At 69.8% G+C, this 56330-nt stretch carries 50 protein-coding genes (2 of these 50 cut by a window edge); 15 read left to right on the forward strand and 35 right to left on the reverse strand.

Translation table 11 applies throughout. The annotated features are described in order from the left end of the window. Positions 1-662, reverse strand: the beginning of a protein-coding gene (locus OV208_RS28060; RefSeq protein WP_267576986.1) for a DNA gyrase/topoisomerase IV subunit A. 1720 nt of this gene lie to the left of the window's left edge; the window shows 662 of its 2382 coding nt (coding positions 1-662); the start codon lies at positions 660-662; its stop codon lies beyond the left edge, outside the window. A 272-nt stretch (positions 663-934) separates the two neighbouring features. After that, positions 935-1651: a hypothetical protein gene (locus tag OV208_RS28065; RefSeq protein ID WP_267576987.1), complete on the reverse strand. Its 717-nt coding sequence runs from the start codon at positions 1649-1651 to the stop codon at positions 935-937. 112 nt (positions 1652-1763) lie between these two features. On the opposite strand from OV208_RS28065, the gene OV208_RS28070 reads away from it, so the two are divergent. Then, positions 1764-2423 (forward strand): MBL fold metallo-hydrolase, encoded by a 660-nt coding sequence (locus tag OV208_RS28070; protein ID WP_267576988.1) that lies wholly within the window; start codon positions 1764-1766, stop codon positions 2421-2423. A 7-nt stretch (positions 2424-2430) separates the two neighbouring features. On the opposite strand, the gene OV208_RS28075 is transcribed toward OV208_RS28070, so the two are convergent. Beyond that, a complete protein-coding gene (locus OV208_RS28075; protein WP_267576989.1) occupies positions 2431-2859 on the reverse strand; it encodes a hypothetical protein in 429 nt (142 codons plus the stop codon). 119 nt (positions 2860-2978) lie between these two features. Beyond that, the gene (locus tag OV208_RS28080; protein ID WP_267576990.1) at positions 2979-3722 is read right to left on the reverse strand and encodes a M50 family metallopeptidase; all 744 of its coding nucleotides are present in this window, start codon (positions 3720-3722) and stop codon (positions 2979-2981) included. Positions 3723-3852: 130 nt separating this feature from the next. On the opposite strand from OV208_RS28080, the gene OV208_RS28085 reads away from it, so the two are divergent. Beyond that, positions 3853-6030: a S46 family peptidase gene (locus OV208_RS28085; protein ID WP_267576991.1), complete on the forward strand. Its 2178-nt coding sequence runs from the start codon at positions 3853-3855 to the stop codon at positions 6028-6030. Position 6031: 1 nt separating this feature from the next. After that, positions 6032-6688, forward strand: coding sequence for a hypothetical protein (locus OV208_RS28090; protein WP_267576992.1), 657 nt, complete (start codon positions 6032-6034; stop codon positions 6686-6688). A gap of 3 nt (positions 6689-6691) precedes the next feature. On the opposite strand, the gene OV208_RS28095 is transcribed toward OV208_RS28090, so the two are convergent. Beyond that, positions 6692-7207, reverse strand: a complete 516-nt coding sequence (locus OV208_RS28095; protein WP_267576993.1) for an RNA polymerase sigma factor — start codon at positions 7205-7207, stop codon at positions 6692-6694. Positions 7208-7474: 267 nt separating this feature from the next. Here OV208_RS28095 and OV208_RS28100 point away from each other — a divergent pair, with 267 nt between their 5' ends. Then, complete coding sequence (locus OV208_RS28100; RefSeq protein WP_267576994.1) at positions 7475-9412, forward strand: APC family permease; 1938 nt, start codon at positions 7475-7477, stop codon at positions 9410-9412. 42 nt (positions 9413-9454) lie between these two features. Here OV208_RS28100 and OV208_RS28105 read toward each other — a convergent pair whose 3' ends face one another. The 19 genes from OV208_RS28105 to OV208_RS28195 form a co-directional block, all read right to left on the reverse strand. Continuing rightward, the gene (locus OV208_RS28105; protein WP_267576995.1) at positions 9455-11086 is read right to left on the reverse strand and encodes a sigma 54-interacting transcriptional regulator; all 1632 of its coding nucleotides are present in this window, start codon (positions 11084-11086) and stop codon (positions 9455-9457) included. Between the two features lie 148 nt (positions 11087-11234). Beyond that, entirely contained in the window at positions 11235-12215 is a 981-nt protein-coding gene (gene gspN, locus OV208_RS28110; protein WP_267576996.1) for a type II secretion system protein GspN, read from the reverse strand. A 2-nt stretch (positions 12216-12217) separates the two neighbouring features. Continuing rightward, positions 12218-12775, reverse strand: a complete 558-nt coding sequence (gene gspM, locus OV208_RS28115) for a type II secretion system protein GspM (protein WP_267577424.1) — start codon at positions 12773-12775, stop codon at positions 12218-12220. Between the two features lie 10 nt (positions 12776-12785). After that, on the reverse strand, positions 12786-14393 hold the full coding sequence (pilM, locus tag OV208_RS28120) for a pilus assembly protein PilM (RefSeq protein WP_267576997.1): 1608 nt from the start codon (positions 14391-14393) through the stop codon (positions 12786-12788). Between the two features lies 1 nt (position 14394). Beyond that, on the reverse strand, positions 14395-15831 hold the full coding sequence (locus OV208_RS28125) for a general secretion pathway protein GspK (protein ID WP_267576998.1): 1437 nt from the start codon (positions 15829-15831) through the stop codon (positions 14395-14397). Then, positions 15831-16505: a type II secretion system protein GspJ gene (locus OV208_RS28130; RefSeq protein ID WP_267576999.1), complete on the reverse strand. Its 675-nt coding sequence runs from the start codon at positions 16503-16505 to the stop codon at positions 15831-15833. Before OV208_RS28130 ends, OV208_RS28125 begins: the two co-directional genes overlap by 1 nt. Continuing rightward, positions 16502-17446, reverse strand: a complete 945-nt coding sequence (locus OV208_RS28135) for a type IV pilus modification PilV family protein (protein WP_267577000.1) — start codon at positions 17444-17446, stop codon at positions 16502-16504. Before OV208_RS28135 ends, OV208_RS28130 begins: the two co-directional genes overlap by 4 nt. Beyond that, positions 17443-18174 (reverse strand): prepilin-type N-terminal cleavage/methylation domain-containing protein, encoded by a 732-nt coding sequence (locus OV208_RS28140; protein WP_267577001.1) that lies wholly within the window; start codon positions 18172-18174, stop codon positions 17443-17445. The genes OV208_RS28135 and OV208_RS28140 overlap by 4 nt, the downstream gene beginning before the upstream one ends. Further along, positions 18171-18653 (reverse strand): type II secretion system protein GspG, encoded by a 483-nt coding sequence (locus OV208_RS28145; protein ID WP_267577002.1) that lies wholly within the window; start codon positions 18651-18653, stop codon positions 18171-18173. Before OV208_RS28145 ends, OV208_RS28140 begins: the two co-directional genes overlap by 4 nt. Before the next feature lie 61 nt (positions 18654-18714). After that, entirely contained in the window at positions 18715-19131 is a 417-nt protein-coding gene (gene gspG / locus OV208_RS28150) for a type II secretion system major pseudopilin GspG (RefSeq protein ID WP_267577003.1), read from the reverse strand. A 76-nt stretch (positions 19132-19207) separates the two neighbouring features. Then, positions 19208-19354 carry a hypothetical protein gene (locus OV208_RS28155; protein WP_267577004.1) on the reverse strand — a complete coding sequence of 49 codons (147 nt, stop codon included), beginning with the start codon at positions 19352-19354 and terminating at the stop codon, positions 19208-19210. Between the two features lie 18 nt (positions 19355-19372). Then, positions 19373-20629 carry a type II secretion system inner membrane protein GspF gene (gene gspF, locus OV208_RS28160; protein WP_267577005.1) on the reverse strand — a complete coding sequence of 419 codons (1257 nt, stop codon included), beginning with the start codon at positions 20627-20629 and terminating at the stop codon, positions 19373-19375. 6 nt (positions 20630-20635) lie between these two features. Further along, on the reverse strand, positions 20636-22462 hold the full coding sequence (gspE, locus tag OV208_RS28165) for a type II secretion system ATPase GspE (RefSeq protein ID WP_267577006.1): 1827 nt from the start codon (positions 22460-22462) through the stop codon (positions 20636-20638). Between the two features lie 5 nt (positions 22463-22467). Then, complete coding sequence (gspD, locus tag OV208_RS28170) at positions 22468-25101, reverse strand: type II secretion system secretin GspD (RefSeq protein WP_267577007.1); 2634 nt, start codon at positions 25099-25101, stop codon at positions 22468-22470. Between the two features lie 25 nt (positions 25102-25126). Next, positions 25127-26044 carry a type II secretion system protein GspC gene (gene gspC / locus OV208_RS28175; protein WP_267577008.1) on the reverse strand — a complete coding sequence of 306 codons (918 nt, stop codon included), beginning with the start codon at positions 26042-26044 and terminating at the stop codon, positions 25127-25129. A gap of 200 nt (positions 26045-26244) precedes the next feature. After that, positions 26245-27651: a sigma-54-dependent transcriptional regulator gene (locus OV208_RS28180; protein WP_267577009.1), complete on the reverse strand. Its 1407-nt coding sequence runs from the start codon at positions 27649-27651 to the stop codon at positions 26245-26247. A 46-nt stretch (positions 27652-27697) separates the two neighbouring features. Next, positions 27698-28708: a ParB/RepB/Spo0J family partition protein gene (locus OV208_RS28185; protein ID WP_267577010.1), complete on the reverse strand. Its 1011-nt coding sequence runs from the start codon at positions 28706-28708 to the stop codon at positions 27698-27700. 63 nt (positions 28709-28771) lie between these two features. Beyond that, positions 28772-30118 carry a TldD/PmbA family protein gene (locus tag OV208_RS28190; protein WP_267577011.1) on the reverse strand — a complete coding sequence of 449 codons (1347 nt, stop codon included), beginning with the start codon at positions 30116-30118 and terminating at the stop codon, positions 28772-28774. 28 nt (positions 30119-30146) lie between these two features. Further along, the gene (locus OV208_RS28195; RefSeq protein ID WP_267577012.1) at positions 30147-31631 is read right to left on the reverse strand and encodes a TldD/PmbA family protein; all 1485 of its coding nucleotides are present in this window, start codon (positions 31629-31631) and stop codon (positions 30147-30149) included. A gap of 279 nt (positions 31632-31910) precedes the next feature. Between OV208_RS28195 and OV208_RS28200 the strand changes: the two genes are divergently transcribed. From OV208_RS28200 to OV208_RS28210, 3 genes are all read left to right on the forward strand, one after another. After that, positions 31911-33860: an FHA domain-containing protein gene (locus OV208_RS28200; RefSeq protein ID WP_267577013.1), complete on the forward strand. Its 1950-nt coding sequence runs from the start codon at positions 31911-31913 to the stop codon at positions 33858-33860. Between the two features lie 92 nt (positions 33861-33952). Continuing rightward, positions 33953-35290 (forward strand): cyclic nucleotide-binding domain-containing protein, encoded by a 1338-nt coding sequence (locus OV208_RS28205; RefSeq protein ID WP_120544289.1) that lies wholly within the window; start codon positions 33953-33955, stop codon positions 35288-35290. A gap of 1 nt (position 35291) precedes the next feature. Next, a complete protein-coding gene (locus OV208_RS28210) occupies positions 35292-35783 on the forward strand; it encodes a hypothetical protein (protein WP_267577014.1) in 492 nt (163 codons plus the stop codon). A gap of 11 nt (positions 35784-35794) precedes the next feature. Here the strand turns inward: OV208_RS28210 and OV208_RS28215 are convergent, their stop codons facing one another. Beyond that, a complete protein-coding gene (locus tag OV208_RS28215; RefSeq protein ID WP_267577015.1) occupies positions 35795-37381 on the reverse strand; it encodes a tetratricopeptide repeat protein in 1587 nt (528 codons plus the stop codon). A gap of 142 nt (positions 37382-37523) precedes the next feature. Here OV208_RS28215 and OV208_RS28220 point away from each other — a divergent pair, with 142 nt between their 5' ends. After that, positions 37524-38492: a homoserine kinase gene (locus OV208_RS28220; protein WP_267577016.1), complete on the forward strand. Its 969-nt coding sequence runs from the start codon at positions 37524-37526 to the stop codon at positions 38490-38492. 4 nt (positions 38493-38496) lie between these two features. Here OV208_RS28220 and OV208_RS28225 read toward each other — a convergent pair whose 3' ends face one another. The 3 genes from OV208_RS28225 to OV208_RS28235 all read right to left on the reverse strand — a co-directional run bounded on the left by OV208_RS28225 (position 38497) and on the right by OV208_RS28235 (position 41961). After that, entirely contained in the window at positions 38497-38967 is a 471-nt protein-coding gene (locus OV208_RS28225) for a nuclear transport factor 2 family protein (RefSeq protein ID WP_267577017.1), read from the reverse strand. A gap of 72 nt (positions 38968-39039) precedes the next feature. Beyond that, the gene (locus OV208_RS28230; protein ID WP_267577018.1) at positions 39040-39567 is read right to left on the reverse strand and encodes a hypothetical protein; all 528 of its coding nucleotides are present in this window, start codon (positions 39565-39567) and stop codon (positions 39040-39042) included. A 33-nt stretch (positions 39568-39600) separates the two neighbouring features. Beyond that, positions 39601-41961, reverse strand: a complete 2361-nt coding sequence (locus OV208_RS28235; RefSeq protein WP_267577019.1) for a hypothetical protein — start codon at positions 41959-41961, stop codon at positions 39601-39603. Between the two features lie 25 nt (positions 41962-41986). On the opposite strand from OV208_RS28235, the gene OV208_RS28240 reads away from it, so the two are divergent. Then, complete coding sequence (locus tag OV208_RS28240; RefSeq protein ID WP_120535495.1) at positions 41987-42388, forward strand: TIGR02266 family protein; 402 nt, start codon at positions 41987-41989, stop codon at positions 42386-42388. Then, entirely contained in the window at positions 42385-42933 is a 549-nt protein-coding gene (locus OV208_RS28245; protein ID WP_267577020.1) for a DUF192 domain-containing protein, read from the forward strand. Before OV208_RS28240 ends, OV208_RS28245 begins: the two co-directional genes overlap by 4 nt. Positions 42934-42950: 17 nt before the next feature. Here the strand turns inward: OV208_RS28245 and OV208_RS28250 are convergent, their stop codons facing one another. The 7 genes from OV208_RS28250 to cglC form a co-directional block, all read right to left on the reverse strand. Further along, positions 42951-44732, reverse strand: coding sequence for a GGDEF domain-containing protein (locus tag OV208_RS28250; RefSeq protein ID WP_267577021.1), 1782 nt, complete (start codon positions 44730-44732; stop codon positions 42951-42953). 138 nt (positions 44733-44870) lie between these two features. Next, complete coding sequence (locus OV208_RS28255) at positions 44871-46103, reverse strand: hypothetical protein (RefSeq protein WP_267577022.1); 1233 nt, start codon at positions 46101-46103, stop codon at positions 44871-44873. A 66-nt stretch (positions 46104-46169) separates the two neighbouring features. Further along, positions 46170-46646 carry a Cys-tRNA(Pro) deacylase gene (gene ybaK / locus OV208_RS28260; protein WP_267577023.1) on the reverse strand — a complete coding sequence of 159 codons (477 nt, stop codon included), beginning with the start codon at positions 46644-46646 and terminating at the stop codon, positions 46170-46172. Positions 46647-46651: 5 nt separating this feature from the next. After that, complete coding sequence (purK, locus tag OV208_RS28265; RefSeq protein ID WP_267577024.1) at positions 46652-47794, reverse strand: 5-(carboxyamino)imidazole ribonucleotide synthase; 1143 nt, start codon at positions 47792-47794, stop codon at positions 46652-46654. Beyond that, positions 47791-48294, reverse strand: coding sequence for a 5-(carboxyamino)imidazole ribonucleotide mutase (gene purE, locus OV208_RS28270; protein WP_267577025.1), 504 nt, complete (start codon positions 48292-48294; stop codon positions 47791-47793). Before purE ends, purK begins: the two co-directional genes overlap by 4 nt. Before the next feature lie 201 nt (positions 48295-48495). Beyond that, complete coding sequence (locus tag OV208_RS28275) at positions 48496-49929, reverse strand: vWA domain-containing protein (protein WP_267577026.1); 1434 nt, start codon at positions 49927-49929, stop codon at positions 48496-48498. 105 nt (positions 49930-50034) lie between these two features. Next, positions 50035-50535 carry an adventurous gliding motility lipoprotein CglC gene (gene cglC, locus OV208_RS28280; protein WP_267577027.1) on the reverse strand — a complete coding sequence of 167 codons (501 nt, stop codon included), beginning with the start codon at positions 50533-50535 and terminating at the stop codon, positions 50035-50037. Positions 50536-50805: 270 nt separating this feature from the next. Between cglC and OV208_RS28285 the strand changes: the two genes are divergently transcribed. The 5 genes from OV208_RS28285 to plsX all read left to right on the forward strand — a co-directional run. Then, positions 50806-51633: an outer membrane beta-barrel domain-containing protein gene (locus OV208_RS28285; RefSeq protein WP_267577028.1), complete on the forward strand. Its 828-nt coding sequence runs from the start codon at positions 50806-50808 to the stop codon at positions 51631-51633. Next, complete coding sequence (locus tag OV208_RS28290; RefSeq protein WP_267577029.1) at positions 51630-52523, forward strand: outer membrane beta-barrel domain-containing protein; 894 nt, start codon at positions 51630-51632, stop codon at positions 52521-52523. Before OV208_RS28285 ends, OV208_RS28290 begins: the two co-directional genes overlap by 4 nt. Positions 52524-52525: 2 nt before the next feature. Next, complete coding sequence (gene gltC / locus OV208_RS28295) at positions 52526-54523, forward strand: adventurous gliding motility protein GltC (protein ID WP_420715055.1); 1998 nt, start codon at positions 52526-52528, stop codon at positions 54521-54523. A 103-nt stretch (positions 54524-54626) separates the two neighbouring features. Then, positions 54627-55931, forward strand: coding sequence for an MFS transporter (locus OV208_RS28300; protein WP_267577030.1), 1305 nt, complete (start codon positions 54627-54629; stop codon positions 55929-55931). 10 nt (positions 55932-55941) lie between these two features. Continuing rightward, positions 55942-56330, forward strand: the start of a protein-coding gene (gene plsX, locus OV208_RS28305; protein WP_120538377.1) for a phosphate acyltransferase PlsX. The gene runs 646 nt beyond the window's last position; the window shows 389 of its 1035 coding nt (coding positions 1-389); it begins with the start codon at positions 55942-55944; its stop codon lies beyond the right edge, outside the window.

Consider the following 56330-nt stretch of genomic DNA (forward strand, 5'->3'; position numbering starts at 1 on the left):
TCCACCAGCTCGCCCAGGTGGTGGGGCGGGATGTTGGTGGCCATGCCCACCGCGATGCCGGTGGTGCCGTTCATCAACAGCTGGGGCACGCGCGCGGGGATGACGACGGGCTCGTCCCGGGTGCCGTCGTAGTTGGGCCGGAAGCGGACCGTCTTGCTGTCCAGTTCGCCCAGGAGCTCCGTGGCCAGCTTCTCCAGGCGGCACTCGGTGTAGCGGTAGGCGGCGGCGGAGTCGCCGTCGAGCGAGCCGAAGTTGCCGTGGCCGTCCACCAGCGGGTAGCGCAGGGAGAAGTCCTGGGCCATGCGGACCAGGGCGTCGTAGATGGCCGTGTCGCCGTGCGGGTGGTAGCGGCCCATGATGGCGCCGACGACCTGGGCGCACTTCTGGTACTTGGTGTCGAACGACAGGTTCAGGTCGTTCCACATCCCGTAGAGGATGCGGCGCTGCACCGGCTTGAGGCCGTCGCGCACGTCGGGCAGCGCGCGCGAGGTGATGACCGACAGGGCGTAGTTCAGGTAGCGCCGGCGGGCTTCCTCGGCCAGGCCCGCGGGGATGCTGCCATCACCACCGCCGGCGCCAGACGCGCCGCCGCCTCCCTTGCCTCCGCCCCCTGCCGGGCCTCCCTGCTTCTTGCGCGTCTTCGTATCGGCGTCTGCGAGCATGGTCATGAAATCCAGATGGGTTTTACGGGTCCGCCCCCACCCATGACGCGGCGCACGGCCTGTCAGCGCGCCACGACCAGTCGGGTTGGACCATCAACGTCAGGTCGGCGGGACTACCATGGCCCCCTGACATTGAGAACGAATTCGGGAGGTTGCGTCGGCTCCGACGCGCGAATCCTGCACGTCCGTGCAGTCCTCTGCAAGGTTGAAACGCGCCGCCAACCCCCCGGAATTCCGAGGGGCGCGAGGACGCTCATGGGCCTGACGGGCGGCTAGCCGTTGTCGCCGGGGGCGGGTGTGCGGGGCTTCTTGGGGTCGGCGTCCGGGGCGCGGCCCCAGTTGCCGCTGCCGTGCTTGAAGATCTGCACGCCCCGGCCGGAGCTGCTCCCGAGCATGCCGGGGATGGTGGCCTGGACGGCCTTGCCGCCGGGGGGGTGGTAGACGACGCGGACCTTCCGGGCGGAGGGCAGCAGGGCGCTGGTGGCGTCCACCAGCAGGTAGACGGTGGTGCCGTCCGTCTGGATGCGCTCGGGGTCCTGGCGGTTGTTGAGGTCCGCGAGCAGTTCGCCGCCGTCCGTGCTGTTGGCGTCGGTGCCCAACTGGCGCACCTTCACGCGGAGCATCAGCACGGGTGGGGCGTCCTGGCGCTTGTACTCGCGCACGCCCTGGATGACGACGGCCACGTCGGCGCCGTTTTCCGGGCCCTTGGTGGCCAGGTGGAGGCCTGACTGGGTGCTGGAGTCGGTGTCCAGGAAGAGGGTGACGTTGGCGCAGCGCTGCTTGCACTCCTCGCCGAACGGCAGCTTGTCGAACTTCAGCCGCATGGCGAAGTCGCTGCCCTGGGGCCCTATGGTGGCGTCCACGACGACGGGGCGCTCATCGTCGCTGGTGGGCTTGTAGCGAAAGGTTGATGCGGTCCCCCGGCTCGCGGCGGAGACATTCGCGCTGGCGAGCAGCGAGCAGGCGAGCAGGGTGGGCAGGCGCTTCACGGAAGAGAGACCTCCTGATGGGACGGGCGTCGCCACGTCAAAAGAGGCATTCAACGGGAACAGGCCCAGGGCGGCAAGCCTTGGTCGTAGAGTGGTCGCTCGGAGGACAACCATGCCCACGCCGTACGTACGCCAGCTGAAGCTGGGACCGATGGACAACTTCGTCTACCTCGTGGGGCCCGCGGACGGGCCGGAGGTGGTGGTGGTGGATCCCGCCTGGGACGTGATGGAAATCGAGGCGGCGGTGGCCCAGGACGGCAAGCGGGTGGTGGGGGCGTTCGTGTCGCACTGCCACGGCGACCACATCAACGGCCTGGAGGAGCTGCTGTCGCGCCATGACGTGCCGGTGTACGCGCAGGAGGAGGAGATCGCCTTCTCCCGCGAGCTGCGCAAGTGGGGCGGCGACGCGCTGCGTCCGCTCAAGGCGGGGGATCCGGTGCCGGTGGGTTCGCGCACGTTCCAGGCGCTGCACACGCCCGGGCACACGCCGGGGTCGCACTGTCTGCTGGCCGACGACGCGCTGGTGTCCGGAGACACGGTGTTCATCAACGGGTGCGGCCGGTGCGACCTGCCGGGCAGCAACCCGGAGGCGATGTACCGCTCGCTGTCGCAGGTGCTCCTGAAGGTGCCGGATTCGGCGCGGCTGTTCCCGGGGCACGACTACGCGGACGTGCCGGTGGCCGGCATGGACGCCGTGCGCCAGAAGAACCCGTACTTCGCCTTCCCCGACATGGCGTCGTTCGTGGCGTTCCGGATGCGGCCGCGCAAGTGACGCGGGGTCAGGGCTGGATGGCGAGGATGCGCCAGCCCCTGACGTCGATGGCGTAGGTCGCCCCCATGTCGAGGACGATGGCGCGTTCTTCCGGGGCGCAGGACTCGGGGTTGAAGAGGAAGCGCACGAACACGATGCCCTCCGAGCCTGGCGCCGCCTGTACGTCGAAGGACTGGCGACGGTAGAGGCACTGCTCGGTGGGCGTCGCACCCCGGTGCGGCTTGGCGCCAGGAGGGCGGAAGTCGTCCATCGCGAGTTGGATGGCCGTGGCGACGGTGCCGGACAGTTCCTGGAGGCCCGTGGCCGGAAGGTCCGAGGGGAACTGGACGGTGGCGGCTTCCTCCGCGGGCGCATGAACCGGGCGGGGGGCGCGCTGGAAGAGCGCGCACGCGGGGAGCAGGAGCACCGGCAGCAGGGCCGCGAGAACGCGCATCATTGCGTCCCTTGTCACTCGTTCACCGTGGTCACTCGACCGGACTGCTTTTCTTCCGGCTGGATGTGTCCCGTCAGGACCCAGGTTCTTCCTCGGCGCACGAAGACCCATCCTGCCGGGCCTCACACCCGCCGGGCCCGGGCCACGGGCGGCATGCGCACGCCGCCGCCGTCGCGGGGCTTCGCGTGCAGCGACCAGTACGCGGCCGCGATGAGCAGCACCACCGACAGCAGCGACCACAGCGCCGCCCAGACGATGGACGGCACCCAGGTGACGTTGGCCAGCAGCGCCGCGTCCGTCATGTTCCGCCGCGTGCTGTCCCACAGGTCGGAGCGCAGGTCGAAGAGCGCGTACAGCGACGTGAAGGCCGCCAGGAACAGGTTGAGCGCGTCCACGACCACCGACGGCAGGAAGCGCGTTCCCAGACCCAGCGCCACCGCCATGCCCAGACAGAACGCCAGCGTGAATGGATCCCCCGCGTAGAAGACGCCCATCACCGCCAGCCACACCGCCGCCGCGCCCATCACCGCCCGGCCCAACTGGAAGCGGAACGTGGCCACCATCAGCGCCGCGCCCGCCACCGCGCTGCCCAGGTAGCCGGACGAGTACAGCACCACCATGTTGAGGAAGCCCGGCGGGATGCGCGACATGCACTCGCCGCCCTCGTTCATCGCCAGGTGCACCCGGTCCACCGAGCCCCCCATGACCAGCGTGCCGATGGCATGCCCGCTCTCATGCATCATCACCACCAGCAGCTTCACCGGGTAGAGCACCGGCGAGTCCCAGAAATACCAGGACGCCCCCAGCATCAGCAGGAGCAGCGCCAGCCGACCGACATCCAGGGTTGCTCCGCTCGCCGTTCGCATCGCTGACTCCCTCGCCCCTGCCTGCCTGGACACCTGAACATCCAGGGGCGTTCCATCTTCCGCGAAAACGCCTTCCGCTGACACCGGAACGGTCGCGCCCGGGCACCGGACGGGGTAGGGAGGGGACACCATGAAGAAGACGCTCCTCCTCCTCTGTCTCGTGGCGGCCCCGGCCTTCGCCGGGGAAGGCAAGTGGACCCCCCAGCAGGTGCTGGAGCTCAGCCCCGCCTGGCTCAAGGCCCAGGGCCTGAAGCTTCCTCCCAACAAGCTGTGGGACCCCAAAAGGGGCACCGGCCTGCTGGCGGGCACGGTGAACACCGGCGGCTGCTCCGGGTCGTTCATCTCCGCCTCCGGCCTCATCATCACCAACCACCACTGCGCCTTCGGCATCATCCAGGAGCACAGCTCCCCGCAGCGCGACCTCATCACCGGCGGCTTCCTCGCGAAGAGCCCGGCCGAGGAGCTCCCGGGCAAGGGCTCGCGCGTGCAGGTGCCGCGCGCCTTCACGGACGTGACGGCGCAGATCAACGCCGCGGTGCCTCCGGGCGCGGACGACCTCGCGCGCTACAAGGCCGTGGACCGCAAGCAGAAGGAGCTGGTCGCCGAGTGCGAGAAGCGCCCCGCCACCCGCTGCCAGGTCGCGACCTTCGACGGCGGCGTCAACTACACGCTGGTGGACGCGGTGGAGCTGCAGGACGTGCGGCTCGTGTACGCGCCGCCCCGCGCGGTGGGCGAGTACGGCGGCGAGGAGGACAATTGGTCCTGGCCGCGCCACACCGGCGACTTCTCCATCATCCGCGCGTACACCGCGCCGGACGGAAGCTCCGCCGCGTACAGCGAGAAGAACGTGCCCTACAAGGCGGAGTTCTTCTTCCCCCTGTCCACCGAGGGCGTGAAGCCGGGCGACTTCGTGATGGTGCTGGGCTACCCGGGCATGACCTACCGCACGCTGCTCGCGGACGAGATGGCGGAGCGTCAGGCGCGCCATTACCCGCGCATCCGCGACGTGCTGGGCGAGGCCATCTCCCTGCTGGAGGCCGAAGGCGAGAAGGACCCCGCGGGGAAGATCGCCGTGGCCTCGCAGCTCAAGAGCCTGCACAACGTCTACAAGAACGCGGACGGCCAGCTCACCGGCATGCGGCGCGGCCAACTGGTGGAGAAGCAGCGCGCCGCCGAAGCCACCGTCGTCGCCTGGGCCCAGAAGGGCGGCGCGAAGTGGACCGACGCGCTCCAGGCCCGCGACGCGCTGCTCACCGAACAGCAGGCGTCCGCGAAGACCTTCGAGCGCGACTTCCTGCTCGGCATGTCCGGGCGTCTGGCGCAGGGCCCCGCGCTCGCGACGAGGCTGTCCCGGCTGTCCATGGAGCGCACGAAGCCGGACCTGGAGCGCCGCCCGGAGTACATGGACCGCGAGCTGCCTCGCATCAAGGACGGCCTGGAGCGCGCCCAGAAGAACCTCTTCATCGCCGCGGACAAGGCGCTGCTGCACGCGTTCGTGAAGCGCGCCCAGGCGCTCAAACCGGACGAGCGCATCAGCGCCGTGGACACCCACTTCGGCAAGGCCTACGTGGAGAAGGACGTCACCGCGAAGATCGACGCGCTCTACGCGGGCACGAAGGTCCTCACGCTGGCGGAGCGCCTGAAGATGGCGGACGAAACCCCCGCGCAGCTCGACGCGCGCAAGGATCCGCTGCTCGCGTTCGGCCTGGCGCTGGCGAAGGAGCAGGCGGCGCTGGATGACACGCGCGACCGGCGTCAGGGCGCGGCGTCGCGGCTGCGGCCGGCGTGGCGCGCGGCGGTGATGGCGCAGGCGGGCAAGCCCATCGCGCCGGACGCCAACAGCACGCTGCGCGTGTCGTTCGGCAAGGTGCAGGGCTACACGCCTCGCGACGGCGCGGTGTACATGCCGCAGACGACGCTGACGGGCATGCTCCAGAAGCACACCGGAGAAGAGCCCTTCAACGCGCCCCCCAAGGTGCGCGCCACCGCGGAGGCGAAGAAGTTCGGCCCGTGGGTGGACCCCAAGCTCAAGGACGTGCCGGTGGACTTCCTGTCGGACGCGGACACCACGGGCGGCAACTCCGGCAGCCCCACGGTGAACGGCAAGGGCGAGCTGGTGGGCGTGAACTTCGACCGCGTGTGGGAGAACGTCGCGAACGACTTCGGCTACAATCCGGACGTGGCCCGGAACGTCAACGTGGACGTGCGCTACCTGCTGTGGAACCTCGACCAGGTCGAGAACGCGGACGCGCTCCTGCGCGAGCTCAACATCCGCAAGAGCCCGCCGGTGGTGAAGGAGGCGCGCTGACATGTCGGACGCGGGAGAGGGGTCGCCAGCACTTCCCACCTTCCGTCCCGAGGAACGGGTGTGCGGCAACTGCAAGCTGTGGAGTCCGCACTCCGTGGATCACCGGGGGTGGGTGGGGCCGTGCCGCATGCAGAACTCGCGCGGCATGTTTCCGCCCTCCGCCCCCATCTGTGACAAGTACGCGCCCAAGGGCTCCGCGGCCCCGCTTCCTGTCGCTCAGAGCAGCACGCGAGGCCGCACGGCTCGCAGCGTGGCGCCCGTGGTGGTGCGCCGGCGCGCGGACCCCAACGACGTGGTGGACCTGGAAGGGCTGAACATGACGCGCGAAGAGCTGATGGACATCTTCCGGGAGGCCTCTGCCCTCAGTGAGCCGCCGCTCGCCGCCAAGTGGGAGGGCGGCACGGTGCGCCTCGTCCCGGGCAACCCGGAGCTCCAGGCGAAGGACCTGCCCATCGACAACCTGTTCCACAAGGTCACGATGGTGCGCGACCGGCTGCGCGTGCTGGAGCAGAAGCTCAACGCCCACCCCAAGCTCTCCGAGGCGGAGAAGGTGGAGATGCAGAGCTACATCACCCGCGTGTACGGGTCGCTCACCAGCTTCAACGTCCTCTTCAAGGAGAAGACGGATCAATTCGTCGGCAGCAAGGGCGACGAATAGGCCTCACGGCCGCTGGCCGCGCTCCTCCATCACGGTGAGGGCGCGCTGGCGGCCCCGGTGCAGGGCACTCTTCACCGTGCCCTCCGGGATGCGCAGGAGCCGGGCGATCTCCGCCGAGCCCAGGCCGCGCACCTCGCGCAGGTAGAGCACCTGCCGCTGCTGGGGGTTCACCTCCTCCAGCGCTTCATTGAAGTGGCGCTGCATCTGTTCGCCCATGGCGTGTGCTTCCGGCGACACGGTCTCCTGGGGTGCATGCGTCAACCGCTCCCGGCGCCTGCGCGCGCGCAGCCAGTTGATGCTGCTGTTGACCATCACCCGGTGCAGCCACGTGGTCCACGTCGCCCGGCCGTCCAGCCCCGGCGGCTGACGCGACAGGCGCAGGAAGACGTCCTGCACCACGTCCTCCGCGTCGTCCGTGTCCCCCACGATGCGCCGGGCGATGGCCAGGGCCCGGGGACGGTGATGGGCGTACAGGTCATTCAGGGTGGGGAAGGGAAAGACGGCGGCGTGCGGGCCCATGGCGGACGGTCTCCTGTGTCTGCCTCCTGGAACGAATGGGCGCGCGAAAACGGTCTATCGCCCCGGAGGGCAGGGGCACGAAGGCCACCGCACTGTTTTCTCGGACTCCGGGGAGGGGCCCCGGGCCAGCCGTCCTCCCGCAGGCCCCACCGGACTGCGTCCACGGGGCCGGGCCCTGTGGCTCCCACGGCGCGGCCGGTGCGCACGTTGCTGTCCGGGGGGGGCGCCATGGCTCAGACGGCGGACATGGGAAGCAGGAGGCCGTACATGCCCCGGAAGCGGGAGGGCAGCGGCATCGTGGACCTGCTCCTGGGACGCCCGCTCACCAGCGCCCAGGCGATGCAGGAGAAGACGGGTGTCCTCACCGGCGTGGCCCTGCTCGGACTGGATGCGCTGTCCTCCGCCGCGTACGGACCGGAGGCCGCGCTCACCGTGCTGCGCCCCCTGGGGCCCTCGGGCCCGTGGCTGCTCTTGCCCATCACCGCCGCCATCGTCGGGCTGCTGATGGTCGTGGCGGGCTCCTACGCGCAGACCCTCGCCGCGTACCCGAGCGGCGGCGGCGCGTACACCGTGGCGAAGCAGAACCTGGGGCGGGGCGCGGGCCTGCTGGCCGCCACGGCGCTGATGCTCGACTACATGCTCAACGTGGCCGTGGGCATCTCCGCCGGCACGGGCGCGCTGGTGTCCGCGTTCCCCGTGCTCCAGCCGCATGTGCTGCCCATCGCCCTGGGCATCCTCGCGCTGCTCACCCTGGTGAACCTGCGCGGCGTGAGCGAAGCGGGCGCGGTGTTCGTCGTGCCCACGTGGTTCTTCATCGGGTCGCTCAGCGTGGTGCTGATCGTGGGCGTGTTCAAGCTCGTCACCGGCCACGAGACGCCCATCCAGGCGCCTCCGCCCCTGGCACTGCCCACCGCCTCCGTGGGGGCATGGCTCATCATCCGCGCCTTCGCCAGTGGCTGCACGGCCATGACGGGCGTGGAGGCCATCAGCAACGCCGTGCCCATCTTCCGGGACCCGGCCATCCGCCGCGCGCGCATCACGCTGGCCGTCATCGTCGGCATCCTCGTCACCATGCTGCTGGGCATCGCGCTGTTGTGCCGGGCCTACGGCGTGGGCGCGACGGTCCCTGGTTCCACGGGCTACCAGACGGTCCTGTCGCAGCTCATCGCGGCGGTGATGGGGCGCGGCGCCTTCTACTTCGTGGCGATGGCCGCCATCCTCTGCGTGCTCGCGCTGTCCGCCAACACCAGCTACGCGGGCTTCCCGCTCGTCTGCCAGGTGCTGGCGCGCGAGCGCTACCTGCCCCCGGGCTTCGCGCACCGGGGCCGGCGGCTGGCCCTGTCGCGTGGCATCCTCACCCTGTCGGGGCTCGCGGCGCTGCTGCTCATCGCGTGCCGGGGCATCACCGACCGGCTGATTCCCCTGTTCGCCATTGGCGCGCTGATGGCCTTCACGCTGTCGCAGGCGGGCATGGTGGTGCACTGGAACCGGCACCGGGACGAGGGCTGGCAGTGGCGCCGCGCGCTCAACGGCTTTGGCGCGGTGATGACGGCGCTCACCCTCATCATCGTCGGCGTGTCCAAGTTCGCGCACGGCGGCTGGGCCGCGTTCGTCCTCATCCCCGTGGGCATCCTGCTCCTGTCGCGAGTCCACGCGGCCTACACGCGCACGCGGCGGGACACGGAGCTGCGCCGCCCCGTGCACCTGTCCCCGGCCACGCCGCTGGTCTCCGTGGTGCCGGTGGACCGCTGGTCGCACGCGTCGGAGACGGCGCTGCGCTTCGCGCTGGAGCTCAGCGATGACGTGCGCGCGGTGCACATCTGCAGCGGGGACACCGATGAGCAGGAGCTGGACTCCCACTGGCAGCACTTCGTCCAGGGGCCGCTGATGGAGGCCGGCCGCAGGCCTCCGCCGCTCGTGCACGTGTCGTCGCCGTACCGCGCGCTGGTGTGGCCGCTGTTGGACTACCTGGACTCGCTGCTCGCGGAGTCGCCGGGCCGCACCGTCGCCATCGTGCTGCCGGAGTTGCTGGAGGCGCACTGGTATCGCGCCATGCTGTACGGCCGCCGCTCGGAGCTGATGCGCAGCGCGCTGCTCTTGTCCGGAGAGCGCCGGCTGGTGGTGGTCAGCGTGCCCTGGTACCTGCGCAGCGCCGGACAGACGGCGCCGCACTCGGCCTGGAACGCGCCCGACGAGCACCCGTGAGGCGGGCAGGGGGCGCCGGTGCGGGGCGCCCCCTGACGGGTGCTACTCCTGCTCGTCCTGCTTCGTCATGCCCCAGTCCTTCAGGCGCTTGAAGAGGGTGGAGCGCGCCAGGCCCAGTTCCCGGGCCACGCGCTCGCGGTTGTTGTTGAAGCGGCGCAGCGCGGTTTCGATGATCTGCCGCTCCAGCTTCTCCAGCATCTGCTCCAGCGTCATGCCCGGCGGCAGCTCCGGCACGGTGATGCCCGTCTCGCGGTTGACCTCCTGGTCGAAGGACAGGTCGCCCGCGTCGATGGACGGCCCCTTACGCAGCAGCAGCGCGCGGTGCACCACGTTGCGCAGCTCGCGGATGTTGCCCGGCCACGCGTGCTGCTGGAGCCTGTCCAGCGCGGGCTGGGTGAGGCGCACCGTCTGCCCGCGCGGGGCGAACGCCTTCACGAAGTGCTCCGCCAGTCCGACGACGTCCCCCCGGCGGCTGCGCAGGGGCGGCAGGTGCAGCGGCACGACGCACAGGCGGTAGTAGAGGTCCTCGCGGAAGCGGCCCTCGCGCGACGCCGCCAGCAGGTCGCGGTTGGTGGCGGCCACCACGCGCACGTCCACGTGCATGGGGCGGCTCGCGCCCACGCGCTTGATTTCACCGCTCTCCAGCGCGCGGAGCAGCTTCGCCTGGAGGTCCAGGGGCAGCTCGCCAATCTCGTCCAGGAACAGCGTGCCGCCGTCGGCCTCCTCGAAGGCGCCCTTGCGCGCGCCCACGGAGCCGGTGAAGGCGCCCTTCTCGTGGCCGAACAGCTCGCTCTCAATCAGCTCCTTGGAGATGGCCGCGCAGTTGACCGGGATGAGCGGCCGGTTCGCGCGCGGCGAGCACGCGTGCAGCGCGTTCGCTACCAGCTCCTTGCCCGTGCCGGATTCGCCCAGGATGGTGACGGCCGCGGTGGACGGCGCCACGCGCTGGATGAGGTCCGTGAGCTGCCGCACCGACGCGTCGGCGCCGAGGATGCCGTGGAAGGACTGCGCTTCCTTCTTCGCGGCCGGCACCGTCTCCAGGATGAGCTCCGCCTCGCCCACGCGCAGGGTGGTGGGCAGCGTCACCTCCGCCTCGAAGAGGCGCACCGGGCCCAGCCACGTGCCGTTGGTGGAGCGCAGGTCCACGACGTGGAAAACGCCATCCTGGCGCGTCACCTTCAGGTGCTTGCCGGAGATGAACCGGTCCTGGAGCAGCAGGTCGCAGCCCGCGTCCTTGCCCACCGTGAAGCTGTCGCCGGTGAGCCGGTGCACCGTCTCCGTGGTGCCCTGCTTCACGCGCACCTGCGCGGCCTGCCAGCGCTGCGCGTCCCGGCTTTGCAACGCGGTGGCGTTGCCCACGTCGGTGGCGGTGTCCGCGTCCTCGCTGGCGCCGTGCTTGCGGAACACCGCGCGCCACTGGCCCAGCTCCACGTCCGCGCCGTCGGCCAGGTCGCCCTTGTCCACCAGCTTGCCGGCGACCTTCGTGCCCTTGCCGGACAGGTCCTCCACCCGGCACTGCTGGCCGTCCCACAGGAGGGCCACCTGCTGGCGGCTCACCTCGGGATCCGGAATGGCCACGTCGCTCGAGTCGCCCCGACCGAGCACCAGCCGCGCCCGGTCCACCGCCACCCGCAGCACTTCCTCGCCTCGACGGAAGAACACCAACTCCGGCATTCCGACCTCTCCCAGCGCCCCCGGCACCGGGAGCAGCGGCCAGCGCTTTACACGGCGCGTGCGCGGGCTTCAACCGGGGGCGAAGAGGACCTGGGACCTGCCACGCGAGGGGACGGCGCCTCCGCCGTCCCCTTCAAGCCTGACGAGGCTAGCGCTTGGGACCAAAGCGCGGGCTGCTCACCATGCCGGTGAGCCGGCCGCCGCGGTAGCCCGGGTTGTCCCGGTCCTGCGGGAGCATGTTCACCGCGATGGCCAGGGGGCCCAGCCGCTGCTGGAAGGCCTGTTCGAACTTCAGCCGCACGTCGAGCCCCAGCTCGCTGTACTCCAGCCGCTTGCCCAGCTTCACCGTGCCGGAGCCCGTGCCCTCCAGGTCCTCGCTCTTGAGGTCCAGCGTCCGCACCGTGCCCATGCCCTTGTCGAACTGGAGGTCGCCCTTCAGGTCGCCCAGGAGGACGCGCGGCAGGTCCATGGGCATCGCGGGGCCGCCGCCCATGGGGATGGCCGCCTTGCCGCCCTTGATGGTGAGCCCCTGGGTGTCCAGGGCCACCGTGCCCGTCGCCTGGGACCAGTCCGCCGGCTGCCCGCGCACGATCGCACCCGGCGCGGTGAGGGACACCTTCGCGTTGAGCAGGCCCTCCATGTCCACGCCGGTGTAGGCCGGCAGGTTGCCGCCGCCCGCCTGCAGGCCGCTCACGTCCACGTCCAGCGACGTGGCGCTCAGGCCGCCCACGGCGACGTGCACCGTGCCGCCCATGGCCTTCGCGTTCACCACCAGGCCCGGAGGGAAGAGCGCGGGACGCAGCGCGACGCTGTCGAAGGTGACCGCCTCGCCCAGCTCCGCGGGGCCCAGGCCGCCGGCCTCACCCCGGGCGAGCGCCGCCACCGAGTCCGCGCCCAGCGGCGTGGGCGGCTTGCTCACGCGCACGTTGGTAGCGGTGACGCCGAACAGGCCGGGCCGCAGGCTTCCAATGCGCACCGCGAGCCCCTGGGCCGCGGCCTCCGTGACGATGCGCGTGCGGACCGCGTCGTAAGGGAAGGTGAGCATCAGGCAGAGGATGAACGCCACCACGGAGAACGCTGTGTAGCCAGCGACGAGCTTCCAGCGGGCAGTCTTCGTTTCGGAGGCCATGGCTATTGCTTCATCCGGTAGGTGGCGACGGTGGTCCACACCGTCAGGGTGTCCGTGGCCGGGCGGGGCTCCACGCGCAGGTACTTCACCTTCACGATGCCCGGGCCCGTCTCCACCGTGCGCAGGAAGTCCGTCAGCTTGCGCAGGTCCACGTCGGTGAACGTCAGCTCCACGGAGCTTTCGATGATCTTCCCGTCACCCACGCCCACGTCGCCCTTGGGCGACATGTTCGGCACGGTGAGGCCCGCGGCGGTGGCCTTGTCCTCGATGTAGGTGATCAGCCGAACGTTGCTGCTGGTGAGCTGCTGCTCCACCGCCTGGCGCTCCTGCTGGGCGGCGCCGTAGCTGGTCGCCAGCGCCTGCACCTCCTGCAGCTTCGCCAGCTTGTCCTGCGTGCGCCGGCGGTAGCCCGACGCGCTGTTGGCGAAGCTGAAGAGGACGACGAAGAGGACGAACACCGCCACGGCCGAGCCGGCGATGGCCACGAGCTTGCGTTCGCGGTCGCTCAGCCGCTCGAACCACGTCTGGAGCGGTGCGAAGACTTCCTTGATCTTGCTCATGTCCGCCATGTCAGGTCTCCCCACCCTGCGTCTCGCCAGGGCACTGCACCTGCACGTCCAGGCGGAAGGTCACCTTCTGCCCGTCACGCGTCTTCTCCACCTTGCCCTCCTTCACGTCCTTGAAGCAGCGGTGGCCCTTCAAGGCGGTGGAGAGCGTGTCGATCTGCTTGGAGCTGTCCGTCTCCCCCTGGAGCATCACGCGGTCCAGGTCCACCTGGATGCGGTCGAACCGCACCGGCACCTCCGGGGGCACCCGCTGGGTGATTTCCGCCAGCAGGTTCACCGCCGACATGGAGGGCAGCGCCGCGGCCGGGCTCTCCACGCCCTTGAGCATGTTGATGGCGCGGTCGTAGTTCTGTTCGCACGTGCCCAGGATGCGCTGGGTCGTCTTGCACAGCACCGCGTCCACCTCCGCCTCGCGCCGCGCCAGCACCGTGTTGCGCACCACCCCGAAGGCGACGAGCAACAGCAGCAGCGTCACGGCGAACGACGCCAGCAGGCCCAGCCGGTCCTTCACGTAGTCGTAGCCGCCCTTGAAGGCGAACTCACCCCGGCGCAGGTTGAAGCGGGGGGCCTTCGCCCCGGCCGCGTTGCCGCGCATCGCCAGCGCGTACGCCTGCGCCGCGGCGGGCGCCTCCGAAGCGGGAATCTTCCCGGCCGAGTCCGCCGGCAGCGCCAGCACGCGCACCGGCAGGTTCAGGTCCTTGGACAACTGCTCCGCCAGGCCCGGCAGGCGCGCGGTACCACCCGCCAGCACCACCGCGGTGACCGGCCGGCGGGTGCGCGCGGTGAAGGACTTGAAGGAGGGCCGCAGCTCGCGCAGCAGCGGCTGCAGGCCGCGCACGAAGGCGTTCGCGGCGCGCTCGGCGTCAGGGCCCTGCGCCGCGCTGGCCATCGCGCCGTGCGCTTCCTTCCACTGGTGCGCTTCCGCCGGCGTCGTCTGGAACTCCGTGGCCAGCGCCCGCGTCAGGTCGCGTCCGCCGCCGGCAAAGGTGCGCGCGAACTCAACGCCCTGGCCCGGCCGGCCAATGGCCACCGACGTGCGCTCATGGCCGATGTCCACCACCGCGATGGTGCCGCCCTCGCCCACGCCCTCGAAGAGGCCGGGCGCCTGCATGAAGAGGTTCTGGTACGCGAGCGCCGGGTGGGTGATGACGCGCGGATCCAGCTGGAGGCCCGTGAGCAGCTCCAGGAGCGACTTCAGCTCCTCCTTGCGCACCACGCCCACCAGCAGGTCCGCGGCCTTGTCCTTGCCGCCGGTGTCCTTCTGGCCGACCACCTGGTAGTCGTACACGACCTCCGAGATGTCGAACGGCAACTGGCTGCCGACCTCGAAGGGCAGCGTCGCCTCCACGCGCTTGGCGTCGGAGAAGGGCAGGCTCACCGCGTGCGTGGTGAGCGACGGGCCGGGCAGGGCGATGACGACCTGATCCACGTGCCCCTCGGGCATCTTCTGGAGCAGCTCCTCCACGGCGGCGCGCAGGGTCTCCGGGCGCTCGCCTTCCTGCGCGCGGCGCACCTCGGCGAAGGCCTGGGTGGTGTGGCTTTTCGTTCCGGAGTCCAGCACCACTCCCTTCACGGAGTGGCTGCCGAGGTCCAGGCCAAGAATGCGGGCCATGCTATTCCTCTCTGTAATACACGAGCTTGCCCAGCCCGTCGTCCAGGCGGATGACCGCGGTGAGCGTCTTCTGGACGCTGCCCGCTTCTCCCACGGACTTGATGGTGAATGTCTTGCTCTTGTCGCCCAGGTAGCGGTTCTGCGCGACGTTGCTCTTGATGGCCGGGTTGACCGCGATGCCCGCCTGCTCCACCACGCCCACGAAGTCCTGCACCGACATGCCGAAGAAGCTGAACATGCGCGCGGCGCGGATGCGGCTGATGAGCTCGTTGAGGAACACCGGATCCGTCAGGCGCGGGTCCGGACGGTTCGGGTCCGCCGCGGACATGATGGCCAGCCCCAGCATGATGGGGTCGTCGGTGTTGATGTTCGGCTTGGAGTTGATGTCCGGGTACACCGTGAGCCGGTCGCGGAAGGCGGCCATGAAGCGGTCGTTGACGCCGTGGACGCGGTACAGCTCGTCCAGGCTGTCGAAGCGCGCGTTCTTCACTTCGTAGCGCGGCTCGTAGCGGCTGTACGGGGAGCCCTCGTCCGCGAAGCCCGCGACGAAGGGGTTCGTCGGGTCCTGGCGGTTGAACGCCGACTGCGTCGGGTCCTCATCCGCCCAGTCCTTCAGCGCGATGACGGTGTCCTGCGGCGTGGAGCGCACGTGGTTCGCGTCGTCCTGCTGCCAGAGGAATTCGAAGCGCTTGTCGCCGAGCATGTCCATCATCCGCGCCGCGGTGGCCTGCGCCTCCGCGCCGCCGGTGTTCAGGCGCATGACGTTGAGCTTCTCCTCCTCGTCGCTGATGGTCGCGAGGAAGCAGCCCTCGAAGCCGCCAAAGGACCGGCGCTGCATCTGCGACGCCATCTGCATGGCCGCGCCGCCCTCCTCCCCGTCCTCCATCTGGAAGTTCGGATCCGCCTCCACGGGGTCGTTCTCCAGCCGGCTGCGCGTGCCGCCGCCGCTGTCGTCCTCCACCTGCGCGCCCTCGCTCTTCACCAGCCCCTTGAGCATGTGGCAGTCCACCCGCGCCAGCTTCCACAGCTGGATGTTGAGCGACTGCGGCTGGAAGGCCTGCCCGCCCGCGGCCGGTGTCTGGCCCCCGAGCGCGGCGCCCAACTGCCCCAGCATGGCCATGGGGTTGGGGATGGGCGTCTGGTCCACCTGCTTCTGGAAGCGCATCAGGAGCCGCCCCAGCGCGATGCCCGAGCGCGCCATGTAGTAGGCGCGCACTTCATCCCGCTGGTTGGCCGCCAGCTGCAGGTCCACGCGGCTGTTGTACGCGAACTCCGTGGCCACCACCGTGAGCAGCGCGATGGAGACGATGGCGATGATGAGCGCCACGCCGCGCGAGCGCTTGTCGCGGCGCACGGCCTTCGTGGCCGGCGCGCCCGGGATGGGCGCCTGCGCCTGCCTGCGACGGCGGGACACCTGTCGGAAGAAGGAGGGGGCCATCAGTTGAACCTCGGCAGTTCCGTGTTGAGCACGATGCGCGTCTGGGTGGTGTAGCGCGCTTCCTTGCCCGACTCGTCCAGGGCGACGACGGTGATGCGCACGCGCGTGGGGAGAATGGCCTTCTTCTCCGTGCGCCGCGTGTCCCATTCGTCATCCCACTCCTTCTTCTCCGAATCCCAGTAGGCGAACTCCACGCTCTTGACGCCTTCGAAGAGCACGTCCGTGGTGCCGCCCCGGTCCATGCGCTCGCCCACGTTGGGGTTCACCCGGCGCTTCAAGTCCATGCGCTGGCGCGTGGCGCGCTCCGAGGAGTTCTCCACGAAGTACTCCACCACCGCCTGGTCGGACTCCTTCACGTCCGTGTACAGGCGCTGGTGCGAGAACGTGGTGAAGAGCAGCTTGTTGCGCTCGCCAATGAAGTTGGTGGGCCGGTCGTTCTGGTCGCGGAAGCGGCGCAGGTCGTAGCGGTCGCTCACGAAGGCGGAGCCGACTTCGCGCGCCATGCGGTTGAGCGACACGCGCACCATGCGGTAGCGCTCCGCCTCGCCCTCCACCACTTCCTTGGCGTTGATGCCGGTCTGGAAGGCCATGGCCACGACGGTGCCCATGAGCGCGGTGATGGAGACGGCCACCATCACCTCCATCAGCGTGAAGCCTCGGGAACGCCTTCTCATCGGGTGCTCCCTCGGCCCGGCATGGGCAGGTTGGGGAAGCCACCGCGGCCACCGCCGCCGCCGCCGAAGATGCCGCCCGGCGCGCGCGGGTTGATGCCGCCCGTTCCCGTGCCCGGCTGCTGACCGCCGCCCCGGTTGAGCTCGTCCAGCAACTGCTGGCGGTTGCGCAGCGGCTGGCGCGTGTTCGGATCCAGCATCGTCCCGTTGGGACCCGGGATGGGGTTCTCCACCACGCGGCCGTTGGCGTCCACCCACTGGTTCTGCGCGCCTTGGGTGTCGCCACCCGTCGGGTTGGTCGCGGCGCCGCCGTTGCGGTCGCCACCCGGCCCCAGCGACACGACGTGCGTCACCACGTCCACGCTCTCCACCTGGGTGCCTTCCTTCCAGTACACGGTGAGGTGCACCTCGCGCACCGCCTTGGTGAGCTGGTCCACCATCTGCGTGAACATGGGCTGCGCCATGCCCATCGCCGCCCCGCCCAGCGGGCTGGAGGTGGTGGTGCCGCCGGAAGCGCCGCCCTTGTCACCGCCCGCGCCGCCGAAGAGGCCCGCGAGGCCGCCCAACGGGTCGCCGCTGTCGCCGCCCCCGCCCATGGGCAGGTTGAAGATGGCGCCGATGAGCTGGTCCGGCGTCACGCCGTCCGTCTTGGGCGCGATGATGCGCGCGCGCCACTTGAACTGGGGCCAGCCGTCGTCGGAGAAGTCGCCGGACTTCTCGTCGTCGTCGACATCGAAGCCGTCGTCGTAGAGGTCCTGCTCCAGGTCCGTCATCTTCGAGCGGGCCAGGAGCGACGCGACGGTGAGCCGCTTGGTGTAGACGTGGTTGGAGATGGCGCCCGCGTTGAGGTCGAAGATGGCCATCAGCGCCACGCTCAGGATGGCCATGGCGACCATCGTCTCCAGCAGGGTGAAGCCGCCCCGTCGTCGAGTCGGATGTCTCATGAGCGGGGCACCTCCAGCGCCTCGGATGCGATGTTCACCTTGCCCGTCAGGGGTGACACGTCCAGCGTCCACGCGTTGTCGCCCTGGCGCAGGAACACCATGGCCTTCTCCGTGTACCCCTGCGGGAAGAAGTAGAGGTAGGCGACGCCGCTCTCCACCGGCAGGCGCTGTTGCCGCGTCCACACCGACACGGCCACACCCGCCGGCAGCTCGCGCGGGCTGATCTCCTCCGCGGTGTACGCGGAGAAGGTGGACTGGGACTCGATGCGCGTCTTCTCCTGCTCCATCAGCTCCTGCGCGGACGGTGACGAATTGTCCGAGCGCGTGTAGTTCTTGCGCTCATCCTGTCCACCGCCGCTGCGCGCCGCCTTCTCCCGGTCGCGCTCGTCCTCGCGCAGCGCATTGTCCCGGTCGCGCGCGGTGGTGATGCCGCCCGCGGCGCATTCCGCGTGGTACTTCGTGGGCTGCTCGCGCTTCGGGTCCGGGATTTCGAACACCAGCCGGCACGTCTTGCCGCTGAGCGCCGCCGAGTCGTAGAGCGAGCGGATGACGCCCGCGAGCTCCGTCGCGCTGCCCTTCGCCTTGGCGCCCGTGAGCGCGCCGATGCCCACCGTCACCGCGGCGAACAGCACCGCCGCGATGGCGATGGCGATGGAGATCTCAATCAGCGTCAGACCGCGGGGCGCACCCCGGCGGCGGGCAGGACGAGGGGACATGGCGGACGTCATGGCTGCACCCCCTGTGCCACGATGCCGCCGCTGAAGAGGTCCGCGGCGTCGCCGGTGCCACCCGGCTTCCCGTCGGAGCCCAGGGACAGCACGGCGCCCGTCTTGCCTGCCATGCGGTAGACGTACGGGTGGCCCCACGGGTCAATGGGCGTCCCATCCAGCACCCTGGAGGCGATGAGCGGCGTGAAGCCCTCCTCCTGGGTGGGGAAGAAGCCCATCAGCCGGTGGTGGGCCTTGAAGAAGCCCTCCAGGCGGCGGATCTGCTCGCGCGCCTGGCGCTGCGTGGGGGTGAGGGTGTTGTCCTCGGTGGCCCACACCAGCGCGAACGCGAGCAGGGTGGCGCCGCCGAACACGCCCAACAGCAGCAGGCGGCCCAGCCGGGAGGACGGAGCGCGGGCCTTGGGGGCGGGCGGGCCTGGAACAGGAACAGGACGCGCCTCACGCGCGGACGTCGGTGAGGAAGTGTGCTCGGGAGTCATCTCGGGCATTCCTACGACAACACGCGGGAGGCGCGGCTTTGCTTCAGGAAGAATCGACGGGTTACTGCCGGGCCGTCGTGTCCTTGGAGGAGATGTCGGCGTCGGAGCCCTCGCCGCCCGGGTTGCCGTCGGAGCCGTAGCTGGTGATGACCGGCTTGCCGCCCTCGTTCATGTACACGTACTCCTTGCCCCAGGGGTCCGTGGGCATGCGCTCCAGGTTCTGGGTGTCCACCAGCGCCTTGAGACCCGTGGCGGTGTCCGGGTAGTTGCCCTTCTTCGTGTAGTACAGCTTCATCGCGCTCTGGATGTTGCGGATGTCCAGGCGGGCGGTGTCCTGCTTGGCCTCTTCCAGCTTCGGGATGACGGCCACGCCCACCGCCGCCGCGATGAGCCCGAGGATGGTGATGACCACCATGATCTCGATGAGGGTCATGCCGCGGTTGCGGCGCTGCTGCTTCTTCGCGTTCGTCGTCGTCATGTCTTCACTCACCTTCGGGTGACTGACTTTCTGGCAGGCCACCCGGCCTGGGGTGTGTCGGGATGTCAGGGGCGCTTCAGGGAGGGCCGTGGTGTCCGGAGGCCGTGGGAGGGTCCCGGCGGGCGTACAGCGAGGCTCCCACCGTCGCCAGCGTGGCGGCCAGGGCAATCAGCCCCACCAGCGTCACGCGTTGGATCCACCGGTCGAGCGTGTCGTTCATCATGGGCTCGGGCTCCGCCTCCTAATGGATGGCCGTGTTCACCTGCAGAATCGGCATCAGGATGGAGAGCGCTACGAATGCAATCATCACGCCCATCACCACGATGAGCAGGGGCTCCAGGAGGCTGGTGAGCGCACCGATGCGCACGTTCACCTGCGTCTCATAGGAATCCGCCACGGAGAGGAGCATGTCCTCCAACTGGCCTGATTTCTCACCGATGGCGACCATGTGGTACACGAGCGGCGGAAACTGGCCGGACCGCTTGAGGGGCGTGGCGATGCTTTCGCCCTCGCGGATGGACTCGCGGGCGTCCTCCACCGCGTCCGCCAGCACCGAGTTCGTCATCACCGCCTTGACGATGTCCAGCGCGGCCAGCATGGGCACGCCGCTCTTGAGCAGCGTGGACAGCGTGCGCGCGAAGCGGGAGATGGCCAGGAGGCGCACCAGGCTGCCGAAGATGGGGGCCTTGAGCGTGAAGCGGTCCCACTTGGGCTTGCCCTTGGGGCTCTTCGTCCAGCGCATGAAGAAGATGAAGCCCGCCACCATGGACGGAATCACCAGGAACCACCACGCCTGCATGAAGTTGGACGCGCCAATGAGGATGCGCGTGTTCAGGGGCAGGGTGGCCTTCATCGTCTCGAAGATCTTCGTCACCTTCGGCACGACGAACACCATCAGCAGCACCAGGATGCCGCCGCCCACCAGCAGCATGATGGCGGGGTAGAGCATGGTGCCGATGATCTTCTGCTGGAGCTTGGCCTGGTTCTCCGTGAAGTCCGCCAGACGCAGCAGCACCGTGTCCAGCGCGCCGGAGGCCTCACCCGCGCGCACCATGTTGATGTAGATGTTGGGGAAGATTTTGGGGTGCTGGCCGAACGCGTCCGCCAGGGACGAGCCTTCGTTCACGCGCTGCTTGATGTCGGAGAGGGCGCGCTTCAAGCGCTCCTTCTCCGCCTGGTCCACCAGCGCGTTGAGTGAATCCACGATGGTGACGCCCGCGCCCAGCAGGGTCGCGAGCTGGCGGGTGAGGATGGCGACGTCCTCCGTGCTGACGCGGCCGCCAGCCAGCTTGCGCAGGTCCACGTCGCGCGCCACGAGCGACGCGTTGGCGCCCTTGGACACGCCCGCGCGGCTGCCTTCCGCCTGCCCGAGCACGTCGGTCAGGAAGATGCCGTCCGCGCGCAGCTTGGAGCGCAGCGTCTTGGGGGAGTCCGCTTCGAGCAAGCCCTTCTTCTGCTTGCCGCGGGAGTCGAGGCCTCTGTATTCGAAGACGGGCATGGCGGACTAGATGTCCTCCTGCGTGATGCTCAGGACTTCGGCGATGGTCGTCTCGCCCAGGGCGATCTTCCGGACGCCGTCATCCAGGAGCGTGATCATGCCCTTGGAGATCGCGGACTTCTTGATGGTGGAAGCGTCCACGTTCTTGAGCACCAGTTGGCGCACGTCGTCGTCCACGAAGAGGAATTCGTAGATGCCGGAGCGGCCGCGGTAGCCGTTGCGGTTGCACGACGGGCAGCCCACCGCCTTGTAGATGCGCTCGGTGTTGAAGCGCTCCTTGAAGCTCTTGAACGTGAAGCCCAGCTCCTGCAGGTCCGCGTCCGTGGGCGTGTAGGGCGCACGGCAGTCCGGGCACACCCGGCGCACGAGGCGCTGGGCGAGGATGCCGGTGAGCGACGACGCCACGAGGAAGGGCTGCACGCCCATGTCCACCAGACGGGTGACGGCGCCGGCCGCGTCGTTGGTGTGGACGGTGGAGAGCACCAGGTGGCCCGTGAGCGAGGCCTGGATGGCGATCTCCGCCGTCTCCTTGTCGCGAATTTCACCGACCATGATGACGTCCGGGTCCTGGCGCAGGAAGGAGCGCAACCCTTGCGCGAACGTCAGGCCGATCTTCGGGGCGATGGCCATCTGGCCAATGCCCTTGAGCTGGTATTCGACCGGGTCCTCGACGGTGAGGATGTTGAGGTCGGACGTGTTGATCTTGGAGAGCGCGCCGTAGAGCGTCGTCGTCTTGCCGGAGCCCGTGGGGCCCGTCACCAGCACGATGCCGTGCGAGCGCTTGATGACGGACTGCATCGCCGAGAGCACCTGCTGGCTCATGCCGATTTCGGCCAGGTCCAGCAGTGTCGCCGTCTTGTCCAGCAGACGCATGACGATGCGCTCGCCGAAGGACGTGGGCGTGGTGGACAGACGGATGTCGATGTCGCGACCGGCCAGCTTGATGCGGATGCGGCCGTCCTGCGGCAGGCGCTTCTCCGCGATGTTCAGCTGCCCCATCACCTTCACGCGCGCGATGATGGAGTTCTGGTAGCGCTTGGGCGGCTTGATGACTTCCTGGAGCACGCCGTCGATGCGGAAGCGCACCAGCAGCTCGCGCTCCATGGGCTCGATGTGGATGTCGCTCGCGCGCTCCTTGGCGGCGCGGAAGAGCACGGAGTTCACGAGCCGGATGACCGGGGCCTCGTCGTCCGCGTCCAGCAGGTCCTTGGGCTCCTCCAGCTCGTGCGCCAGGGAGTCCAGGTCCTCGGTGGTCTCCATCTCGTCCACGAGGTCCTCGGTCTCGTTGACCGAGCGGTCGTACACGCTGTTGATGGCGTCCACGATGGTGGAGGCGAGCGCGATGCGGGGCTGGATGCTCTGGCCCAGCAGCAACCGCGCGTGGTCCAACGCGGTGGTGTCCAGCGGATCCGCCACCGCGAGGATGACCTCGTCACCCTCCAGGGACAGGGGCAAGAGCTGCGTCTGGCGGGCGAAGTTGATGGGGATGCGCTTGACGAGGGCCGCGTCCACCTCCTCCACGAAGATGCGCTGGAGGTAGGGCAGGTCCAACTGGTGGCCGAGCGCGCGCGCCACGTCCTCTTCGGTGACCGCCTTCATGCCCACCAGGAGTTCGCCCAGCCGGCCGCCCTTCTCCTGCTGCGCGGCGAGCGCCTCCTGGATCTTCTCCGGGGTGAGGGCGGGGACGAGCGCGCGGAGGATCTCCCCGAGCGGCCGGCCACACAGATACGCCTGCCCGTGGGCGACGACCTGGGTGGAGTCGTTGCGGCCGCCCACCACGTCGGTGGACGCGTCAGCGGCTTGGAGGGTCGTGGGGTCGGCGGTCAGGTTCATGAAGGTTACTCCCCATTTCCCGGCTGGATGCGCAACCGGTCGGCGTCGGCGTCCGGAGCGGGCGCGATCACCTCGGGTTGCGGTGCCGGTTCAGCGGGCACTGATCTCTCTGAACCTTCCTGAGGCGCTTCGAAATTTCGCGGAGCCTGCTCGCCCTCGGAGGAGGGCGCGGCACCGTTCGGCGAAGCAGGCGCTTCCGTGCCCGGCTGGCTTCCAGGACGGGCGGGCGCCGGGGCGCCGGGGGCGGGGCTGCCCGCCGGGCGGATGACGCGCTCGTTGGTGGTGCCGGGCCCACCGTTCTCCACGCGCTGCTCCTCCTTGATGACGGACTGGTTCATGCGCGACAGCGGGCCGGGCTTGCGGCTGAAGTCCACTGCCACGTCGTAGCCGGGCACCTGGCCGTAGAACTGCTCCACGAACTGCTGACGCTCCTTCATCTTGCGCTCGAAGATGCGCCGGAAGTCGTCCTGGCCGCGGATGATGTAGGGCGTGAGGAACAGCAGCAGGTTCGTCTTCGTCTTGCGGCGCGTGGTGTCGCGGAACAGGTGGCCCAGGAGCGGGATGTCACCCAGCACCGGCACCTTGGAGACGGACTCCAGGGTGCGGTCCTGCATGATGCCGCCGATGACGACCGTCTCCATGTCCTTGGCGATGACCGTCGTCTTCGCGCTGCGCTTCGACGTGGTGGGGCCGAGCACCGGGTCCGACGAGGCGATCTCCTCTGTCTGCTCCGTGATGACCAGGCGGATGAAGTCGCTCTCGTTGATCTGCGGCTTCACGGTGAGCTTCAGCTCCACGTTCTGACGGGTGATGGGCGCGTACAGCGACCCCAGGCCGCCCAGCGAGCCCAGCAGGGACGGGGTGATGCCGCCGTTGGTGCCGCCGCCCGCGACCGCGCCGCCCAGGCTGGACGGGGAGAAGCCGGACTGGAAGGGCACGTTCTGGCCCACCGTGATCTCCGCCTCCTCGTTGTCGCTGGTGAGCAGGTGCGGCGTGGACAGCACGTTCACGTCGGAGGACTGCTGCATGGCGTTGAGCACCACGCCGAAGGCCGGGATGTCGATGCCCAGGTTCTTGAGCTCCGGCAGGACGGGGCCCTGGATGCCGGCGAGGAATCCGCCCATGCTGGCCAGGTTCGCCAGCGAGAAGGACGGGGGCACGCCGCCGCCGGCGTAGTTGGTGCCGAAGATGCCGGGGATGGCGCCGTCGTCCGTCTTCAGGCTGAAGCCCTGGTGGAAGTTGATGCCGAACTCACTGTTGCGGTCCAGGTTCACTTCCATGATGACCGCCTCCACGAACACCTGGCGGCGCGGCTGATCCAACTGCTGGATGATCTTGACGATGTTCTTGTAGTCGGACGGGCTGGCGACGATGACGAGCGAGTTCGTGCCCTTGTCCGCGGAGATCTTCACCTCGCCGCTGAACAGCTCCGCGGCCTGGGTGGTGGTCGCGCGCGGGATGCCCTGGGGCTGCTGCACCACGGGGCCGCGCTGCGGGCGGTTGGCGGTGCCCTGCGCCAGCGACTGGAGGGTGCTGGCCAGCTCTTCCGAGTTGGCGTTCTCCAGCGGGTAGACCTGGATCTTGTTGCCCGTCTCCGACGGGACGTCCACTTCCTTGACGATGTCCTGGATGCGGCTGAAGGCCGCGGGGCTGGCCACGATGATGAGCTTGTTGGTGCGCTCATCCGGGATGATCTGCGACAGCGTCACCGCGCCGCCCGTGTCGGTGCCTGGGGCGACGCCGCCCTCGGCGCCAGGAGGCTGGCCGGGGACGCCCTGCGGGAAGCTGCCGGGGCGCTGGCCGGGGCGCGCGCCGCTCTTGGCTTCGAAGAGCTTCTGCACGGTGTTCGCGACGTCCTGGGCGGTGGCGTACTGCACCTGGATGATGCGCATCTCATCGCTGGAGGAGCGGCTGTCCAGCTGGTTGATGAGGCGCTCCAGGCGGTGGATGTTGGAGCCCACGTCGTTGACGATGATGGTGTCCGGCGGGTACGGGATGGTGTCGCCGTCCTTGGACACCAGCTGCTGGAGCACGCCGCGCAGGGGCTCCACTTCCACGTACTTGATCTTGAACAGCTTGGTGATCATCTGCTCGTTCGTGGTGTACGGCGTCGACTCGTCCACGATCGTCGGGATGGGGTTCTGCTTCGCGGACCGCTTGTCGACAATCTTCAGGAAGCGGCCGTACGGGTAGACGGCGAGCCCGTTGGCGTCGAGCGCGGCCAGGAACGCGGAGTAGAACGATTCCGAGTCCACCTCCACGCGGCCGTTCTCCGGCCCGATGATGGAGATCTTCCCGCGCACGTTCTCCGGGAGGATGAACGTGCGGCAGGTGGCGTCCGACACGGTCTGGACGAGCTTCTCGATGTCCACCTTGTCGAAGTAGATGCCGTAGCGCGCGCGGCGCCGGGCCTCCTCGCACGAAGGCGTCTGGCGCGGCCCCTGGTTCTCCTCCGGGGCGGCGGTGGCCGTGCCCGTGGAGCGGGCCGGCGGGGTGGTCCCCTGCGGGGTGATGGTGCGGTCGCGGTCGCGGTCAGGCGCCGCGGGGGGCGTACCGGGCTGCGACGGACGGCGCTGGGCCCACGCGGGCACGGAGAGCGCGAGGCACAAACAGAGCATCCAGGACGGGAGCGTCTTCATGGAGGAGCGGGCGCTGACGGGGTGTTTAACGGACGTTGTAGGATTTGCGGATCGGCGCTCCGTTGCGCTCGATCTCGATCTCGATGCGAGAGGAGTCCTTCATCTTCGAATAGACCTCCAACGCCTTCTCGGGGCTGTTCAGGTCGAAGCCGTTGATGCGACGGATGACGTCTCCGTTCTGGACGCCGATCTTCGAATAGATGGAGTCCGGGCGGATGGAGAACAGCTTGAAGCCCACCGCCTGACCATCCTTGAAGGCGGGCACGATGCGCGCCTGCATGGCCACGTCGTTGAGGTTGGCCAAGGTCTTGTCGATTTCCGCCTTGGGGACTTCGTACTCGTTCTCCCCGGTGGACTTGATGCCGGTGCCCAGGCCGTTGGGCGCGGGGGCGGTCGGCGCGGTGACGGGCGGGGTGTAGGCGGCGACGGCGCCGTCCCCGGGCTGCCCGTCGATGAACTCCTTGCGGCCGCCGTTGTTGATGATGACGCGCTCGCGTTCAATCTCCATGACGGTGGCGCCCATCAGGTCGTTGCCGATCATGTACGTCTGCGAGCGCTGCGTGGTCATGTCCTGGATGGACGCGAACGACCAGTCCGGGTTGCCGGCGACGAGCGTGCCCAAGAGCTTCACCCGCAGGCCGCTCTTGGCCGGGGGGGCGTTGGCGTCGAACTCCGGACGGGTCTGGTCCGGCGGCTTCACCGCGACCTCCGGCTCCGGCAGCTTGACGCCGGTGAGCTTCGACAGGCGCTCCGCGTCGATGGACGCCAGCGTGCTGTCCGCGGCGTGGGTGCGCTGCGCGACGCGCGCGGGCGCCTCGGAGGCGGGCGAGGGGGAGATGGAGGATTCGACGAACAGATTCACCGTGCGCGCCGCCAACAGGGCGACGAGCAGGATGAACAGCAGGTTCACGCTCCAGAAGTATTTACGAAAGAAGAGTTCCATCACGCTTCCGGGAGAAAGCCAGCCCCACGTGGGACCGTGAGCAAGGCAGGTGCCATCGCTGGGCGGGTGGGAAACCCAGGACTTACGGCCAAGTACGCGAAATTATTTCGGAATAGGACGCGGCCCCGGCGCTGGACGCGGGGCTGACAACGCGTCCGGACAATTTGTCAAAAGCAGGCGGGGGCCGGTGTGACGGCCTGTCAGTCCGGCGTCCCGGGAGGGGAGGGGGCGACGGGGGGGGCGTCGGGGCCCAGCTGCTCGCGTTCCAGCTTGCGGTAGATGGTGCGCGCGGCGATGCCCAAGAGCCGCGCGGCGAGCGTCTTGTCGCCCTTGGTGTGGCGCAGGGTCTCGTGGATGACCCTGCGTTCAATCTCCTCCATGGGGGTGCCAATGGGGATGACGAGCTGGCCGGCCGAGCCCAGGGGCCCCTTGCGCACGGACTCCGGCAGGTCGCTGGCCTCCAGCACGTCCGTCTTGGCGAGCACCACGGCGCGCTCCACGGCGTGCTCCAATTCGCGCACGTTGCCGGGCCACGCGTAGTTCTCCAGCACGCCCAGCGCGTCCGGGGAGAAGCCGCGCAGCACCTTGCCGTTCTTCGCGGAGAAGCGGCGCAGGAACGCGTCCGCCAGGAGCGGGATGTCCTCGCGGCGCGAGGCGAGCGCGGGCACGCGGATCTCCACGACGTGCAGGCGGTAGTAGAGGTCCTCGCGGAATCTCCCCTCCGCCACCTCCTTCTGCAGGTCCTTGTTCGTGGCCGCCACGAGCCGCACGTCCACCTTCACCGTCTGCGTGCCGCCCAGCCGCTCCAGCTCTCCCTCCTGGAGGACTCGCAGGAGCTTCACCTGCGCGGCCAGGGGCATCTCGCCCACTTCGTCCAGGAAGAGGGTGCCGCCGTGGGCGCGCTCGAAGCGGCCTTCGCGCCGAGCCACCGCGCCGGTGTACGCGCCCCGCTCCACGCCGAAGAGCTCCGCCTCCAGGATGCTCTCCGGGATGGCGCCGCAGTTGACGGCGATGAAGGCCTGCCGCGCTCGGGCGGAGTGCTCATGCAGGGCCCTGGCGGCCAGCTCCTTGCCGGTGCCGGATTCGCCCAGCAGCAGCACCGTGGCGGTGGAGGGCGCCGCCTGGCGGATGGTGTCCAGCATGGCGCGGAAGGCAGGGGACTGGCCCACCATGGCGCGACCGCCGGACGGGTTGATCTCCGCGAGCCTGGCCTTGAGGGAGGTGTTCTCCTGGACGAGCGCATGCTTCTCCAGCGCCTTCTGCACGGCCTTCACCAGGGCGTGGCGCTTGAGGGGCTTGGTGATGAAGTCGTAGGCGCCGTCCTTCATGGCGGCCACGGCCGTCTCCACGGTGCCGTAGGCTGTCATCAGCACGACCTCCACGTCCGGGCGGATGGTGCGGCTGGCCTTGAGCAGCTCCTGGCCGTCCATGCCGGGCATCATCAGGTCGGTGACCATGACGCTGACCTCGGGGCGGCGAAGCAGCTCCAGCGCCTCCGTGCCCTGCGCGGCGGCGAGCGTGGCGAAGCCCTCCCGCTGGAAGATGCGGGCGACCGAATCGAGATTGGCGCGGTCGTCGTCGACGACCAGGACGGTGGGAGCAGTCATGGGGTGCAAGGCCTCTTGTACGCCTGCCTTGCAATCCCCATTCCCCTCACGCCTGCTCTTCGTCCGGTTCCAGGGGCCCCCCTCCCATGCGGCCGATGTCCTCGCGGCGGACCTTGTCCACGTTGAAGCGCTTCGCGCTGGCCAGCATGCGGTCCACCGTGGCGTCGAAGGTGGGAGGGGCGCCGTCCTTGCGGAAGCGCAGGAAGTTGATGCGGGCGACGACGAAGTTCTTGAGGTAGGGGCTCTGGAGGCCGCGCTCCTTGAGGGCCGCGACGATGGCCACCACCGCGTCGTCCAATTCCAGGAGGCGGTCCGCGCGGGCGTCGCGCAGGGCCAGGGCCTCCGGCAGGGGCAGCTCCTGGAAGCCCTCCACGTGCTTGACGAAGGGGTGGTAGGCGCCCGCGGAGTAGCGGGGACGCTTCTCGTAGGCGGCGCCCAGGGTGAGGAAGGACGGCTCCTCGAAGAGGTGCCCGAAGGCGGATTCCCTGCCCGGGCGGCCCGCGCCCACCAGGCCCCGCGCCATGCGGATGACCTCCAGCGAGCGCTCCTTCAGGTTGTGGGCCTTCTCCGTGTTGAGGGCGAGGATTTGATAGGCCACGTCCTCTTCCGGCAGCAGCAGCGCGACGATGGACTTCGCGCCCAGCATGCGGCTCGCGTGCAGGCGGTGGTTGCCGTTGGGTGTCCAGTAGCGGCCCTGCACGCGCACGGCGATGACGGGGTCCAGGAAGCGGTCCAGGCGCTCCATCGCGGTGGCGAGCCGCTTCACGTGGGGTTCGGACAGGTCGCGCTGGTAGGGCGTGGGCTCCACCTTGTCGATGGGCAGCACGGCGAAGACGACGGGGTGTCCTCCCAGCGGGTCGCGGTACACGGCGAGCACTTCTCCACCGTCCTGGCGCACCGCCTGGAGGAGCTCATCCGGGAAGGCGACGGCCTCGCTGGCGACGTCCGCGGCGGTGAGGCCCCGCGACTTCGGTTCGGCCTTCTTGCGCCGGGGTTTGCGCGGGGTGGCCGACTTCGACTTCGCGGGGGCGGACTTTCGGGCGGACTTCGCGGCCATGCGGACGGACCCTCCTTGCTGGAGCGTGGAGGGCCGTCAGCGTAGGCCACGAAGCCGCGCGGACTACGCTCCGGACACGGTGAGCTGTCGGAAGCGGACAGTGGGCGCGCCGACGGAGCCGCCGCGGAACTGGAGGTCGTTGCCCACCGCGTCCACGTCCTTGAGCATCTGGAGGAGGTTGCCCGCCACGGTGACTTCCTGCACCGGGTGCGTCAGCTCTCCGTTCTCGATCCAAAGGCCGTTGGCCCCGCAGGACATGTCGCCGGACACCGGATCCGCGCCGTGGCCGAGCAGTGCGGTGACGTACAGGCCCCGAGGCACCTGGCGGACGATGTCCTCCGGCGACTGCGTGCCCGGCTCCAGGTAGAGGTTGGTGGTGCCGATGCCCGGCAGCGCGCTGTAGCCACGCGACGCGTTGCCCGTGGTGCGCGCCTTCGCCTTGCGCGCGGTGAAGGCGTCGTAGAGGAAGCCCGACAGCACACCCTTGTCCAGGATGGGCGTGCGCCGGGTGGGGACCCCTTCCCCGTCGAAGGGCGCGGTGGCCAACCCCCGGGGCAGCAGGCCGTCATCCACCAGCGTGATGTGATTGCCCGCGAGTCTCTTGCCCATGTGCTCGGCCAGGACGCTGGAGCGCTGGTACACGGCGTTGCCGTCCGCGGCCTGGGCGATGTTCTGCACGAAGTTCGCCGCCACCAGCGGATCAAACACCACCGGCACCTGACACGTCTTGACGGACTTCGCGCCCAGCATGCGCACGGCGCGCTTCGCGGCCTGCCGGCCAATGGACTCCGGCGACTCCAGGTCGTCGAGGAAGCGCTTGTAGTCCAGCCAGAAGCCCGTCTGGAGCTGCCCGTCCTGGGCCGCCACCGGCACGGCGACCAGGTACACGTACGTGCCGGAGTAGCCGCCCGTCGCGCCCTCGCTGGAGGCCAGGTACACCTCCGACACGAAGTCGCCCGCGGCCACGGAGTCGAACGTGGCCACGCGCGCGTCCTCGGCCCGGCCCGCGCGCTCCGCCTCCAGGGCAGCGTTGATCTTCCAGTCGCCGGGGAGGTTCGCGACCTTCGGGTCGAAGAGCAGGCCGGTGTCGCCCCGCTTGCCCAGGTCCTTCGCGGACGGCAGGCCGTTCAACTTGCTGGGCGCGGCGGCCTCCGCCAACTGCACGGCCAGGTCCACCACGCGCTCCAGCCCGCCGGGGGTGAAGTCGGAGGTGTACGCGAAGCCCAGCCGGTCCTTGACGAAGACGCGCACGCCCACGCCCTTGCTGGTGGCTTCGGTGAGGTCTTCAATCTGGCCTTCGCGGACGCGCACGCTGCTCTGGCGGCCCACCTCCAGATACGCTTCGGCCTGTTTGGCGCCGCGCTTCACCGCGCGCTGGACGATCTTCTTCGCGAGTTGTTCGTAGTTCACGTTGTCGTTCCCTTGAAAGGTCCGGCCTTCAGCCGACCTTCGTGCCGCCCACGGTGACGTTGTCGATGCGCACGGTGGGCAGGCCCACCCCCACGGGCAGCATCTGCCCGTCCTTCACGCAGATGCCCATGCCGGGGTCCGGCATCGGGTCGCTCCCCACGCGGCTGATGTTCTTCAGCGCCTCCGGCCCCACGCCAATGAGGATGGCGTTCTTCACCGGGCGGCCCAGCTTTCCGTCTTCAATCTGGTAGGCCTCGCTGACCTCGAAGACGAAGTTGCCGTTGCTGATGTCCACCTGTCCGCCTCCGAAGGTGGCGCAGTACAGGCCGCGCTTCACCTCCTGGAGGATGTCCTGCGGCGCGTGGTCCCCGGGTGCCAGGAACGTGTTCGTCATGCGCGGCAGGGGCAGGCTCTTGAACGAGTCGCGCCGGCCGCTGCCCGTGGAGCGCTGGTTCATCAGCTTCGCGTTGAGCTGATCATAGAGGTAGCCCTTGAGGACGCCGTTCTCGATGAGGACCTTGCGCTCGCCCGGCACGCCCTCGTCGTCGATGTTGATGGAGCCTCGCGCGTTGGACACGGTGCCATCGTCGATGACCGTCACCAGGTCGGAGGCCACCTTCTCCCCCAGTTTGCCGGCGAACAGCGAGGTGCCCTTGCGGATGAAGTCCGCCTCCAGGCCGTGGCCCACCGCCTCGTGCAGCAGGATGCCGCTCCAGCCCGGCGCCAGCACCACCGTCTGCGGGCCCGCCACGCAGTCCACCGCGCCCAGCGTGGCGATGGCCTGCCGCGCGGCCTCCTCCGCCACGCTCTCCGGCGTCACGCCGTCCCAGTAGGTGAAGGACACCCGGCCGCCGCTGCCGTACATGCCGGTGCGCCGCTCGCCGCCCTTGCCCAGCGCCACCACGTGCACGCTCAGGCGCGACTGATCCTGCGTGTCCTCGCTGTAGCGCCCGGCGGTGTTGGCCACCGCGATGCGCCGCGTCTGATCCACATAGGAGGCGTTGACCTGCTGGATGCGCGAATCAAAGGCGCGGGCGGCCTTGTCCGCGCGGCCAAGCAGCGCCGTCTTCCGGGCCACCGCCACGTCCTCCAGCGCATGCGCCACCCGGTAGTGGCTGGGCACCGCGACGCGCTTGATGGGGAAGGAGCGCTCGGAGCCGCCGCCCTGGGAAATCATGGCGGCGGTGCGCGCGGCACGGAACAGGGCGGCCTCGTCCCAGTCATCCGAATACGCGTACCCCACCTTGGCTCCGGTGATGACCCGCACGCCCACGCCCTGCACCAGGCCCACCTGGGCGCTCTTGATGCGCGACTCCTCCAGGACCACCGCCGTGGTGGACGAGCGCTCCACGTACACCTCCGCGAAGTCGGCGCCCCGGCCCATGGCTTCAGCCAGCAGGCGCTCCAGGAGGCCCGGGGGGAGGAGCGGGGAGGGGAGCGGCTGCCGTGCGGCCAGGGGGGCGAGCTGGGAGGGACGGGCGCGCCTCGGGGACGCGGCGGGGGCTGCGGGCATGGGCGTGTCTCTTGAGGGAGCGGGGATGGGGGAAACCTACATCGGGATGGGACGGCGTTGCGGGCCAACGGTCCGCGAGGGCCCGGTCTTCCCTGAAAGGAACGGTGGGAGCGCATTCCCACGGTGGGGCCAGCGCTCTAAGATGGCGACCGCTTCAACCTGGACCCATCCATGCCTCCTCGCCGTCCATCACCGTCGTCGCGTTCGGGCACCGGCCGTTCCGGTGGCTCGACGGCGGAACGCCGTCCCAAATCCTCCTCCGGAGGTGATTCCCGCCGGGTGGCCGTCCCGGACGAGGACTGGTCCGCGCCCCTGTCGGGCGAGGACGGTCCGGAGGAAGGGGGAGACCCGGAGCTGTACGGGGACGCGGAGCCGCAGCGCTCGCGCACGGGCGAGACGCGGGTGGCGTCCGTCGCGGACGTGCGTCCGGATCCGGAGGAGGTCTCGGAGGAGGAGGAAGAGGACAACTCCGAGACGACGCGCGCCGGTCCCCCGGTGCTCGTGCTGGTGCTGGACGGGCCCGACAAGGGGCGCAAGAAGCGCTTCAAGGGCGTGCGCATGGTGCTGGGGCGCAGCAAGGACTGCGACTTCGCCCTGGGCGACCAGACGGTGTCCCGGCGCCACATCGAGCTGGTGTACGGCGCCAGCGGCGTCGTGATGCGCGACCTGGGTGGCATCAGCGGCACCCAGGTGAACGACCAGAAGGTGGACGAGTGCATCCTCAAGCACGGGGATGAGATCTCCGTGGGCAAGACGCGCCTGAGGTTCGTGGACGAAACCGAGCTCATCAAGGAGATGCGCGCCAAGGCGGAGTCTGGCGAGTCGGAGCCGGAGAAGAAGAAGGAAGAGGAGAAGAAGGACCCCCGTCTGGATGAGAAGACGAACGCGAACTACAAGATCGCGGACCTGATGCGCGACGAGAAGGCGCGCAAGGCGGGCGTGCCCCGGCCGCGTCCGGTGCGCAACTCGGCGCGCGAGGGCATCAAGTTCGACTTCAAGATGAAGGTGGGCGCGGCCGTCGCCGGCCTGGTGGTGGTGCTGATGATGGTGGGCCTGGCGACCTCGGGGCGCGGGGGGCCCCCGCCGCCGCCGCCGGTGGATCCGGGCCTGAAGCGCGCCACGGAGCTGATGCAGAAGGCGCGCGACAAGGTGCGGGACGGCGAATACCCGGACGCCGTGCGCTTCGCCGCGGAGGCGGAGAAGGCGCACGCGGGCATCGACGCGGACGGCGTGGGCAAGGGCGCGCAGCGGCTGCAGGACATCGTGGAGGGCTTCAAGGAGGTCCGCGGGCTCATCGCGGAGAACCGCTACGACGACGCGCGCGCCCGGCTGAAGGACCTGCCCGAGGGCACCGCCCGGACGGACACGGAGCGCGACGAGCTCAAGGTGGACCTGGAGACGAAGGAGCAGGCCTACCACGTGGGGCAGTTGGAGACGGCGCTGACGGCGCGCGACGCGGAGCAGGCCCGCACGCTCATCCCGCTGCTCGTCGAAGCCACACGGCCCCCGTACGACACGCGGCTGGCGGAGCTGGATGCGACGCTCGCGAAGGAGGCGGCGCAGGCGGTGCGGCAGGCGGGCGTCCAGAAGGCCGTGGCGGCGGAGGGCGCGAAGCAGCGCCGGGCGCAGTACGTGGAGCAGGCCTTCGAGGACGTGGAGCGCCGGTTCAACGGCGGGGACTTCCAGCGCGCGACGCTGGAGGTGGACCGGGTGATGGACAAGTACCGGGCGGAGGCCGACGTGCAGGCCCGGGCCCGCAACCTCAAGAAGCTCATCCCCCAGTTCCGCGCCGCCTTCGAGGAAGGCCAGAAGAAGTACGAGAGCAACGCGCTGGAGGCCTCCGTGAAGCCCCTGCGCCGCGCGGCGGAGGTGTACCGGCAGATCGGCTTCGCGGGCTCGCTGGGGGACACGCTCGACAACGAGCTGGCGTCCGCGTCGGTGGCGGCGGGGCAGTCCGCCTTCAAGCGCAAGGAGTACCCGGTGGCGGGCCGCAGCTTCCGCGAGGCCCTGCGGCTCAACCCCGGCGACTCGCGCGCGCGCACCGGGCTGGACGAGCTGCAGAAGAAGGTGGAAGAGCTGTACCTGTCGGCGTACATCGCTCGCGACCGCGACCCCGCGCTGGCGAAGGAGCAGTTCAAGATCGTCATCGAGGCGTCCTCGGAAGGCTCGGATGTGAAGCGCAAGGCGGAGATGGCGCTGAGCGAGCTGCAGAAGTCCGACGGTTCGTAGCACCCCGTTGGGGCCGCTTTTCGCGCGTGGTGGGGGCGGGCGGCCCCGTGGGTTTTCCTGGTCGTTGTCGCGGTCTGTCTTGGAGACACTGGATGAGTGAGTCGTCGCTGCGTGAGCTGGGCATGGATCTGTTCGAGGAGCGCCAGTTCGAGCGCGCCCTCGCCGCCTTCGCGGAGGCCGTGCGCCGCGTGCCCGCGGACCACCGCTCGCGCATGCTGGCATCCCGGTGTCTGGCGGAGCTGGGCGAGCGCGAGCGCGCCGTCACCGCGTACCACGCGTGCGCGGAGGGCCTGCTGCGCCGCGACTACCTCTTGAGCGCGATGGCCGCGTGCAAGCTGGCCCTGGAGCTGTCGCCCAACGAGCGGCGCCTGAAGGAGACGCTGGCCCGCGTGCACTCACGCGCCGCGCGCCACGCCAAGGGCCGCGCCGCGGTGCCGCCGCCGCTGCCGCCGGAGCACCTGTATGACGGCAAGGTGGACACGGACCTGATGGGCCTGTTGGGCGAGGAGCTGTCCAACCGCGCCATCGAGGTGCTGGCGGCGCCGGACACCGGCGGCAACGCGGATCCGCAGGGCCGTCCGCCGCTGCCGCTGTTCGCGGACCTGGACCGCGACGCGTTCCTGGACCTGGTGGGGCGCATGGTGTGGCGCACCATCAAGGCGGAGGAGGTCATCAGCCGCGAGGGTGAACCGGACGACCACCTGTACGTGCTCGTCGCTGGCAAGGCGGAGGTGACGCGCAGGGCGGAGGGCGAGGACCGCACCCTGGGCTTCCTGGGCGGCGGCTCCATCTTCGGAGAGCTGGCGCTGCTGACGGGCGCGGCCCCCACCGCCACGGTGACGGCGGTGTCGGATTCGGAAGTTTTTGAAATCCGCCGCGAGCACCTCAACGCGGTGGCCAAGAGCCACCCGGCGGTGCCGCAGCTGCTCGCGGACTTCGCGCAGCAGCGCATGATGCGCAACCTGATGGCGAACTCGCCCCTGTTCCAGCAGTTGCCGGAGTCGGAGCGGGGCGCGCTCTTTCAGCGCTTCACCTTCCGGCCCCTCCAGGCCGGCGAGAAGGTGCTGGTGGAGGGCGAGCACTCGCCGGGCCTCTTCCTGGTGCTGGCCGGAGAGCTGGTGGTGCAGAAGGAGGATCCGGCGGGCGGCGTGGTGACGCTGGGCGTGCTGCGCGAGGGCGAGGTGGCGGGAGAGATTTCGCTGCTCACGGGCCTGCGGGCCACGGCCACGGTGCTGGTGCCGCGCAAGACGGCGGCGGCGTACCTGGAGCGCAACGCCTTCCACCAACTGGTGCAGGCCTTCCCCAACATCCGCACGTACCTGGAGCAGTTGTCGGACCGGCGCCTGAAGCAGATTGGTGAAGCGCTGCGGCCGCTGGAGATCATCGACGCGGACGACATGATGCTGGAGCCGGAAACCGGGGCGGCCTGAGATGCTGGTCACGCGCTCGCGGGTGGTGAGCGGCATGGCGGCGCTGGTCGCCGCCGCGCTGGTGCTCTACCTCTGGCCCCGGGAGGAGCCGGGGGTGAAGGACGCGGTTACCCGTCGCATCATCGCGATGACGCGCTCCGCGGAGGAGAAGGACGTCGGCGGGGTGATGGACGGCGTGTCCGAGCGCTTCAAGACGACGGACGGCTGGAGCCGGCAGGACGTGCACCGCATCCTGGCCGCGCAGGTGCTGCGCGGTCAGTGGGTGCGCATCTTCACCACCGACATCGAAGTGCACGAGGTGACGCCCACGCAGGCCGAGTTCCAGGCGCGCTTCATCTTCGGCCGCTCGCAGGCGGACAAGCTGGAGGACTTGGCGCGCGACAGCGTGCTGAACGCCTACTCCATCGAAGGCATCTTCGAGAAGGAAGCCGACGGGGAGTGGCGCGTGATGAAGGCGAAGCAGCGCCGGTTGGACCCCTCCGAGCTGCTGTAGCCCTCCTCTCGTTACTGCTGCTGGAACAGGGGCCCTGCCTCGGTGAGCCACGCCTTGGCCATGGCGGGCTGTCCGGAGGTCTCCAGGCGCTTCTTGATGTCGTCGGCGCGCGTGGCGATGAGCGCTGGCGGCGTGCCCTGGGCGCGGGCGCGCACGAGGGCGAAGTAGTGCTGCTGGCACCCGGCGGCGAAGTCGCCCTGGGCGAAGAGCAGCTCCCCCAGCGCCGCGTACGCCTCCGGCATGCTGCCCGCGCCGGTGTCCGGGGCCACGGCCGACAGCAGCGTCCGGGCGCCCTCGAAGTCCTTGCGTGCGAGCAGCAGCGCGCCCTTGGCGTACTGCGCCCGCGCGAGCCCCACGCCCCGCGCCGCGAGCGCCTTGTCGTAGGCCGCGAGCGCGTCGTCCTGCCGGCCCGCCTGCTCCATCACGCCTCCGCGCGACAGCCAGTACCGGTCGTCCTTGTCCAGCGCCGCCACCGACTTGCCGTCCGACGTGGTCACCTTCACCTCGCGGAAGGTCTTCTCGTAGGCCTCCAGCAGCGCCAGCGCCCCCGCGCCGTCACCCTGTGCCTGGAGCAGGCGCGCTCCATCCAGGGCCAGCAGGGGCGCGGTGGGGTGCTTCGCCACCGCTGCCTCGAAGGCCGCGCGGGCCTCCGGCGCCTGCTTCGCCGCCAGCGCGCGAGCCCGGGTGAAGAGGGCGTAGTGCTCGTCCGGAGAGGCCTTCAGCGCCGCGTCCGTCAGGGGCAGTGCCTCGTCGGGCGCGCCCTTCGCGAGCGCCATCTCCGCCCGAGCCACCGCGATGCGGGCCTGGAGCGCGGGCGTCAGCTCCTTGCCGCGCGTGCCCAGCTCCTCCAGCGTCGCCTTCACGCTGTCCGGATTGCGTCCTGAGTACAGCTGCGCCAGCACGGACGTCACCTTCGCCAGCAGGTGATCCGGGTTCGCGGAGGTGGCCCGGGAGAAGGCCTCCACCGCCTGGGGGAACAGCCCCTCGTCGAGCAGCGCCTCGCCATAGGCCGTGGAGAAGCGCGGATCCTTCCACGCCCCCTCCGCCGCGCGCGCGAACGCCTGCCGGGCCTCGGAGAGCCGTCCCTGCTTCTGCAGCAGCCGGGCCTGGGCCAGCGTCAGCTTGGGGCTGTTGGCGCCCTGGGCCTTCAACTCCTCCAGCAGCTTCTGCGCTTCGGCCGTCTTGCCCTCGCCGATGAGCAGCAGCGAGCGCGCGCCGTAGCGCTCTCCGGAGCGCGAGCCCATGGCCTCCGCCCGGTCCAACTGTTCGCGGGCCTTCGCATCCGCGCCGGGCTGGTGATGGTCCAACCACAGCATCGTCTGGATGTCGGCGGACAGGGCGCGCGCGTCGCGCGAGTCGGGGGAGAGCGTGAAGAGCGTCTCCAACTGCTGCTGCGCCATGGACAGGTCGCTGGGGTTGCCCTTCAGCGCCGCGGAGCGGGCCGCGCGCAGGTGCGCGTCCACCTCCTGCCGCACCTGTCCCCGGTGGACGTACCAGGCGACTCCCGCCGCGAGCACCACCGCGACGATGCCAATCTGGAGCAGCGCGCTGCCCAGACCCTCGCGACGCTTCCAGTCACCGCGACCCGACGTGTCCATGGGGTGGCCTCTCGCGCAAATATTGAAGATTTTCAGACAGTTATGCGAAGTAGGACGGGCATGGACAGATAGGTCCGCCCTCCCGGGGTGTCAACGGGTGGGGGCTGTCCGCACGAGGGGCGGCAAGCCCTGGAGGCACGCGATGGCGGTCTACACGACACTTCCCCCCGAGGCATTCACCCACGTGGCGGACGCATACGGCCTGGGCGCCGTGCGCGGGATGACGCCCATCCCCCAGGGCTCCATCAACACCAACCACCGACTGGAGACGGACGCGGGCCGCGTCTTCGTGCGTCACACCACGGTGCGCTCGCCGGACGACCTGCGCTTCGAGGCCGCGCTCCTGGAGCACCTGGCGCGCGCGCACTTCCCGGCGCCGGTGCTGCTCGTGCCGACAGGGCCCACGCCCTTCCTGGAGATGCACGGCGGGAGGATCAGCGTCTTCAAGTGGCTGCCGGGAGAGGAGTTCACCCGGGCCCAGCTGACGCCGGACGTGCTGGAGCGGCTGGGCGCGGAGCTGGGAAAACTGCACCGCACCACGCAGTCCTTCGGCGGCTCGCGGGGCAACCCCTACGGCCCGGAGGTGGTGAAGGGCTGGCTCGCCGGATTGAGGCAGCGGCCGGAGCCGGAATTGGCGGCGGTGGCCGGGGAGCTGGAGGGGTTGCTCGCGCGCGCGGAAGCCGAACACCCGGGCCTGGAGCCAAGGGGCGTCATCCACGCGGACCTCTTCCTGGACAACGTGAAGTGGCTGGGCGACCGCGTGGGCGCCTTCTTCGACTTCGAGATGGCGTGCGTGGACGCGTACACCCGCGATGTCGCCATCACCCTCAACGCGTGGTGCTTCGACGGCGGCTACCAGCCCGGGCTGTGCCAGGCGTTCCTGCGCGGCTACCAGGACGCCCGGCCGCTCGCGGAGGTGGAGAAGGCCGCGCTCTTCGGCCATGCGCTCTACGGCGCGGTGCGCTTCACGACGAGCCGCATCCGCGACTACCACCTGTCCACGCTGGGCGCGGACAAGCTCGCGCCCAAGGACTACCGCACGTACCTGTCACGCGCGCGCGCCCTGGGCGGCATGGGGCCGGACGGGCTGCGCGCGCTGGTCGGCGTGTGACGGCCTAGATGCCGGAGACGATCTTCCAGTCGCCGTCGACCTTCTGGAAGATCATCTGCTCCAGCTCCGAGTCCTGCTGGGGCCGGGCGTTGAGGCCGGGCATGCGCCAGGACGCGTTCCAGTAGTAGATGGCGTAGGCGACCTCTTCGTCCTCGCGGAACTGCACGCGGCGGACGTTGATTTCCACCTTGGGGTCCTTCAGCTTGGTGAAGAGCGCCTCCAAGTGGGGCCCGATGTTGGCGGCGGTGAGGTCGTCCTCCGGGTCCTCGGTGCCGCCGTCGTCGCGGAACTTGGGGGACACCAGGGCCTGGATGGCCTTCGCGTCGCGGGCTTCCAGGGCCGCGCGGTAGCGCTCCATGACGGCGAGGATGGCGCGGGTGTCGTCGGTGTCCTGCAACTCCGTGCCGGCAATGCGCTTCGGAGCGCACGCAGCCAGGAGGAAGACGGCGCAGAGGGCGAGGAAGCGGTTGTGCATGGCGGGGCCTTATGGGTTCAACCGCATGGGTGTCAACCCATTCCCAGGCCCCGCCCGCGATGCGCGCTTTGACTATTTGGCGCGGATGACTTCAGCGATGAAGCGGTTGAGCACGGGCACCTCGTTGTCGAGGATCTTCAGGCCCTCGGACTCGATGACCTTCTCACCGATGAAGGCCACGGCCTTGAGCAGGAAGGGCAGCTTGAGCGAAATCTCCCCGTCCATGGTGCGCTCCGTCTGGCCATTGCCCAGGTCGCGCAGCCGCAGCACGCCCGTGTTCACCATCATCTTGGAGATGGTCTGGGACGTGGGCGTGTTGGTGAACGCCAGCTCCTTCTTGCGCTTGTCGTAGGTGGACGTCTCGATGAAGGCGAACCACTCGGGCGGGACCTTCTTGGTGCCGATGGTGGCGATGACGGGCTTGGGGCGGTAGCGGACGCGGCGGTGCACGCGGTCCCCGTCCACCTTCACCTCCAGGGGCTGCAACTCCAACAGCACTCCGTGGTGCTGCAGGAGGAACGGGAAGTAGCGCTCGTCGAGGAGTGCGCGCTCCACTTCATCCACTGTGCCCTGGATCCGCTGCTGCTTGCCGAACCGCATGCTCCGTCCACCTCCGGAATGTGTCGCCCGCGTCTAGCGGAAAGCCTGACGCGGCACCAGGGGTCCGCGATAGGTCGTCTGCTCGAAGTCACATCGTTCGCGCCACTCGGTGGCGACCGCGCGGAATGCGGCGCCGTAGTCCGGAAGTGCACCGACTTCATGCCGCACGGTGCCGCAGTCGCCCGCCAGGTAGGCGGCTTCAATCCGCAGCCGCGTGGCTTCCCGGCGGATGGCTTCCGGCAGCGCGGTGTCCGCCAGGGCACGTTGGAGCTGATCCGCCGCGAGTGCGGGCGCACCCACCTGATGCAGCCGCCGACCCAACAGGTAGCGCAGCCACGGGTCCTGCGGCGAGACGAGCAGGGCGCGGTCCAGCAGCAGCAGGCGCAGCTCCTCCTGGGGCGCGCGGAAGTACGCCTCGATGGGCGCGCGGCGCGACGGTGTCTCCAGCGCGGCCAGCTTCACCTGCGCGGTGCGCGTCAACTCCGGCCCCGCGTTGAGCGCGAGCGCGGTCTGGAGGAACCCGCGCGACGCGTCCAGGTTCTCCAGGTGCAGGGCCACGTCGGCGCGGGCCACGGCCACCTCCGCGGCGAGCGCGGGCCGGTCCTTCACCTGTTCGGCGAGCGAGGCCAGCACCCCGGCCGCGTCGGCGGAGCGCTCCAGCGCGTCCAGGGCCACGGCCTGCCCCAGTTGGAAGGAGGGTTCCTCCGGCTGGAGGGCGGCGGCGCGCTGGAAGCGGACGAGCGCGTCCTGCGGGTCGCTGGCGAGCGCGTCGCGGGCGGAGTCCGACAGCCGGGCCACCTCGCGGGCGCAGGCGCGGGAGAAGAGGCTGCCCGAGCGGAAGCGGGCGAAGGCGCGCGCGAGCGTGGACTCGTCCAGAGGCAACGCGTCCAGCGTGCGCTCCCACTCCGTGACGAGCGCTTCCAGGGGCTGGCCGTAGGCGGCGTCGAAGTCCGCGTGCGCGTAGACGGCCCGGAGCTTGTCCGCGCCATAGGTGTCCGCCAGGTAGCGCAGGAACGAGCCCGCCACGGTGTACGCGCGCGCCGGGGCGGATTGGTAGAAGCCCTTGGGCCCCATGAGGTCGCGCATGTCCGGGGCAATCCCCTGACGGCGCATGCCCGCGGCCCACTGGTGCAGGGTGAGCTCGCCCTGCACGGGGTCGTCCGCCGCCACGGCGAGGCCCTCGATGACGCCCATGAGCGGCCACACGCCCAGCCGGGTGGTGACGCGGAAGAAGCCCGCGCCGGCGGGGGCCGCCATCACGTGCGCCAGCTCATGGTGCAGCACGGAGTGGGGGAAGGGCCTGTCCTGGATGTGCAGCTCCGTGCGCCAGGGCTTGGCGAACTGGGTGCGGCCCGCGCCCACCAGCCGCTGCTTCTCGTCCTCGGAGCGGTAGAGCCACACGCGCACGCGCTCCGTGGGGGCCACGCCCAGGAAGCGCGCCGTCTGGACGTAGCGGAACTCCAGGTCCCGGGCCATCCGGTCCACGTCCTCGCGAGCCTTGCCGCGCGGGTAGTGCAGGACGAAGTGCTCCGTCTCCCGCACGCCGCCCAGTTGCTCCGCCAGGTACGCGTCCGTCATGCGCAGGCCCAGTTGGGGCGCGCGGGACTCCAGCATCCAGATGCCCACCGCGCAGAGCGCGACGAGGCCCAGGCCGCCCACGCGCGCGCCCTTCAGGGTCAACCTGCCGGTGCGCACGTCGAGCAGCGCCAGGGCGAGCCCCGCGAACGCGCCCGCCCACAGCAGCGTCTCCACGCGGAACCAGCCCAGCGCGGCCGTCATCTTGAGGGCCTCGTCGTAGAGCGGGCCGGGCAGGTGGCCCAGGAAGACGTTGAAGGCGAACACCTGGGGCCCGAAGACGATGGGCACCACCGTGACGACCAGGGACGCGAGGAGGAGCAGGGCGTACAGGCCCGCCGCGCCCCGGGGCCGGGCCGTGGAAAAGCCCAGGAAGACGCCCGCGGCGGAGGCGAGCACGGCGGAGGGCACGGTGAGCAGGGGATAGAACCCCGCCAGCTCGAACGGGTCGCACGCGGTGCGGAAGCGGGCGAAGAGCAGGGCACACACGAAGGGGGGGATGAGCACCCCCAGGTTCAGGAGGAGGCTTGCGCCCAGGGCGCGCCCCACGGCCGTGCCGGGCAGGGTGGAGGCCTCCGCCAGGGGGGGCCGGGGCAGGGCGCCGGTGAGGATGCGGCGCTCCTGGAAGGCGGCGGCGATGCCTGTCCCTCCCCCGAGCAGGCCGACGGCGATGGCCAGGGCGAGGCCCAGTTCGAAGCCGGGGACGCCGAAAAGCGGGAGCAGGACGAGGGCCGACCCCCCACCGGCGAGCAGCAGCACGGTGGCCAGGACGGCCGGACGGCCCAACAGACCTCTGGCGCGGGGGAGGACTTGCCGCATGGTGTCCCCTATACTCCCCGGCCGCATGTCCGAACAGAAGAGCGGATCCGAACTGCGCACCCATGGTCGTGCGCCCATCGAGCTGAAGGTCGACTACAAGAAGCTCAATTCGTTCTTCGCCGACTACACGAAGAACATCAGCAAGGGTGGCACCTTCATCAAGACGAAGAAGCCGCTGCCTATCGGCACGCGCTTCCTCTTCAAGCTGACGGTGCCGCACCGCGAGGCACCCTTCGAACTGTTGGGCGAGGTCGTCTGGTCCAAGGGTGACGCGGAGGAGCCCGGCATGGGCATCCGCTTCATCTACAGCAGCGAGTCCCAGCGGGTGGACTTCGAGACGCTCGTGGAGCGCCTCATGTCCGACAGCCTGGGCTCCGAGCTGACGGAGAAGCTGCTCAACAAGCCCCTGCATCCCCAGCACCCATGAGCCTTCGTGTCGCGATGGCGCTGTGCACGCTGGCGCTCGTGGGCGGCGCGTGCCAGGAAGCGCCCGCCGCACCCCCGAAGCCCGCGCCCGCCGCCCCGCGAGCGCGCCCGAAGGACGTGTCGGCGGAGGACTTCGTGATGCCAGGGCTGCCGCGCGCGCACGTGCGGCTGAAGGACGCCTACGGGGGCGTGCACCGCGTGGCGGTGGAGGTGGCCGCCACCGGGGATGCGCGCACGCGCGGACTGATGTGGCGCAAGGAGCTGCCCGCGGGACAGGGCATGCTCTTCCTCTTCCCCGAGGAGGAGGTGCGGGGCTTCTGGATGCGCAACACGCTCATCCCGCTGGACATGCTCTTCATCACCTCCGAGCACCGCATCGTCGGCGTCATCGAGAACGCGGAGCCGCGCACGCTGATGAACCGCTCGGTGGGCATCCCCAGCCAGTTCGTGCTGGAGGTCCCCGGCGGCTGGTGCCAGTCGAAGGGCATCGTCCGGGGCGGCACGGTGGAGTTCGAGGGCGTGAGCACCCTCCCCATCACGCCCTGAGCCTGACCGCGCGGCGGCTACTCCTCCGACGCGGGCTGGAACAGGAACGTGCTGGCGTGCGACTCGCCCGACAGCGCCTTCACCTTCTTGCGCAGGGACGCGGCGACGGCGGACAGCTGCGCGGGGTGGGGTGACGGGGACAGGCCCCGTTGGTCCACCGCCGCCAGGCTCAGCGTCACCGGCACCATGGGCGTGCCCGGCGCGTCGTTCGCGGTGAAGCCTCCGCGTCGCAGGTCCTCCGGTCCGTACAGGGGAACCCGCTCCGCGTCGAAGCGCTGACAGAGCTTGCGCAGTACCTCGGGCGACACGCCTTCGGGACACACGAGCACGAAGTCGTCGCCGCCCACGTGGCCCAGGTGCGAGCCGGGCGGCAAGAGGTGCAGGCACTCCGAGAGCAGGTTCGCCGTGTGGCGGATGACCCGGTCTCCCTGGAGGAAGCCGTAGCGGTCGTTGTAAGTCTCGAAGTGGTCCAGGTCGCCGTAGATGATGGTGAACGCGCTGCCTTGAAGCGCGGCGCGGATCCACCGTTCGATCATCCGGCTGCCGGGCAGGTCCGTGAGCGGGTGCGCGCCGGTGGCGGCGTGCTGCTCCAGGTCCGAGGCCCGCGCGATGAGCTGCTTCATCGTCACCGTGCCCAGGAAGTGGCCCTGCGCGTCCGTCACCACCACCGGGTCGTAGACGGCCTCGGGAGGACGGCGCATCGCCATGCGGGCCAGGGCGGTGATGGCCGTGGCGTCCTCCACCACCATCAACGCGTCGGGTGCCCCGTCCGCGAGCGCTGGGGTCTCATCGGCGGAGGTGCCTCCCCACCGCGCGTAGAAGCTCCGCCGCGTCACCACCGCGCGCGGCTGTTCGCCGTCCAGCAGCACGACGTGGTCCTCGCCCGGCGTGCGGCGAAAGAGCCGGTCCAACTCCACCGCGGGCGATGCGGCCGGCGCGCACGGGGGACGGATGATCATGCTGCCCACCGTCTCGTCGTCCTCGAACTCGCGGTGATTCAGCGCGCGGATGGCCTCGCGGCAGCGCTCGGCGAAGTCCTCGCCCGGACGCTGGGGGGCGTTCGCCGGACGCGCCAGCAGGTAGCCCTGCGCGTGCCGGATGCCCAGGCGCAGCAGCACGGCCAGCTCGTTCCAGGTCTCCACGCCCTCGGCGATGAGCACCGCGTCCACGCGCTGCGCGAAGGTGACCAGCGACTTCACCAGGTGCTGCCGGTACGTGTGCAGGTGGATGTCCCGCACCAACGCCTGGTCCAGCTTGATGAAGTCCGGCGCGCTGTGCACCAGCGTCACCAGACCGGAGTGCCCCGCGCCGAAGTCATCCAGCGCGATGCCGAAGCCCTGCTCCGCGTACCGCCGCGCGAGCATGCGCAGCTGCTCCGTGTCCTCGAAGGTGCTGCGCTCGGTGATTTCGAGCACGATCTGCCGGGGACTGAGGCCGTGCGTGCGAAGCAGCTCCAACGTGGACGCGCCGCCGAAGCGCTCGTCACTCAGCACATCCGGGCTGACGTTGAAGAAGAAGGGCCCGCGCCGCTGCTCTTGCGGCAGCGTGGCGATGCGGCGCACCGCCGCGGTCCAGCACGCCCGCTCCAACTCGTAGGTGAACCCCTCCACGCGCGCGCGGTTGAAGAGTTCGTTGGGGGACTCCACTGGCCCCAGGCCTCGCGACAACACCTCGTGGCCAAGCACCTCGCCACTGAGCAGATCGACGATGGGCTGGAAGACGGTGGCGACCCTCGGCTCGTCACCGTTCCACAGCCAGGGGGGTGGCAGGCCGGGCTTGCTGGGGGAAGGCAGGCTCATGACTCCTAAAATGTACCGCGCTCTGAAGGAAGCTTCAGTCCCCCCCTCCCTTCAGGCGCCCCCAACATCCAAAAAGGACCCTTGCTGGAAGGCTCCACCATTCTTCCCGGGAACTGAGAAAGATGGCCTCAGGGGGCGCTACTCCCCACGAATCCGCTGGATTTCCGGCACGTTGGCGCCTTCGGAGGCCATCGGGGCGGCGTCCACGGGCGCCACCGGGGCGACTTCCACCGGCGCGACCTGGGCGAGCGTCACCTGGGCCGCGACCGCGTCCATGGCTTGCCCCTCCTCTCCCTGAGCAGTCGAGAGAGCCCGGAAACGACGCGCCAGCGAGGCCAGCTCCGCCGCCTTGAGCTGCGCCTGACCGCTGCGCAGGGACAACAGCGCCACACGCGCGCGCTCCAACAGCGCCACCTCCGCGCGCAGTCGCGCGATGATCCGCTCGCGCCGCTGACGCATGTCACCCAGCCGCTCCACCTCCTCGGCCAGCGACGCCGCAGCGACCTCCAACTGCCGGCGGGCCACCGCGTCGGTGCTGGCGCGAGCGCTCTTCTCCAGGCTGTCGCGCTCCGCCTGCAGCTCCGCGGTGGCGCGCTCCTCCAGTTGCGCTTCCACGCCAGCCCATTCGGACGCCAGCTCCACCGCGCCGCGCGTGATGCGCGCCAGCGTGCGGGCCAGCTCCTCGCGCGCAGGCTCACGGGGCAGCTTCGCCAGGGACTGACCGCATTGACGGTAGAGGGACAGCGCGCGTTCGGACAGGGTGTGGAAGTCACCGGAGAGCTGGGGCAGCAGCTCCTCCGCTCTTGCCTCCACCGGGTCGGCTGTCAGGCCCAGGTGCGCGGCGATGGCGCCCAGGCCCACGAAGAGGCCCACGATGCCACCCACCAGCACCGCCGACAGCAGCGTCGGCGTGGCCACGGACGCCAGATGCACGGCCACGATCTTCGCCACCACGCCGCCCGCAAGGGTGAGCCCCGCGCCCAGGACGGTGCCCAGGCCGTAGTGCACGAGGGTGGGGCGGGCCTCCGCCACTTGCCCTTCCTCGCCCAGCTCGTTGAGGCGCGCGCGCACCAGCAGGGCGCCCGCCGCCGCGCCGCTCATCGCCACCGTCCACCCGGGCGACAGGCCCAGGCCATAGGGCAGGCCGACGAGCAGCAGGCCCAGCCCGCTCAAGAGGCCCCGGTCCCACCGGTCTCCCCGCGCGCACGCCAGCACCACCGCCGCGGGGACCAGCCACGTGAACGGCATGGGTATGCCCAGGCGCAGCGTCACCCACTGCACGACCCCCGCCCCGGCGCCTGCCGCCAGCGCGCGCGTGACGGTGTGTTCGAAGGCTTCGCGGTGGTGGAATTGCAACACGGCGGCATTCATCGGGACACCCCGGGAACGGCCCTCGGGCCGGGAATGTCCTTCGAACGCGTGGCCCGCGAAAAAGGTCTACGCCTTGGGGCGCGACAGCGGTCCCGTCCTGCCCTTCGTCACGCGAAGGTAGTCCGCGGGGGCGAGGAGAATCTGCGTGCCGCGCACCCCCGCCGACACGGCGACGGTGTCGAACAGCTCCAGGGTCTCGTCCACGTAGACGGGGTACTCCTTCTTGCCCCCCAGCGCGGTGACGCCGCCCCGGATGAACCCAGTGAGCGGCTGCAACTCCTTGAGCGGGACGGTGTCCACCTTGCGGTCGCCGCTCAGCCGCGCCAGGGCCTTCAAATCCAGCTCCGCGTTGCCCGGCACCACCGCCATCAACACGCCGGTGCGGTCGCCCTTGGCCACCAGCGTCTTGAACACCTGTTCGGCGGGCATGCCCACCTTGGCCGCCACGGTCTCCGCGGACAAGTCGTCCGGGTCCACGTCGTAGTCGCGCAAGCTGTACGCGATGCCGAGCGAATCCAACAACCGGGCGGCGTTCGTCTTCACGGGCGTCACATCCCCAGGAGCGTGGCGGCGGCCTTCACGCGGGTGAGCGCGTCCTCGGGCGTGCTGCCCACCGCGGACAGGTGGCCCATCTTGCGGCCCTTGCGCGCGTCGCGCTTGCCGTACAGGTGCAGCCGGACGCCGGGCATCGCCAGCACCTGCTCGAAGCGGGGCCCTCCTTCGTTCAGCCACAGGTCGCCCAGCAGGTTGATGATGGCCGCCGGACGCACCACCTCCACGGAGCCCAGGGGCAGGTTGCACACCGCGCGCACGGCCTGCTCGAACTGGCTCGTCAGGCACGCCACTTCCGTCGAGTGGAAGCTGTTGTGCGGCCGGGGCGCCACCTCGTTCACCAGGAGCGAGCCGTCCCCCAACAGGAACATCTCCACCACCAGCAGCCCCTCCACCTTCAGCCCGGCCGTGATGTCGCGCGCCACCTGCGAAGCCTGTGACAGCACCGCCTCCGGCAGCGGACCCGGCAAGAGCGACCACGCGAGGATGCGGTCCTCGTGGTGGTTGAACGCGGGCGGGTACACCGCCAGCTGCCCATCCGGCCCGCGCGCGACGAGCACCGACAGCTCCGCCTTCAAATCCAGCGCGGCCTCCACCACCACGGAGCGCTCGCCCAGCTCCTTCCACGCGACGGCCGCCTCGGAGGCGCCCTTCACCTCGTACTGGCCGCGCCCGTCGTAGCCGCCCTCACTGGACTTGATGAAGCACTTGCCGCCCATCGCGGAGATGGCCGCGGACAGCTCCGCCTCCGAGTTCGCCTCGCGCCAGGGGCCCAGCGGGAAGCCGCCCTTGGCGAGCCAGGCCTTCTGCCGGCCGCGGTGCTGCACCACGGACAGCACGTCCGCGCCGGGCCGCATGGGCGTGTAGCGGGCCACGGCGTTCAGCGTGGCCAGCGACACCTTCTCAATCTCCAGCGTCACCACGTCGCACGAGCGCGCCAGGTCCTCCGCGGCGGACGTGTCGGAGAAGGACGCGGTGAGGCAGCGGTCCACCACCGAGCGGGCCGGACACGTGGAGTCCGGATCCAACGCCTGCACCTGATAGCCCAGCGTGCGCGCGGCGAGCGCCATCATGCGCCCCAATTGCCCTCCGCCCAGGATGCCCAGCGTGCCGCCGGGGAGCACCACGCGCGCCGTCATCCGGACACCACGCGGTGGGCCAGCACTTCGTCGGTGCGCGCCTGCCGCCAGGCGCCCAGCCGCTCGCGCAGCTCCGGGTACTTGAGGCAGAGGATGGCCGCCGCGTGCAGCGCCGCGTTGGCGGCCCCCGGCTTGCCGATGGCCTGCGTGCCCACCGGGACGCCCTTGGGCATCTGCACGATGGAGAGCAGCGCGTCGAAGCCGTTCAGCACCGTCGTCGGCATGGGCACGCCCAGCACCGGCAGGAGCGTCTTGCTGGACACCATGCCGGGCAGGTGCGCCGCGCCGCCCGCCGCGGCGATGATGACCGACAGGCCCCGCGCCTCCGCGGTGGAGGCGTACTCCATCATCCAGTCCGGGGTGCGGTGCGCGGACACGACGCGCACCTCATGCGGGATGCGCAGCTCGGCGAGGATGTCGATCGCCGGTTGCAGGTGTTCGAGGTCGCTTCTGCCGCCCATGATGACCCCGACCCACGGGGTGCTCGCGCTCGCCGCCATGCTGTCTCGCGCCTCCAGTGCGCCCTTCCAGGGCTGAAACCTGGAAGAACGCGGAGATAGGGCCACGCGATTCCACAGGTCAATCGCGAAGATGCCGCCTCGCGTCGACAAGGGGCCAGGGGGCCGAGCGTTCCCCACTCCAGCCCACCCGGCAGCCCCGGCCCGGCGTCACGCCCAGGTGACGCCGGCCCGGAAGACGGCTCAGTACGTGGAGCCCATCCGACCGAAACCCTTGAGCGCCTTCACCTTGCTGCTCTTCACGGCGGCGCGCTGGGACTCCTCGCTGTCCGCGTCGTCGTAGGCCTTCATGGACGCTGCCTGATCCGCCTGATCCTCGGCCACCGCCGCCGCGCCCGCCACGCTGCCGGCCTCCATGAAGAGCGCCTGGTTCTGGCGCAGGTAGTTCTGGGCCTCGTCCTTCTTGCCCTGGCTCATCGCCTCCGCGGCCTTCTGGAGGTTCTGCGCGCCGCGCGCACGGGCCGCGTACACCGTGGCCTCCTTGTCCTGGCGCTGCACCACTTCCTCCTGCACGTTGGTGGCCATCGCGGTCAGCCGGGACTGGTCCTCCACGTTCTTGTGGGCGATGAGGTCCGTGTACGTGAGCTTCAGCCCCGTCACCTGCACCGTCTGGCCCGCGGTGTTCGCGGTGACGTTGAGGCGCACCACCACGCGCTCCACCTGGCCGGCGGAGAAGTCCGGCATCGCCACGCGCACGGTGTTGCCGGCCTGGTGCGCGCGGTAGCCCAGCACCTCGCCCAGCGACGTGCCCGGAGGCAGCTCGAAGGACAGCTCCACGTTGCGCGCCACCGCGGTGGTGGCCTGCTGGAGGTCGCGCTGGAAGAGGGTGGACAGCTGGCTTGCGTCCTCCAGGAAGCCGTACGCACCCGCGCCGTACTCCGCGAAGGCCTGCATCAGGTCCTCGTTGAAGTCGGTGCCCACGCCAATGGAGCTCACCGTGATGCCGGAGGCGCGGATCTCCCGCACCACGTTCTTCAGGCCCTGCTCATCCGACACGCCCTCGGTGGGCTGGCCATCGCTCATGAGGATGAGGCGGTTGACGGTGGCGGAGCCCCCCATGGCGGACGCCAGTTGCGTGCGGCCCACGGACAGGCCCGCGCTGATGTTGGTGCCGCCGTCGTCCCAGATGCCGTCGATGAACTGGGCCATCCGCTCGCGGTTGGACGGCGTCGCCGGCAGCGACGGCAGGCTCTTCACATCCGACCCGTAGTGCACGATGGCCAGCCGGTCCTCGTCCCGCAGGAGCGTCACCAGGTGCCGCGCGGCCTGCTTCGCCTGCTGCAGCTTGTAGCCGCTCATGGAGCCGGACCGGTCGATGACGACCGCCAGGTTCACGGGGCTGCGCTTCGCGCCCGCCACCTCGATGCCGGTGAGGTCCACCGTCGCGTACGTCTCCGACGCGCCCACCGGGAGGTAGGGGTGCGACAGCCGGCTCTTCACGAGGATGGAGCCCGCGGCCCCGACGGGGAAGACGGGCGGCGGCGGGTTCGGCGGGTTCGGCGGCGTCACCACCACGAGGGGCGGGCGCGGGGTGTCCTCACCCCGGGGCAGGCCCAGCACCAGGGCGGTGAGGGCCAGGCCACCGGCCAGGGAGAGGAAGAGGACCGTTCGATTCATGGCAGGACTCCAGGGCGTGTGGAACGCGGGCCCTGCCTTTACGAACGGGACGCGCGAAAAGGTCTAACCCTTTCGCGCGAGACGACTGTTCAGCGGGCGCTTCCGTCAGTTGCCCTGCGCCTGGGGGGACGCACCGGCGCAGAAGTAGGGCGAATTGTTCTCCCCGAAGGTGTCGCGGTACTTCTGCTCGTCCGCCACGCGGATCGCGTCCAGCGTCGCCTGATCCAGGAGCAGGGGGCGGCACGCCATCCGGGGCGCAAGACCCGCGGGCGCGTCATCGCGCGTCACCTCGCAGCCCGTGGTCGTGCCCTGCACGCATTCCTTGCTGCAGTAGCCCAGGGCCTCGGCCGTCGGGTCGTCGCTGCGCTCGGAGTCCACGTCCCGCACGCAGATGAGGTCTTCGCAGTCCAGCGAACCAAAGGAGATGAAGTCCTGATCCGGCGCCACGTCCCGCTCCCGGATGGGCATGAATTTGGTGGAGTAGGTCTCCTGCTCCTCTGCCGTCGCCTTGCGCACCAGACGGCACGGCTTGCCCAGCTCGGTGGTGACCTCGCAGCCTCCCAGCAGGAGGACGGCGGAGAGGAAGAGCGCGGATCGCACGAACATCGTTGAGACCTCTAGGAAGGAAGGAACCGGGGGCGTGGGGGAAGGCGACACCCAGAAGCCGGAAACGGTAGCACAGCCCTCCTTCACGCCAACCACCGACGTGTGGGACGCCGGTCGGGTGGAATTGTGAAGGGACACCGTTGGATATCAGAGGGAGCAGGCACGTCGCGGCGGTTGATGGTTGGGAATACGGCCGATAGGATGGCGTGGCTGATGTCATGCTGCCTTCCGGTGGCAGTACGCCCCCTCCCCCCCACGGAGCGCCCGGACTTGAACCGCCCCACGCTGATGCTTGCGCTGAGCCTGATGTGGCCCGCGCTGGCCCCCGCCCAGAGTCAGGAAGGCATGGGCCTCGATCTCACCGAGGACGCCCAGCCCAAGCCTGCCGAAGAAAACCCCGCGCCGCCGCCGGACGAGGAAGCCCGGCCCGCGTCGCCGCCCACCGCCGACAAGGCGAAGGACATCCCACCGGAAGCGCTGATGCCGTTGACGGACATCACCCAGGACGACCGGGTGAAGAGCGTCCAGCGCAAGGTCTACCTGAAGAAGCACCGCTTCGAGATCACCCCGCTGGTGAGCATCTCGGTCAACGACCCCTTCTATTCGAAGTTCGGGGGTTCGCTGCGAGGCGCCTGGTACCTGGCGGACACGCTCGCCATCTCCGCGCGCGGCTCGCTCATGCAGGTGCTGCCGTCGGATGACGTGCGCACCGCCAAGCGCACCTTCAACAGCAAGATCTACAACTCCGTGCCCCAGTGGTCCGCCATGGGTGACGTGGAGTGGGCGCCGCTGTACGGCAAGGTGTCCTTCCTCAACTCCATCCTCCACTTCGACGGCTACCTGATGGGGGGCATGGGCGTCGTGAAGACGGAGACCTCCGCGCTGCCCGACCGCGGCCTCAACCCGGCCTTCGACCTGGGCCTGGGCATGCGGTTCGTCACCAAGGACTACCTGGCCGTCAACGTGGCCCTCATCAACACTTCCTACGTGGATCAGCCCCTGGGCAGCAGCAAGGGCGCCATCCAGAACATCATGACCCTCAACGCGGGCATCTCCATCTTCCTGCCGCTGCGCTCGACGGGGAGGGAGTCCGAATGAGGCCTGCCTTCCGTCTGCTCCTGACCCTGTGCTCGGCCGTGCCCGCGCTGGCTGGCGCCGCCGGCCAGGCTCCCGCCGCCGCGACCCCTGCTCCGGCACCCGCCGCAGCAGCGCCCGCCGCTCCGGCTCCCGCCCCCAAGCCCGCCAACGCCCCCCCGGCGCCGGCAGGGTCCCAAGAGGAGGAGGCCGGTGACGTGTCCGAGGTGGACAAGGACGCCCTGGGTCCCCTTCGCGAGCGCATCCGGCCGGTGTCCGGCCACATGTTCCTCAAGAAGGGCCGCTTTGAAGTCAGCCCGTCCGCGTCCATCACCATCCGAGACGCGTTCTACAAGAAGTACATCTTCGGCGGCTCGCTCACGTACTACCCGTCGGAGACGCTGGGCGTGAGCCTGCGCGCCGGTTACGCGGTGAACTCCGTGGCCGGCTCCGCGCAGATCTGCACCTTCACGGATGGCGGGGCGGGCGGCGACACGCGCGGCTGCCGCGCGCCGACGAAGGGTGAGCTGGACGGTCAGGCCCCCGGGCAGCTCACGCTGCTGGGCGGCGCGGACGTCCAGTGGGCGCCCATCTACGGCAAGCTGTCGCTGCTGGCGGAGAAGTTCGTCCACTTCGACATGTACGGCATCCTCGGCGCCTCGGTGGTGCAGTACCGCGGCCCGGAGACGAAGCTCGTGGACGGGCAGGCCATCGCGGGTGGCAAGTCCTACCTCACGGGCGGCGGCAACATCGGCGTCGGCCTGCGCTTCTTCTTCAACCGCTGGATGACGCTGCGCACGGAGCTGCGCGACCTCATCTACGTGGAGAAGGGCCGGGAGCCCACGCCCACGTACCTCCGCAACCAGATCCTCTTCGAGATGGGCCTGTCCTTCTTCTTCCCCTCCGGTTCATGAGCATGATGCGCACCCACCGGTTCCTCCGTCTCGCCGTCCTCGGGCTCACGCTCGCGTACACGGCCCCCACGCTGGCCCAGTCCTTCGAAGGACTGGATCTGGCGGGCCAGTCCAAGAAGAAGAAGAAGGGTTCGTCCGCCAAGAAGAAGACGACCTCCACCAAGCGCGGCAAGGGCAAGGCCGCGCCCGCGGAAGACACCGCGGACGCGGCGCCGGAAGCCACCCCGGCCCCCGCCAATCCGGCCACCCCTCCGGTGACCGCGACGCCCACCCCGGCGCCCGTCAAGCCCGCGCAGCCTGCCCAGAGCGGCGGCCTGGGCCTGGACCTCACGGGCGACAACGACAAGCCGCCCGCGCCCACGATGACGTTTGACGCGGTGGACGTGTCCGGCAAGACGGCGGACCGCCAGCGCCTGGACGCGGCCATCTCGCTGTTCAAGAACGACGAGTACGAGAAGGCGGCGATGGCGTCGCACGAGCTTCTTGGCGACAAGAAGCTGGAGGGCCTGCACACCGAAGCGCGCTACGTGCTGGCCAAGTCGCTCTACCGCATGGGGCTGTACCACTCGTCGCTGGGCGAGTTCTCGAAGATCCTCGCGGCAGGCCCGTCCACGAAGTTCTTCAAGACGAGCCTGGAGTGGCTGTTCTTCATCAGCCGCAAGACGCAGAACGAGACGGTCATCCTGGATGAGATCGCCCGGTACGCGAACTACGAGTTCCCGGAGAAGTTCCGCAACGAGTTCCGCTACCTGCTGGCCCGCTACCATTTCGTGCGCGGTCGCGCGTTGGATCAGGTCGGCCAGTCGGAGAACGCGGACAAGAGCTTCGAGGAAGTGAAGCGCCTGGCCCTGACCATCCCGCGCACGGACACGTTCTACCCGCGCGCGAAGTACCTGGAGGGCCTGGCCTTCTTCCGCAACGGCACGCACCACAAGGACGCGGCGGCCAAGCGCGGCAACACGGACGTGATGGCGTCGGTGGAGGCGATGAAGGAAGTGGTTCGCCTCACCCGTCCCATGGTGGGCCGCACCGGCGAGCAGGCGAAGCTGGACAAGTCGCTGCGCGAGCTGGCGTTCATGCAGTTGGCGCGCACGCACTACGGCATGCAGCAGAACCGCTTCTCCATCTTCTATCTGAACAAGGTGGAGCGCGGGAACGTGCAGTGGCTGGAGGCACTCTTCGAGTCCTCGTGGGCCAACTATCGCATCGGTCAGTACGAGCAGGCGCTGGGCAACCTCATCACCCTGTCGTCGCCCTTCTTCCGCGAGGAGTACTTCCCGGAAGCGCTCATCCTGAAGGCCGTCATCTATTACGAGAACTGCCGCTACCGGGAGTCCAACCTCATCCTCCAGGACTTCGAGCACACGTACCTGCCGGTGCACGACGAGCTGGACTCGCTCGTGAAGAAGAACATGGACGCGAGCGAGTACTACACGGTGCTCGCCGACGTGCAGAAGAAGAACAAGGACGGCCTGGAGAAGAACGGCACGGACGTGCTCCTGGAGCGCATCCTGCGGCTCGCGCTCACGGATCAGGACCTGAAGAAGACCAACGACTCCATCCTGGAGCTCGAGGGTGAGATGGACCTGTTCTCCAACAAGGGCGACACGTTCAAGTACTCGGAGCTGACCAAGCAGCTGCTGGAGGGCCTCAAGGTCCAGCGCACCAGCCTCATCTCCAAGGCCGGCACCATGGCCAAGGGCAAGCTGGAGACGGAGCTGGGGGCGCTCAAGCTGCTCCTGGCCAACGGCCTGCGCATCAAGTTCGAGACGACCACCAAGGAGAAGGAGTTCCTGGAGGAGCAGCTCAGGGCGGGCGGCCGCACGGCCATCGTCAAGAAGTACAAGTACTCCGTGGCGGTCGCGGACGATCAGCTCTACTGGCCCTACGAGGGCGAGTACTGGCGTGACGAGCTGGGCACGTACCAGTACACGATGACCAAGGGCTGCATCGAGCGCGACACGGCCAACCGCAACATCCAGTCCGCCGGCGCGATGTAGACGCACGGCAGGACAGGTGGGAGTCTCCCGGCCCGCCGGAGCGCTGTCACAGCGCTCCGGCGGTTTTCTCTTTTCGAAGGCACGTGGACGAGGGGAGTTCGAGTTGGCACGGGAGGCGTCGCTGCGGGTGGTGTTCGGCATCGCCGTCCTGGACCTCATCGGGTTCGGCATCCTGATTCCGCAGTTGGGCGTGTACGGTGTGCGCTTCGGGGCCTCGCCCTTCACGGTGGGGCTGCTCGTCGCGGTGTACTCGCTGATGCAGTTGGTGGCGGCGCCCATCATGGGGCGGCTGTCGGACCGGTTCGGCCGGCGGCCGGTGCTGCTCGTGAGCCAGGTGGGTTCGCTCGCGGGCTACGTGCTGTTCGCCTTCGCGGACACGCTGCCGCTCTTGTTCCTCTCCCGCGTCATCGATGGGGTGTCCGGCGGCAACGTGTCCACGGCGCAGGCGGTGGTGGCGGACATCACCAGGCCCAGCGAGCGCGCGCGGGGCATGGGCATCATCGGAGCGGCGTTCGGCCTGGGCTTCGTGCTGGGGCCGGCGCTGGGCGGCGTCCTGGGGGCGTGGGGCGGCAACCTCGCCATCGGCCTGTTCGCCGCGGGACTGTCCGCCTTGAACCTCATCAACACCTGGTTCTTCCTGCCGGAGACGCGGGTGCCGGGAGGCCCGTCCGCCACGGTGCGCTCCATGAAGGGCGCCGCGTCCGTCTTGACGCTGCCCGTCGTGGGCCGGTGCGTGGTGCTGGTGCTGCTCTTCACCGTGGCCTTCGCGCAGATGGAGGGCACCTTCTCCGTGTTCCTCCTCACGCGCTTCCTGTCCTCCGGGGCGGTGCCGCTGGAGGGCGGGTGGCTGGTGCACGCGGTGCATCCGGACGCGGCCGTCCTGAAGGAGGCGAGCCTGCGCTCCGGCGCGCTCTTCGCGGTGGTGGGGGTGCTGTCCGCGCTGGTGCAGGGCGGGCTGGTGCGCCGGCTGGTGGCCCCCGCGCCTGGCACCGGGCCGGTGGCACGCTCGGGGGGCAGGGCAGGGCGGGAGGCCCCGGTGGCGGTGGCGGGGTTCGCGCTGACGGCGGCGGGGCTCGCGCTCCTGCCGCTGGCGCCGACGTACGGGTGGCTCTTCCCGGTGATGGGGCTGTTGGCGGTGGGGTCGGCGCTGGTGAACCCGTGCCTGTCGGCGCTGGTGTCCCTGCATGCGCCCCCCGAACGCCAGGGCGCGGTGTTGGGCGCGTATCAGGCCTGCGGTTCGTTGGGTCGCATTGTGGGCCCGGCGCTGGGCGGCCTGCTATTCACCCGGTTGGGCCCGGCGGCCCCCTACGGAACGGGCGCGGTCCTGGTCGCCCTGGGGGGTGTCCTGGCACTGTCGTTGGTGACACAGGTGAGAATGTCGGGAGCGGGCGCCGAGCAAAGCTCATAGGATGGAGTCCATGGTGGGGAAGCCGCAGCACATCACCATCGCGTTCGACGTGATGGGGAGCGATCACGGCCCGGCGGAGGTGGTGCGGGGTGCGGCCCAGCTCTCGCTGGAGTCTCCGCACATCCACGCGCTGCTCGTGGGGGACCGTCCAGTCATCGACGAGGCCCTCGCCGGCATCAAGCACAACGGCGAGCGCATCTCCGTGCACCACGCGGCGGACTTCGTGGGCATGGACGAAAAGCCCGGCGAGGCGCTGGCGCGCAAACCCGAGTCCTCCGTCGCGGTGGCCGCGCGGCTGGTGGCCGAGGGCGAGGCGCACGCGCTGGTGTCCGCGGGCAACACGGGCGCGGGCGTGCTCGCGTGCAAGCGCCACTTCCAGTTGATTCCGGGCGTGCGCCG

The organism is Corallococcus sp. bb12-1 (assembly GCF_026626765.1).
GTDB classification, from domain to species: Bacteria; Myxococcota; Myxococcia; order Myxococcales; family Myxococcaceae; genus Corallococcus; species Corallococcus terminator.

What these genes read in the sequence shown, in the direction of transcription:
- OV208_RS28070 (WP_267576988.1), top strand. Translation starts at nt 1,764, where the DNA reads ATGCCCACGCCGTACGTACGCCAGCTGAAGCTGGGACCGATGGACAAC.
- OV208_RS28075 (WP_267576989.1), bottom strand. Translation starts at nt 2,859, where the DNA reads ATGATGCGCGTTCTCGCGGCCCTGCTGCCGGTGCTCCTGCTCCCCGCG.
- OV208_RS28080 (WP_267576990.1), bottom strand. Translation starts at nt 3,722, where the DNA reads ATGCGAACGGCGAGCGGAGCAACCCTGGATGTCGGTCGGCTGGCGCTG.
- OV208_RS28085 (WP_267576991.1), top strand. Translation starts at nt 3,853, where the DNA reads ATGAAGAAGACGCTCCTCCTCCTCTGTCTCGTGGCGGCCCCGGCCTTC.
- OV208_RS28090 (WP_267576992.1), top strand. Translation starts at nt 6,032, where the DNA reads ATGTCGGACGCGGGAGAGGGGTCGCCAGCACTTCCCACCTTCCGTCCC.
- OV208_RS28095 (WP_267576993.1), bottom strand. Translation starts at nt 7,207, where the DNA reads ATGGGCCCGCACGCCGCCGTCTTTCCCTTCCCCACCCTGAATGACCTG.
- OV208_RS28100 (WP_267576994.1), top strand. Translation starts at nt 7,475, where the DNA reads ATGCCCCGGAAGCGGGAGGGCAGCGGCATCGTGGACCTGCTCCTGGGA.
- OV208_RS28105 (WP_267576995.1), bottom strand. Translation starts at nt 11,086, where the DNA reads ATGCCGGAGTTGGTGTTCTTCCGTCGAGGCGAGGAAGTGCTGCGGGTG.
- gspN (WP_267576996.1), bottom strand. Translation starts at nt 12,215, where the DNA reads ATGGCCTCCGAAACGAAGACTGCCCGCTGGAAGCTCGTCGCTGGCTAC.
- gspM (WP_267577424.1), bottom strand. Translation starts at nt 12,775, where the DNA reads ATGAGCAAGATCAAGGAAGTCTTCGCACCGCTCCAGACGTGGTTCGAG.
- pilM (WP_267576997.1), bottom strand. Translation starts at nt 14,393, where the DNA reads ATGGCCCGCATTCTTGGCCTGGACCTCGGCAGCCACTCCGTGAAGGGA.
- OV208_RS28125 (WP_267576998.1), bottom strand. Translation starts at nt 15,831, where the DNA reads ATGGCCCCCTCCTTCTTCCGACAGGTGTCCCGCCGTCGCAGGCAGGCG.
- OV208_RS28130 (WP_267576999.1), bottom strand. Translation starts at nt 16,505, where the DNA reads ATGAGAAGGCGTTCCCGAGGCTTCACGCTGATGGAGGTGATGGTGGCC.
- OV208_RS28135 (WP_267577000.1), bottom strand. Translation starts at nt 17,446, where the DNA reads ATGAGACATCCGACTCGACGACGGGGCGGCTTCACCCTGCTGGAGACG.
- OV208_RS28140 (WP_267577001.1), bottom strand. Translation starts at nt 18,174, where the DNA reads ATGACGTCCGCCATGTCCCCTCGTCCTGCCCGCCGCCGGGGTGCGCCC.
- OV208_RS28145 (WP_267577002.1), bottom strand. Translation starts at nt 18,653, where the DNA reads ATGACTCCCGAGCACACTTCCTCACCGACGTCCGCGCGTGAGGCGCGT.
- gspG (WP_267577003.1), bottom strand. Translation starts at nt 19,131, where the DNA reads ATGACGACGACGAACGCGAAGAAGCAGCAGCGCCGCAACCGCGGCATG.
- OV208_RS28155 (WP_267577004.1), bottom strand. Translation starts at nt 19,354, where the DNA reads ATGATGAACGACACGCTCGACCGGTGGATCCAACGCGTGACGCTGGTG.
- gspF (WP_267577005.1), bottom strand. Translation starts at nt 20,629, where the DNA reads ATGCCCGTCTTCGAATACAGAGGCCTCGACTCCCGCGGCAAGCAGAAG.
- gspE (WP_267577006.1), bottom strand. Translation starts at nt 22,462, where the DNA reads ATGAACCTGACCGCCGACCCCACGACCCTCCAAGCCGCTGACGCGTCC.
- gspD (WP_267577007.1), bottom strand. Translation starts at nt 25,101, where the DNA reads ATGAAGACGCTCCCGTCCTGGATGCTCTGTTTGTGCCTCGCGCTCTCC.
- gspC (WP_267577008.1), bottom strand. Translation starts at nt 26,044, where the DNA reads ATGGAACTCTTCTTTCGTAAATACTTCTGGAGCGTGAACCTGCTGTTC.
- OV208_RS28180 (WP_267577009.1), bottom strand. Translation starts at nt 27,651, where the DNA reads ATGACTGCTCCCACCGTCCTGGTCGTCGACGACGACCGCGCCAATCTC.
- OV208_RS28185 (WP_267577010.1), bottom strand. Translation starts at nt 28,708, where the DNA reads ATGGCCGCGAAGTCCGCCCGAAAGTCCGCCCCCGCGAAGTCGAAGTCG.
- OV208_RS28195 (WP_267577012.1), bottom strand. Translation starts at nt 31,631, where the DNA reads ATGCCCGCAGCCCCCGCCGCGTCCCCGAGGCGCGCCCGTCCCTCCCAG.
- OV208_RS28205 (WP_120544289.1), top strand. Translation starts at nt 33,953, where the DNA reads ATGAGTGAGTCGTCGCTGCGTGAGCTGGGCATGGATCTGTTCGAGGAG.
- OV208_RS28210 (WP_267577014.1), top strand. Translation starts at nt 35,292, where the DNA reads ATGCTGGTCACGCGCTCGCGGGTGGTGAGCGGCATGGCGGCGCTGGTC.
- OV208_RS28215 (WP_267577015.1), bottom strand. Translation starts at nt 37,381, where the DNA reads ATGGACACGTCGGGTCGCGGTGACTGGAAGCGTCGCGAGGGTCTGGGC.
- OV208_RS28220 (WP_267577016.1), top strand. Translation starts at nt 37,524, where the DNA reads ATGGCGGTCTACACGACACTTCCCCCCGAGGCATTCACCCACGTGGCG.
- OV208_RS28225 (WP_267577017.1), bottom strand. Translation starts at nt 38,967, where the DNA reads ATGCACAACCGCTTCCTCGCCCTCTGCGCCGTCTTCCTCCTGGCTGCG.
- OV208_RS28230 (WP_267577018.1), bottom strand. Translation starts at nt 39,567, where the DNA reads ATGCGGTTCGGCAAGCAGCAGCGGATCCAGGGCACAGTGGATGAAGTG.
- OV208_RS28235 (WP_267577019.1), bottom strand. Translation starts at nt 41,961, where the DNA reads ATGCGGCAAGTCCTCCCCCGCGCCAGAGGTCTGTTGGGCCGTCCGGCC.
- OV208_RS28240 (WP_120535495.1), top strand. Translation starts at nt 41,987, where the DNA reads ATGTCCGAACAGAAGAGCGGATCCGAACTGCGCACCCATGGTCGTGCG.
- OV208_RS28245 (WP_267577020.1), top strand. Translation starts at nt 42,385, where the DNA reads ATGAGCCTTCGTGTCGCGATGGCGCTGTGCACGCTGGCGCTCGTGGGC.
- OV208_RS28250 (WP_267577021.1), bottom strand. Translation starts at nt 44,732, where the DNA reads ATGAGCCTGCCTTCCCCCAGCAAGCCCGGCCTGCCACCCCCCTGGCTG.
- OV208_RS28255 (WP_267577022.1), bottom strand. Translation starts at nt 46,103, where the DNA reads ATGAATGCCGCCGTGTTGCAATTCCACCACCGCGAAGCCTTCGAACAC.
- purK (WP_267577024.1), bottom strand. Translation starts at nt 47,794, where the DNA reads ATGACGGCGCGCGTGGTGCTCCCCGGCGGCACGCTGGGCATCCTGGGC.
- purE (WP_267577025.1), bottom strand. Translation starts at nt 48,294, where the DNA reads ATGGCGGCGAGCGCGAGCACCCCGTGGGTCGGGGTCATCATGGGCGGC.
- OV208_RS28275 (WP_267577026.1), bottom strand. Translation starts at nt 49,929, where the DNA reads ATGAATCGAACGGTCCTCTTCCTCTCCCTGGCCGGTGGCCTGGCCCTC.
- cglC (WP_267577027.1), bottom strand. Translation starts at nt 50,535, where the DNA reads ATGTTCGTGCGATCCGCGCTCTTCCTCTCCGCCGTCCTCCTGCTGGGA.
- OV208_RS28290 (WP_267577029.1), top strand. Translation starts at nt 51,630, where the DNA reads ATGAGGCCTGCCTTCCGTCTGCTCCTGACCCTGTGCTCGGCCGTGCCC.
- gltC (WP_420715055.1), top strand. Translation starts at nt 52,526, where the DNA reads ATGATGCGCACCCACCGGTTCCTCCGTCTCGCCGTCCTCGGGCTCACG.